Below are 57671 nucleotides of genomic sequence, written 5' to 3' on the forward strand. Positions count from 1 at the left end.
GGTGTCCTCCTGCATCGGCAACCCGACCCGAACGCGACGGGTGCGCTCGACCAGCGCCTCGACGAAGCGGTCATAGGCGCTCGCCTCGACAAAGCAACGCGAGCCGGCGACGCAGGTCTGGCCCGCGGCCGCGAAGACACCGGACACGACGCCGTTGACGGCATGCTCGATATCGACGTCGCCGAAGACGACATGGGGTGACTTGCCGCCGAGCTCCATCGAACAGGGGATGAGGTTCTCCGCCGCGTTGGCGGCAATCCGGCGCCCGGTTCCGGTCGAGCCGGTGAAGACGAATTTGGCGATGCCTGGATGCCGGGTCAGCGCGTCGCCCGCCACGGCGCCGGTGCCGGTCACCACGTTGACGACGCCGGCGGGAAACCCGGCCTCCATGATCAACTCGGCCAGGGCGAGCGTCGAAGCCGAGGCGTGCTCGGACGGCTTGACGACCACCGTGTTGCCGAGCGCCAGGCATGGCGCCAGCGTGCCGGTGAGCAGCATCAGCGGCGAATTCCACGGCGTGATCATGCCGACAACGCCGATCGGCTCGCGCAGATTGAAATTCAGCATGTCGAGCTTGTTGACGGGAATGGTGTCGCCGAGCAGCTTGTCGGCCATGCCGGCGAAGTAGGTGTAGCTGTCGGGCATGGCGCGCATCTGCGCCCGCATCTCCTTGAGCAGCTTGCCATTGTCGCGCGTTTCGATCAGCGCGAGCTCGTCGGCGTTTTCCAGCACCAGCTCCGCCAGCCGGCGGACGAGCTTGCCGCGGTCGGTCTGGGTCATGCGCCGCCAGGCCGGATTGACGAACGCGGCTCGAGCTGCCTCGACGGCCGCCCCAACATCCTCGGCGTCGGCCTCGGCAAACCGGTACCAGGGCTTGCCGGTGGTCGGGTCGAAGCTGTCGATATATTGCCCCTGCTTCGGCGCTACGAACGCGCCGTCGATGAACAGGTCCTGGCGTGAGCCTTCGAGCGATCCGACCGTCGTTTTCATGCTGTCAGTCCTGCGTGGATCATCATTCGGACGCGGCCTGCGTCCACGATTGCGACTGGCCGTCGATCATGGCGACGCGGCCGCCGTCGCCGGTGTCCATGTAGATGCCGAAGCGCTTGTCCTGGCGCTCGCGCGCATAGCGGCGCAGCATGGCGCGCAGCTCGTGCGTGGTGATCTTTTCGTAGGGCAGCGCATCGACGGCAAAAAAGGCGTGACCGTCCGGCAGTGCGGCTTCAGTGCTCTCACGGTTGAGCTCGGCGCGGTAGATCAGGTAGCCGGGATCGCTATCGGCGACGTCGAACACCGAATAGAGGAAGGTGTTTTCAGGAACGAGGCTCAACGCCTCGCCTCCATCGAGGACGAGCCGGCTGTCGGCCTTGCGGCGCTGCGCGGTCGGCAGCACCCAGCCGCCCTTGCCGTCGCCGCGCAGAAGGATGTGGTTCCCCGCTTCGACCAGATAGCCGATGATCATGTCCTGCGAGGCCAGCCAACCGGCCGGCAGCGGATCCTTCACGCTGGCGTAGCGGCCGCGGCAGAAGCCGAGCGGCGCCGACGGGCTGGTTCCGAAGGCCTGGACCCGGCCGATCAGGATGATGTGATCGCCGGCCTCGATGCGGTTGTGAACGGTGCAGTCGAACCAAGTCAGGCTGTCGGTGAGGACCGGCGCGCCGGTGTGCGCGCGGTCATGTTTGACCGACTGGAATTTGTCGGCCGACTTCGAGGCGAACGCCGACGAGACATCCACCTGCCCCTCATGCAGGAAATTGACCGCGAAGGACTGCGTTTCGTTGAAGGCCGGAAAGCTCGCCGCCGACTTGCCGACGCAGACCAGGAGCAGCGGCGGGTCGAGCGAAACTGAGGTGAAGGAATTGGCGGTCATGCCACGCGGATTGCCGTCGCGATCGCGCGTGGTGATGACGGTAACCCCGGTGACGAAGGTGCCGAAGGCACGACGCAAAGCGATCGGGTCGATCGTCCTTTGTGCCACCGCGTCCGCCATTGCTTCCTCCATTGTGCGGGATGGAAGCTAGGCAGGTGCCGGCACCGGTTCTTCCTCCGATCTGTAGGAAAGACTTCGCGACAGGCTGCTGCCATCCCGAGCAAGCACGAGCGCGACGAGCCCGTGCCCGGCGCGGATGCGATGTGGCGGCAGCGATCTTGAGATGGAGTGGTTTGATGCATGTCGCCCAGAAGTGTGCAGCGGTTCTGGGACAACGACATGCATCAAAACAAAGACTTAAAGCGCGTCGCCTGAATCCGGTTCAGCGCGACGCGCTTTGGCGGGCTGCCGGCACGCGGCTGTCGATGATGCCGCTGAGGCGGATTGCCAGCTCGACCGCGAAGCGTTGTTCGGGCGTGTCGAGCTTGATCCCGAATAGTTCCTCCATGCGTGACAGGCGATAGCGCAAGGTGGTGACATGCAGCCCGATGGCGTCGGCGCAGGCCTGGCTGCGGCAGCCTTCGCGCAGATAGGCGAACAGGGTGTCCAGATAGGGCGTGCCGTGCTCGCGGTCATGCGCGATCAGCGCGCCGACGCTTTTGTCGACGAAGTTGCGCACGTCGGGCACGTCGGCGGCGGCGACCAGCATCGGCAGCGGACCGAAGTCCTGGCCGGCGAAGACGCCGGTGCGTCCGAAGGAACGGCCGATGCGGATCATGCGGCGGCAACGGTCCCACGCGGTCGGATAATCGGCCAGCGAGGTGCACACTTCAGAACCCAGGATCGCCGGCTCACGCTCGAAATAGCGGCCAAGCTCTGAGGCTATTTTGTTGAGCAACTTCCCCACGCGTATGCCGTCCTGCCCGATATCGTCTGCGACGAGACAGACAAGGCCGCCTTCAACGGCGATAACGGTGCCGGCCACGCCTGTCTGTTCCAGCAGCCGGACCAGGGCATGATGCGGATCGGCGCCGCTGCCGTCCTTCGCCGCATCGGCGTAGTCGACGACGATCAGCCTTTGCGGCGCCGTCAGGTCGACGCCCAAGCGGCGGGCGCGGTTGACGATATCGGCCTCATCGCGCCAGCGGCGCTCCACGACCTCCAGGAAAAGCTCGGTCAGCGACCTGGTCTCGAAGCGGAAGCGGACGAAGCTGCGCATCATCTGCACGCTGAGCGCGAATTTAGCGCTGTCCAGCAGCATCTGGTCGAGTTGGCCGGACTGCTGCGGCGTCGGAAAAATCATCAGCGCGCCAACCACTTCGTCATCGATGGTAAGCGGCTCGATACGCACCGAAAGCCTGAGCCGGTGCTTGCCGTCGTCGACGAACAGCGTCTCGTTCTGGCGCGCTTCGGGCGCACCGCGCGCGACCTTGACGATCTGCCGGTTGAGCGGACCGGCCACGGCCTGCTGCCAGGACGCTGCATCGAAGTGCGCTTCGCTCGGCGAGCGACCGGCGACGATCAGATTGGCGTGGAAATCGATGACCACGACCGGATTGGGTAAGAGCTCGCCGACCTTGTCGGCGAGCGCGGCAACTGCCCCTTCCGACAGCGCCTGCTGCAAAAGCGTGGTGTGCGCCAGCAGGGCACGCTGCAGTCGCTCGCCGGCCTGCTTCTCCTGACGCAGGCGATGCTGCTTCTCCACCGCGATCTCGCCGAGATGCACGATCATGCCGATGAAGGCGATATCCTCGGCGCTCACCTCGGTGATTTCGCGCGAGACCACCGTCAGCACCATCGGCCGGCCGTCCTCGTCGACGCAGTTCATCGGCATGACGAGAACGCTGCGATAGTCGCGCTCGAACGCCTCGCGGCGATAGCCGGGAAACTCCTCGGATACACGCGCGTCCCTGATATAGACGGGCTCGTTGCGATTGAGCGCGACGATCGACGGACTGGTCGCAAGTTCCCAGCGGTCCGGCAATGTACGTTGAATGAGCGTCGGGTCGTGGCGCACGATGACATAGGCGTGGCCATGCGGCGCATCGATGCTCATGATCGAGCCCAGCGTCCATTTGGCATGGCGGCAGGCGGCCAGCACGAGGTCGCGCAGCACGGATTGGAGATCGCCACCCGAATTGATGAGGCTGGCGGCGTCCCGCAAAGAGAGAATTTGCGATTGGTGGTCCACGCCCGGTCTTCCGCCTCGCGAAGAGCCAATTTAAGCCGTCGCGGATATACAAACGCTACACCGCTTCCAAGCGGGGCGCACGCCGATTCTTCCTACGAACCGGAGGAATACCTCTCTGCCGGGCCTTACTAGGCTGGCCTTCCACCAACAGGGCGTGAAAATCATGGAATTGCGAAAAGTCTGCACCTTCATCGAGGAAGTGCATATCGAAGGCGGCAAGGCGGGAGCCAGGCCGGTAACCTCGATCGTTGTCGCGGCCGTCCTGCGCAATCCATGGGCCGGGCGCGGCTTCGTCGAGAATTTGCGGCCGGAGATCGTGGCCATCGCGCCTCGGCTGGGGCACGAGCTTACGCATCGCCTGCTCGGGCTTATGCCGGCAGAGCGTGTCGAGAGCTATGGCAAGGCAGCGGCCGTTGGGGTGGCAGGCGAGATCGAGCACGCGTCGGCCATGATCCACACGCTGCGCTTCGGCAATGTCTTCCGCGACGCGGTCGGCGGCACGACCTATCTCGAATTCTGCAACACGCGCAACGCGCCGGGCGCCCTGCTGTCGCTGCCGATGATGCACAAGAGCGAGAACGGCCGCCGCTCGCATTTCATCACCGCCAATTTCCAGATAGCCGACGGCCCGGCCGCCGACGAGATCGTCGTGGCCATCGGCGCCGCCGACGGCGGCCGCGTCCACCCGCGGATTGCCGACCGTTTTCAGGACATGAAAGAGATGGAGCAGGAGACCGCTGGATAACGTTGTACGCGACACGTTCGCTTTGTTGTTGATGATGTCCGCTTCAGGAACATGCAAAGCCGGCTTCAACGGCCGAGATTGAGGCGCAGAGAAGCCATGTCCGGTCTGGTGGAACCGAATGCTGTCGAAGTCATGAAGCGTGATCTCATGCCGCTTTGCCGTCTGATCACGCCGAATCTCATTGAACTGGCGGTGCTGGCCGGCTCGGAATTGGCCGTCAACGACGAAGAAGCGCTGCGGCAGGGAAGGCGATTGCTTGCGGCCGGGCCGCGGCACTGCTCATCAAGGGCGGACATGCGGCGGGGGCAACATCAACAGACATGCTGTTGACATCCGACGGGGAACCGGTTCGTTTCGACATGCTCCGGCTTGCCGGTTCGATGCGCGGGACGGGCTGCATGCTGGCCAGCGCGATCGCCGCGCATCAGGCCAAGGCGAAGTCGATTGAAAGCAGCGTGCGAGACAGCAAACGATTTGTGTTCGAGCAGTTTTTGAAGAGCTCAATCGAATAACCTGCGGCTGCCCGACTATTCATAGCGCGCGTCCTCGGCTACATGCACTATTGCGGGGTTCCCGCGTTCTTTTGCCGGCGAGATCTGACCGCCTCCAGCAGTTCGCGTTCGCTGGTGTGAGCATTTCGATAAATTGCCACAACCATCACCGCCAGAATTTCGGCGTCCGGGTCCAAGGGATCGAGCCGTTCATCCGCGCAAACCTGATTGAAGACGCGTTCGCAAACAGCCAGATCGAGAGGGCTAAGACAGGTGCGATTGAAACGCTGACGCAGCATTTGAGCGAACCTTTCAGGGTCCGCCGTCCGTGCTTTGCGGCGGGCTTGTATCACTGAAGCTCGAGCGATGGTATTGCTCGCAATCTTATTGCCGTACTAATCAATACATCACGATTATGGTATTGGTATTCCTAGAATCTGGGCGTACTCGCGAGATCTGTATTGCCCGGATGTCATCAGTTGGTAATAGTCTTGCCGCTTGTTTTCCGGTACGTGAAAACCCCGCCGGAAATCCGCCGCCTCTTTTGGGGTTCTGGTGCAGCCGAGTTTGCTGGCGCTGACTTTCAAACTCGCCAGCGAGCATCCGAGCTTTGCCGCAATATCTTTCAAGGGTTCGTTGTTAAAGTACCCATCGAGAATGATCTTCCGGCGAGCTTCTCCTTTCAGCTTTGCGTTCATTTCGTGGTCTCCTCAACTACGCTTTCACGATGCCAGATTCTATACGCATGAGGTTGAAGAGTGTCGTTAGCTCCGCATCCAGAAACTTATCTCGGAATGCATTTCTTACTGCCGCCCAGCATGGGACAGCTTCTGTGGACTCCAGCCCCACCGGTCTTGCCAGATGCCTAGCGCACACCACATGATTGAGGATGGGCGCGGGCATACCGGATTCGGATATGGCACCCTGCGATGGACGCTAAGAAACAGGACGAGGCGCGTGCGCGGCAGTCGCCGGAACGTGATCGACGTCGTTGGCCGCGCGAAGCTCAACCTGACGAAGCAGACTGTGAGGTTGCAACCTCACTTCCGCCGGCGCTCAAACCCTTGCCGTTTTCAACGCGCGAACTGGCGCCGCCGGATCAGTTTGCCGCCTGGCAGGCACTCATGGCACCGCTTGTCGAGGTCAAGTTGGCGGATGACAAATCGCGCGAAGATGGCTTTCCCGCAGACCATGTGACCTGGAACCTCGGCGGCATGCTGATTGTCCAACAGCGCGCGCCGGCGCATAGCTATCTGCGTTCTTCCGCAAAGCTTCGGTCCAGCTCGATCGATCACTGGTATATCGCCTTGCTACGGAATGGCCGGTCGTGGACGGAGGTCGATCGCCGCGTTGCGGAAAACCAGCCAGGCAAATTGGAGATCAGATCGCTTGGCTACCCGTTTCGCGGCAGGACAACGGAATCCGAAAGCCTGTTTGTCTATTTGCCGCGTGATCTGTTCGCCCAGGCGACGGCGACCCTGGACGCAAAGAACAATTCAATTCTGTCCGGCAACTTTGCCAACCTCTTGCTCGACTACGTCAACAGCATCGAAGCCAGGCTGAGCAGTCTCACGGCTGATGATCTGCCTCGTATCGTGCACGCAACACGCAGCATGATCACTGCCTGCCTCTCGCCCCAGGCGGACCAATCGGCAGCCACCGAACAATTGGCGAGCGTCGCGCTGATGGAGCGAGCGCGCCGATACGTCCACAACAATCTGGACGCGGCTCATCTGACCCCGGATTCGATGTGCCGGGCGCTCGGCGTATCGCGCTCTCGTCTCTATCAGTTGTTCGAACCGAGCGGTGGTGTTCTCCACTACATACAAAGTCGCCGACTTCTGGCCGCCCATGTTGCGCTTAGCGATTCGGCGGACAGCCGGCGCATTGCCGATATTGCGGAAGCCGTGGGGTTTAGTTCGGGGGCCAATTTCAGCCGGGCATTCAGCAAGGAATTCGGTTACAGCCCGCGCGAGGTCCGAAGTTCCACGGGGTTGCCCCACCCCACCTCCTCTGTCTCGCCTGCCGAACATGAGAAGGCCCCATCCTTTGAAGGTTGGCTAAAGGCGCTCGGCAGTTGATTCGGGATTGGGCGATGGCTGGGATGGCGCGCTCGAAACAGGCTTGCCGGCCCGCGCAGCCAGTCCCGCCTTACGAATCACAATATTTTGAATCACGTCCGCCGTGCGCTCTTTAGAATGGCCAAATTTGCGGCAATTCCGGTTGTCAACGAACTGTGACTATTAACCATTGTCGATAATACAACGCCAGTCACTGCGGAGCTTACATCGTAACTGCGTCGCACATGCCACTTGTTGAGAACGCGCGTTGAAAGTTTGCCAAGTTCGACAGTCATGCTATTTCCAGACTGGGGGACGCACATTGACACCGCCTATGGAGGTGACACTTGCATCCAAAGGCGTCAGGCGCCGGCAAGGAGAGTAAGGGGGCACCCGCTAGCGTCCCACGTGCCGACGAATCGCTTCTCGCCGACCTCTTGTCGAACACCGCCGATCTCGTGTCGTTCTATGACCGCGACTTCCGCCTGACGCACTACGCAGCCAGTCTCAAAGACATCTACGGAGGCGCAGTGACGCCGGGTGCCGCCATTTGGGAGGTCTACCCTGGCTTCCTCGATGCGAGGTGTCGCGACGAATTTCTTCGTGTGTTCCAGGGCGGCTCTCCGGCAAACATTGAATTGCCGCCATCGTCAGGCGAGGCTCCCCGGTCCGTTTTCGTCTTCGGCTCTGCAAATGGTGTAGGCATCATCGAATCGCGGCAGCATGGCAGGCGGAGTGCGGCGGAGGAGCAGGAACATGTAATTCTGCTCCATCAGGCGACGCACGACGTGCTGACCGGGCTGGAGAACAGGCGGCGTTTCGGCGAGCGGCTGCAGCAGGCGCTGACCGCCGTCGGCGGATCAAAGCCGAAAGCTGCCCTGCTGCAAATCGACCTCGACGACTTCAAGGCGGTCAATGACACGCTCGGCCATGGAGCGGGCGACACGCTCCTTCAACTCGCAGCAGGCCGAATCCGCGACGCGCTGCGGGACGGCGAATCGGCGTATCGGTATGCCGGCGATGAGTTCGCTGTCATCCAATTGGGAAAGGCGCAGCCTGAGGAAGCAGAGCGCCTCGCCGGATCGCTGGTGGATGCGTTCAAGGAGCCGTTCGTCATCAACGGCATTCCCGTCTTCGTCGGCTCGAGCATCGGAATTGCGTTCGGGCCGGAGCACGGGACCGATGGCGAACAGCTGATGAAAGCCGCCGACATTGCTCTTTACGCGGCCAAGACGGATGGGCGCGGTTGCGCTCGAACGTTCAACCGTTCGATGCTGCTCCTGCTCGAGCAACGCGAGAATCTGCGGCGCAGCCTTCGAACGGCGCTGGAACGGGACGAGCTCTACCTTGAATATCAGCCGCTCATTCGGCCGCCTTCGTTGGTGATCGGTTTTGAAGCGCTGCTGCGGTGGCGGCACCCCGAGGTCGGGATCATTCGGCCCGGCGTGTTCATACCGATCGCCGAAGCCGACGGGCTGATGGACGAGATTGGACGATGGGTGATTGAGGAAGCCTGTCGCCAGGCGTTGACCTGGCCTTCCTCGCTTACGGTCGCCGTTAACCTGTCGCCGGCTCAGTTCCTTAGCGGTTCGCTGACCGACACTGTCGCTCAGATCATCGACGCCGTTGGAATCCGGGCCGAGCGGCTTGAGCTTGAGATAACCGAAACGGTACTTCTCGAGAAGACGGTCGACAATATCGATACGTTGAATACGCTGAATGTGCTCGGAATACGAATTTCGCTAGACGATTTCGGCACCTACTATTCGTCGCTGAGCTACCTTAAGAACTTTCCCTTCGACACCTTGAAGATCGATCAGTACTTCATCGCGGACTTGGAGACGGATCTCAAAAGCCAGACGATCGTGCGATCGATCATAAATCTGGCGCACGGCCTGGGAATAAGCGTCACCGCCGAGGGGGTGGAGACGTCAGCCCAGGCGCGGTGGCTGATCAACGAGAATTGCGATTGCCTGCAAGGCAATTTCCTGGGACTGCCGCTCGGAGCCGAGCCAACCAGGGATTTCATCAGGCGGTCGCCGCGGAAGGTGCTGCGGGCAATGGAGGAATCAAATCGGGCGCTTTAGCGCCTTGCACCCTTTGTTAACGATGAAGTCGAGATTTGTAGAAACGTTCGAGGTAGATACCGCGCAATTCTAACGTCAGTGCGAGACTGGTTCATCCAAGGGCCGCAGCGAAGTCTTCCGCCTCGGAGGCTGTCGCCGCATCGGTGCTCGAATACGGATGAATAGGGAGGATGCCGATGGGAGCTGTTCATCACGACCTGACCGGCGAGCCGACCTTCGAGCCGATGATCCAGATCGACATGGAAATGAACGCTTTTGTCTCCACCTGGAGGCACTGCGACTATGTCTCGACCTATATGGCCCGGATGATCGGGCAAAACAGGTCCGATTCGGTCCGCCACTCAAATCTCTTTTCCTCCGCCTTCAACGAATTGCTGGAGGTCGCCTTTCGCACGCGCCATACCGACGGCGAACTGGCATGCAGGGTGTCCCGTCAAGGCGCGACGGACAGGATCGAGCTGACATTTCCATGCGTGCCGGAGGAACGCCGGTTCTACGGGGAAGCCGTGGCGCAGGTCGCGGGGTCCGAAGCCAGGGAGCGATATCTCAACTCCGTATCCGGGGATCTAGCGCCCACTCGGGAGATCCTGCTCCTCGAACTGGGCGTCGACTACGACGCGACACTCAAGGTAGAGGAAGCCGACGGCGATGCGATCAAGCTTGTCGTGGATATTCCGCTTGAGGGCTTATAAAATTGCGCCCCGACAGCCTCCTCCCGCGTTTCAAGGCGCATTACGACGCCAACAATCAGGAGTTCTCCATATCGGGGGTCGTCCGGCCCCAGGCGATCGATGAGCTTGCGCCCAGCATAGCCTTGCTCCGCGATGCGATCGGCCGTGTGCGCGGCGTTCTTTACATCAATGTCAGACGCCTGACGCAGATGAACAACGCTGCATTTCATGCCTTTTCGAGGATCATTCTTGACACCTGCCGCGCTCGACCGGATTTGAAATTCGTCGTCGTCACCTCAAGCGTCGTTGGATGGACGTCACGGAAATTTGGTCACTTGAACGCGATCGAGCCGAACATAGAGGTCGCGGAGTACGACACCCAATTCTATCCGGGGCAGGGCTTCCTCGAGGAAGGCGGCTTCGTTCCCATCCTGCGTACGCAGACAAAGATGACCTGGCGCCACGAGCGCGCAATCTTGCCGCGACACGGCATGAAACCCGGCATCGTCATGGCCGACATCTGTTGCGGGATCGGTGATTTCGCCGTGCTTGTGCAGAAGGAATTCCAGCCATCGCGGATCGTCGCCCTGGACCACTCCATGTCCAGCCTCGCCTATGCCCGACAGGTGATGCGGGAGTTCGATATCCGCGGCATCGAATATACCTATGGCGATGCGTCGGAAATGCTGCTCGACGAAGCGCAGTTCGACTTGGTCACCTGCCGGCATTCCCTTCAGATCTTCAACCGACCCGAACTCATCCTCAAGGAACTCTATCGCATCTGCAAACCGGGCGGCCGGGTCTACATCACCAACGAGAAGAATTCGCATTGCCTTGGCGAGCCTCGCGCCGAAAGCATTCGCTGGACCTACAACGAGGTGGCGAAGCTGTTTGCGCACTTTGAGATGGACGTCGAGCTTGGACCGAAGAGTCGGCGATACCTGGTCGAAGCCGGATTCGAAGATATACGGGTCGAGACCTTCATGGTCACCAACCTGGACGGCGATCCGCAGGACTTCGCCGATGTCATCGCGGCCTGGGCGGATGTCTATGCGGGCGAGATGGCGGCCAGACGCGGCGATGGCCCGGAATTCGTCGCACGGTTCCGGCGGGGCTTTCAGGACCACATTTTCGCTGCGCTTCACCCCAAGGGTTACGCGGGCTGGCCGATCTGGGTGGCCTCGGGGCGAAGACCACAATGAAAGCCGACAATGAGCAGACGCCGCGTTTCGGCCTGCGCTCCTTTCGGGCGAAATTTGTATTGGTCGTTGGCGGCGCCGTGCTGTTCGACCTCCTGCTGAGCGGTGGGCTGGCGCTTTGGAATGTCCAAAAGCTGTCGCGCGATGCAACGTCGGAGGTCGGTGAAGGCCTGACGACCGCGAACCAGGAATACATTCGTTCCTATGCCGACTCGACGGCGTCGAGTGTGGACCTGCTGCTCGATCGGGTTCATGGCGACGTGAAAGCGCTCGCCGGCGTGCTGCAGGCCCAGATCGACGATCCGGCGAGACAGCAACAGGTCGGAACGACGCTTGCGCATGAAGAGCCGGGTTCCGTGAAGGTCGTCTACGACGCGAAGGGGAATTGGGCGCAGAACCTGCCGGGCGCGCCTTCTGTGATCAGCGTCTGGGGCTACCTGCTGAGCGCCGACCACACTCCGCTGCCAGGCGTTCAAAAAGAGATAGAAGACAGTACCGTGATCGATCTCGTCGCGCCGACTCTCATGGCGAGCGGACCGTCCAAGCTGCAGATGTACTATATCGGCCCGAAAGAGCGACCAATCTTCAGGACGGTGCCGTATACGGACCAGGCACAGACCTTCGACCGGCTCTATCCAGGCCATAACAAGGCGGAGTTCTGGGAGTTCTTCTTTCCAGGGATCTATGGGTCCTGGCAGCAATGGGCCAGGGATCCGGCTTCCCGCCCCGTCCCTGACGATATTACCCAGACGGCACCCTACACCGATGCCATCACCGGCAAGCTGATCGTCAGCTTCTTCCACCCGCTATGGACGCGCGATCGCACCGGCATCGCCGGTACGGCGGGGGCGGATATAACCCTCGACCAGCTTGCGGAAGTCGTCGAGCGCGTGAAGATCGCCGATACCGGCTTCGGCTTCCTGACGATGTCGACTGGGAACGTGGTCGCGATCAATCCGTCGGGCCAGGCGATTATCGGCCTGAGGTCATCGAGCGATGCCGGCACGCAGGGCGTAACTGGCCTGGAGAGGTCCCTGCGGGGAAGCACGCAGCCGGCCATCGCGTCGCTGCCCCTGGACCGGAACAATGATGGTGTCATTCAGCACATTACGCTCGACAACAACGGCGAACGCGTTCCCTACATTGTAGTCCTCAAGACATTGAAGCCGACCAATCTATGGAGTTCGGGGCCGATCAAGTCCGAAGCCATGTCGGTCGGCATCGTCGTTCCCGAACGAGAGATCTACGCGTCCCTGTTCGCCGCACAGGAGAGCATTTCGCGCGCGACCAACCGTATCCTGCTCTTTCAGATAGGCGCGATCATCGTTTCGCTTCTGATCGTCTTTGCGGCCGTGCTCGGAATTTCCAAGCGGATCACCGCGGGCCTGAGGGCGCTTGCCAGCGCCGCTCAGCGACTGCAGTCCAAGGATTACTCCGTGCGGGTTAACATTCCAACGCGCGACGAGGTTGGAGCGGCTGGGATTGCGTTCAACCGCATGGCCGAAGAGATCAGCTTTCACACTGAAAACCTCGAGCAGCTCGTCGACGAACGAACCAGAGAACTCGGCGACGCAAATCAGGAGATATCCGCGCTCAACGAAAAGCTGCGCGACGAAAACGTCCGCCTCGGTGCCGAGCTCGCGGTTGCCAGGCACATCCAGATGATGGTTCTGCCGAAGCCAGTCGAACTCGAAGCGATCCCGGGACTGGAGATCGCAGCCTATATGCGGCCAGCGGACGAGGTCGGTGGCGACTACTACGACGTCCTGCAGAACGGATCACGGGTCAAGATCGGCATTGGCGACGTGACAGGCCATGGTCTCGAGAGCGGTGTACTGATGCTGATGGTCCAATCCGTCGCACGCGCGCTGCAGGAGACCAACGAGGGGGATCCGCACCGGTTTCTGGATCGGCTGAACAGAGCGATCTACAAGAACATCGAGCGGACGAAGACCGATAAGCATCTCTCGCTGGCCTTCCTTGACTTCGAGGACGAGCAGGTGACGCTCTCCGGCCAGCACGAGGACGTGCTGGTCATGCGCGCAGATGGGGAAGTCGAGCGCATCGATACGATTGATCTGGGTCTGCCGGTCGGTCTGGAGAATGACATCTCGCCGTTCATTGCCACGCGCGATATCCCATTCGGGAGCGGCGACGTGATCGTGCTGCACACCGACGGCGTGACCGAGGCGGAAGACCAGGAGAGAAAGATGTTCGGGTTCGAGCGCCTCCGCCAGAGCGTGGAAGACCGTCACGGCAGGAGCGCGGAGGAAATCAAAGCCGGTATCATCGAGGATCTGATGGCTCATATCGGCATCCAGAAGATCCACGACGACATTACCCTTGTGATCATAAGGCGCACATAGGAATGACAACGCTGTTCGGTACCCCTGACATTGCAATCGGGATGAAAGAGAGCATCAGTCGGGTGCGGCTGTTCGACGGGCCTCTCGATTTGAGTTGGCGTCATTGTGCCACCACATCTGACTTCATCGCCGATCTTTTCGCGTTGCGCTTTCAGTCGTCCCGCAATGACTACGTGGAGATGCGGCACAGCATCGGGTATCTGGTCAACGAGCTCATTGAAAATGCCGTCAAGTTTCGCGCGCCGGGCGAAATCGTGATCGAGGCGTCGATGGATTCGGACTCCTTCAAGCTCAAAGTCTCGAACGATGTCGACGGCGAGAACGCGTCCGAATTCCAAAGTCTCCTGGCGGACATCACGGTTGGCGACCCCAGGGATCGGCTGATACAGCGAATTGAAGCGAATGCTGCGAACCCCGACGTCGCAGGCTCCGGTCTCGGATTGCTGACGCTGATGAGCGACTATGGCGCACGCTTGGCCTGGATATTCAGCTCCGCCGACGAAAGCGATCGGATTTGCTTGGAAACCTATGCCTCCATTCCGATCTCGCAAACGCAAAACTAGATGAAACGAAGCCACATTATGGAAATCAAGACAGACGACTACCGGGTGTGGGTTGAAGGAAGCGAAATTTTTTTCGACGGCGCGATGCGGCTTGCCAGTTCCGAGGCCGGTGCGCCTGTCACGGCCTTGACGGCCAGCGTTCTTGCCTCGAACCCATCCTCCATCACGCTCAATTTAAAGGACCTTCAGTTTCTCAACTCCTCCGGCATCAATCTGCTGGCGAAATTTACCATCGAGGTGCGCAAGCATCCCGACGTTAGACTCATCGTGCGTGGAACGCCCGACATACCCTGGCAGTCGAAATCATTGCCGAATCTGAAGAAGCTGCATCCTGCTGTAGTGCTTCTGATGGACTAACCCGGTCGTCCGAAAACCGACCAAGGGCCGAAACCAGAGCGCGGTCCCCAGCGAGATATGTACGCCAAGATAAGTAAATGGATGCGAGGCTAACGACAATCCGGCCGCGATCGAAGATGCTTGCAACGGCTCGGCGGGGGCTCGGCACAGGCGGCAGGCGTCCAGGTTGGGGGGATGTGGCGCTGCCTGTGCCGATACGCCGTCGCTGCCCGGTCCAAAGGTGGCGTCATTGAGTAAGCGTGCCAAGTTCAATGGCGGCCGGCTGGAGTTCATTCCGCCGCAGTTAGCGAGTCGGGTCCAGCAGCCTCCCCAAGACGAGGGATGGGTTCACGAGATCGATTTTGACGGTTACCGAACGCAGGTCATCATCGATAAGGGCGGCATACGTCTTTACAGCAAGAACGGCCGCGACTGGACCGCGAAATACTGGGCCATCGCGCTGGCTGTCGATCTGCCATGCCAGGCTGCCATTATCGACGGCGAGGTCATCGTACCAGGTGAGCAGGGCGGCGCCGATTGCGCTGCGCTGGAAGCCGCGATTTGGTACGAGCCGAACCGGCTGGCGTTCGTTGCGTTCGACATCCTCCATCTCGACGGCCGCGATCTGGCCTCCTTGCCCCTGCTGCGGCGCAAGCAGACGCTGTGTCGCCTGGTTGGGGCGGGCCTTGGCAAAGTCCAGTACAGCCAACATTTCGAGGCCAGCGCGCTGGCGATCTCCCACGCCGTCGCGAAGACCAGGCTCGAGAACATTGTCTCGAAGCGCGCCGATGGCCACTACAGGAGCGGACCATCGAGCACATGGCTGAAAGCCAAGTATTTCCAGGAAGCCGATTTCTGAGCATCAACGACCGCTTTTGGGCGCGAAGCGGACATCCGCAAGCTTAGGCATGCTTTGCCAGCCCGGCGATCTTCGGACGATCCGGAGGGCCAGGCGGACTGATTAGCACGGCCGATCTCACGTCTTTAACATCGTCGAACGAAGAAGAGCCTGTATTTGTTCCGGCAGGTCGAGCTCACCGCGCGCCTCGATCTCTAAAAGATATCGGGCCTTGGCAAGACGATCGCCTTCGATGACCGCAGGATAAGCGCAGATAGCTAGCAGCGCCCTCTCCTCCTCTCGGTCGGCTTGGTCATAGTCGCGGCTGCTGCAACCCATTTCGCGGACGGCCTTGCCAAACGCGGCGTATGCTGTCACGTGCGCCTGAATCAATGCCCGCAGTTTGGGCGCTACTCGTTCTCGGTGCGGCTCTGCGTGAGCCGCTGCCGACACCATGGAGGCGAAAATGCCGCTGCTGGAGTGGAAGAGCAAGGCGCGGCGGTTGATACTGGACGTGGCGACTTTCTCCCCTTGATTTGATGGCAAGCCCGGTTGGTGTTCATTGGCATCGTAACATGACGGCTCGCGCATTCATGTCAGGATGGATAGTCCCATTATCTAACTTGGCGCCGCCGCCTCTGGACGCGCTCCCTTCCCGGCTACAGCCCCTGCCGGTCTCGCCAGCGCGCGTTCGCTGCCGCGTACGGCCGATGCGCCGTTCGCATCCCGGCGCCCTGATCGTGGCAGCCCTCAGACACAATCCAGAAACACACCAGAAAAACTCCAGAAATCGTTAAGGCGTAGAATTGAGTGGAGGGTCAGTTCATCGGCTGCTGCACTGCGGCAGCACTTGCTCGGGTTTGCGACAAGGCGATGCAAAGGGTCTCGATCAGCTTGATGGGTGCGTCGCTCGGCATTTTGCTCATCACGGCCGCGGTTGGAGTATCCGACGCAAAGGTGGCGATTACCCGGGCTGAGCGCTGCAGCAATCTCAGCCGTCAAGTTGATGAAGCCCTCGAAACCCATGCCGCAGCAACGCAGGTCGCCGCGGCGAAGGCGCTTCAAAGAAAGGGAAACCGGTACTGCGCCAAGAAGAAGGAGGCGCAGGGAATCCGAATGCTCGCGAACGCTTTGAAGTTGCTTGGAGTGACACCGGTCGATCCGATCGAGTGACACTTAAAAAACCGACCCGCAAAGAAGGAAATGAAACAATGAAAAAGTCCCTCATCTCCGCTCTCGGTCTTGCGTTTGCGCTGACTGTCTCGATGCCGATTCTCGACGTCAGTACTGCCGATGCTGCCACCAAGCCGGCCGCCCCCGCGGCGACCGCAACCACCACCGCGCCGGCCTCAGATGCTATGACGAAGAAAAAGCCAGTCAAAAAGCACGTCGTGAAGGCCTGCAAGGTGACGAAGAAGCACAAGTGCCCAGCGAAGCACAAGAAGCACGCCGCGAAGAAGGCCGCCCCCAAGAAGGCCTACTAAATTCTGCTGTTACAAAGGCCGTCCCAACTCCGGCATTTACGTGGACGGCCTTTTTCTTGCACCCGCCGCCATCCTACACCGCCCGATGCGACCTTGGTGTCCTGGTGCCGCGCGCTGTTCCGTCGTGGCAGCCACGGAGCCTTGCGCTGGTGCGCTCTGGTTGAATGTTGGCCGGCTCTTTTCGTCGGCGAGAACACCGAACTACCCGAGAGTTTGGCTCGCCAGAGCATAGGCCTTCGGCACAGCGGGGCCGCCGGCAACAAAATCGGCGAGACGCTTGCCCAACGACATGGTCAGCACCGTGTCGAAGACCGGCATTGCGGCGTGCGAGAGGAAGGCGGCGAACTCTCCGTTGGCCATATGGGTGTCGACCCGAAGGAAGGACCCCGAATGGTCGGCCACATGCAGCCGGACGATAGCCACGGCGTCGGCATCGTTTTCGGCCACGACCGGCCCCACGACATGGCCCCGCCCGAACGGCCGGCACAGCGCGAAAGCGCTCAGTTGGTTCCCTTTGAAAAGCCCATAGCCGACCGAATGCGCGAACAGCTTTTCAATGAGCGCTGTTCGCCTCACGCCAAATCCCGCCGCGTCGAGCGCGATCGCTGACGGAATATCGCTTGTGTCCAAAGTCCGGATATCGCCGCGCGGCTCCGCCGGACGGCCCGTTGCCGGCACGCGGGCGACGCCCTGGCATTGATAAACGGTCTTCTCCGGCTGGAAGTCGAGCGAGAGATAAAGCCGCCGAGCAGCACGCGTCGCGTTGAGACGCAGATCGCGCCCGGGGATCCTGTCGAAGACCCGCTTCATCAGCCATTGCGCCGCCCCCTGTGTCTGAAGGCGCGGCGAGGTGATGACCATACCGACGGTCGCGAAACCGGCGCCATGCCCGAACCACATGGCCGAACCCAGAACCCGGCCGATCTCGTCGAGCGCCACGAAGCCCTGTCCCGTTTCGCGCAGGAATTGCCAGTCCTCAGCCCGATGCGGCCAACCCACTGATAGCGAGAGCGCGTGCAACCGGTCCAGTTCGACACCCTCGATGTCGGCGATCCGCATTGAAAAGGCATCGATTTTCAAGCTTCCGGACAGCTTCAATTTCATGCCTCTGAAAGGTCGCGAAAAGGGTGACATATAATGGCCGCCCTGCCCCTGCCAACGCTAGACAACCATACCGGTACGATTTGCTTGAAAGCCACGCACCAACGCAAGATTCAACTGAAACACTTCCGCTTTCGGCATGCAATCGCGAAAGAAGGCGCACATCCTCGCCGGAATTGTTGCAGCATACGGTCGACGGCACCAATCCCGGCGCACCCAGATGCTTTGAGGGCTGGAAATGGACGTCTTCGACATCCTCGACCGTCTCGTCGCCTTTCCATCGGTTGCCGGCAAGCCGAACGGCGACATCGCAGGGTGGATCGGGGCCTACCTCGCGGGATACGGAATAAAGGTCACCCTGCTTCCAGGGCCGGAAGGCGACCGCTCCAATCTTTTCGCAACGATCGGCCCTGCCCACGTCCCGGGCTACATCCTGTCCGGCCACATGGACGTCGTTCCCGCTGGCGAGCCGCAATGGACCTCTGCTCCTTTCACGTTGCGGCGGGAGGGCGAGCGGCTCTATGGACGCGGCACCACCGACATGAAGGGATTTCTTGCCGCCGCGCTCGCGGCCGTACCTCATATGGCCGGGCAGCGCCTCGCCAGACCGATCCACCTTGCCTTCTCCTACGACGAGGAGGTAGGTTGCCGCGGCGTGCCGCATCTGATCGCGCGCCTTCACGAACTATGCGCCAAGCCACTCGGCGTCATCGTCGGCGAGCCGAGCGGCATGCGCGCCGTGCGCGGCCACAAGGGCAAGGCGGCCGCCCGCGTGACCATCCACGGGCGCACCGGCCATTCCTCACGGCCCGATCTCGGGCTCAACGCGATCCACGCCATGGCCGATGTGCTGAGCGCGGCCGTCAGCGAAGCCGAGCGGCTGACGCACGGTCCGTTCGATTCTGCCTTCGAGCCGACCTATTCCTCGCTGCAGGCGGGTGTGATTGCAGGTGGACAGTCGGTCAACATCATTCCCGATATCTGCACTCTGGATCTGGAGGCGCGCGCCATTCCCGGTGTCGACCCAGCCAGCCTGCTTGCGCTCGTCAAAGCCAGGGCCGAGGCCATTGCGGCAGACGGCTTTAAGATCGAATGGACGCCGATCAGCGCCTATCCCGCGCTATCGCTACTGCAGGACGCAACACTGGCGGCACTGCTGCCTGAGTTGACCGGCGAAGCAACACTTGCCGCCGTCAGCTACGGCACGGAAGCCGGGCTCTACCAGGCCGCCGGACTCGACGCGATCATTTGCGGCCCCGGCGACATCGGCCGCGCCCACAAGCCGGACGAATACATTCTCGCCAGCGAACTCACCTCCTGCCAGCGGATGATCGAGGCGCTTGGCGCCCATTGCGCGGCCTGAAGGGGAACCGTAATGACGTTCCTGTTCAATTCCGATGCGCGGCGCGGCGCGGTCTTCGCCGAGGCCTTCGCCAAGGAATTGCCCGATCTCCCCTTCGCCATGGACGCCACGACCGTCGATCCCGACGCCGTACGCTATCTCATCACCTGGACCGCACCAGAAGACCTCGCGCGCTACAGGAACCTGGAGATCCTGTTTTCCATTGGCGCCGGCGTCGACCAGTTCCGCCTCGATACCTTCCCGGAGCAAGTGAAGATCGTGCGCATGGTCGAGGAAGGCATCGTGCGCATGATGCAGGAATATGTGACGCTGGCCGTGCTCGCGCTCCACCGTAACCTGCCGGCCTATCTTGCTCGGCAGCGCGCCGGCCAATGGCGCGAAATCCCGCAGCTCCAAGCCGGGTCGCGCCGCATCGGCGTGCTCGGCCTCGGGCAACTCGGCCAGGCTGTCCTCGACCGGCTGAAGCCCTTCGGCTTCCCCCTCGCCGGCTGGAGCCGCTCGCCGCGGCGGATTGACGGCGTGACGTGCCATCATGGTGAGCCCGGGCTGGAGCAGATGCTCGCGACCAGCGACATACTGGTCTGCCTGCTGCCGCTGACAGAGGATACGCGCGGCTTCCTCGATGCCGGCCTGTTCGCGAAACTGCCCGAAGGCGCAGCGCTCGTTCACACGGGCCGGGGGCCGCAGCTCGACCACGCCGCGCTCGTCGCTGCACTCGACCGCGACCACCTTTCAGCGGCGATGATCGACGTCACCGATCCCGAACCGCTGTCCGCGGGGCATCAATTCTGGTCGCACCCGAAGGTCATCCTGACCCCGCATATCGCGAGCGTCACCCAGCCCGCGACCGCCGCGCGCGCCGTCATCGACAACATCAGGCGCCACCGCGCCGGGCTCGATCCCATCGGGCTCGTCGACCGGTCGCGCGGTTATTGAAATCCAACCAGAAAGGCCATCCTTTGTCCCTGCTCAAAACCGTCGACACCAACCCAGCCTTCCCGCCGCGCGAATCCAGGGCCTTGCCCGAGCGGCTGATTGCCGGTGACCCCGCCTTCAAGACCTGGGCACAGGACGTCGCCAAGGACGACCTCGTCCATACCGGCGTCTGGGAGGCGACCCCGGGCGAGACGCGCTCCATCAAGGGTGAGACTTTCGAGTTCTGCCACATCCTCGCCGGCGTGATTGAAATCACGCCCGATGGTGGCGAGGCAATGACCTACCGCGCCGGCGACAGCTTCGTGATGAAGCCTGGCTTCACCGGTGTCTGGAAGACCATTGAAACAGTGCGCAAGATCTACGTCACCGTGGGATGACGGGATCCGAGCGAGGCGCTGACCCTCGCGGAAGATTTTGCCGTCCCTCGCATTCGGCACGCAACATTCGTCGGCGGCGGGTCATCGAACAGCGCATGCTGCGCGCCAGCCCGCGTTAGGCTCAGGCAGATGCTGCTGAGTGATTGCCCATGAGCCTGAGCTTCAATCCGGACACGGTCCCCCTCCCCATTGGCCATTTCGTCGGCGGAGAGCTGATCACGGCCGAGGGGGCGATCGAGATGCGGCGCCCGTCCGACGGCAAGGCTTATGCCGCCTGTCCAGTGGCAGACCTTGATATTGTCGATCGGGCGGTGGAAAGCGCCAGGGCGGCGCTGAAGGCCAGCAACTGGGGCGGCGTTCGGCCGCGCGAGCGCACCAGGGCGCTCCAGACCTGGGCCGACCTGATCGAGGCGGAAGCCGAAACGCTAGCGAAAATCGAGGCGCTGTGCTCGACGCGGCCCGTCGGCCAGCTTGTCGCCGGCGACATTGCCATAACCGCCGAGCAGATCCGCTTTTTTGCCGAGTTCGCCGACAAGGAGGGCAGCGGGCTTGTGCCCACCGACGATGCCACCCTTGGCATGATCATGAGCGAGCCCTATGGCGTGGTCGGCGCGATCACGCCCTGGAATTTTCCCATCTCGATGGCCGGATGGAAGCTTGGCCCGGCGCTCGCCGCCGGCAATGCGGTCGTGCTGAAGCCATCTGAAATGACGCCGTTTTCGGCTGTCTATATGGCGCAGCTCGCCGTCAGGGCCGGCCTGCCGGCCGGGCTGATCAACGTGGTGCTCGGCGACGGTCCGATGACCGGCACGGCGCTGACCGGCCATCCCGAGATCGCCAAGGTCTCATTCACCGGCTCAACTCGCGCCGGTGCGGCGATCATGGAGAATGTCGCCCGCACCGGCGTCAAGCCGATGACGCTGGAACTCGGCGGCAAGAGCCCGCAGATCGTCTTTGCCGATGCCGATCTCGACAAGGCGGCGACGGCGATCGCTGGCAGCGTCACCTTCAACGCCGGCCAGGCCTGTGTCGCCGGCACGCGCCTGATCGTCGAGAGGAGCGTGGCCGACAGGCTGACGGCCGCCATCGTGGATAAGATGAAAGCGGTGCGGCCCAGCCCGACTTGGGACGAGGCGACGCAGTATTCGCCTGTTATCTCGGAACGGCAGCGGGCGCGTGTCGATAGCATCGTGCGGGCCGCGATCGAGGCCGGCGGCGAATGCCTGACCGGCGGCGGCGCCATGGACAATCCCGGCTATTTCTACGAGCCAACGCTGATCGCCAATGTCGACCAGGCCAATCCGGCGATCGTCGAGGAGATCTTCGGCCCGGTCCTGACTGTCCAGACCTTCGAGACCGAGGACGAGGCGCTGGCATTGTCCAGCCATCCGACCTACGGACTGGCTTCCGGCCTGTTCACTTCCGACCTGTCCCGTACGATCCGCTTGGCACGCAGGCTCGAAGCGGGCACGGTCTGGGTCAACCGTTACAGCCGCTCGCGGGACCATATTCTGCCCACCGGCGGCTACAAGCGCTCCGGCATCGGCAAGGACCTTGGCCGCGAAGCCTATCTCGCCAATCGCAGGACCAAGAGCGTCCTGATCAGCCTGTGAAGAGATGCCGATGAAATCCTACTCGATCGCCCTGATCCCCGGTGACGGCATCGGCCGCGTTGTGACCGCCGCCGCCTGGACGGTGCTGGAAGGCGGCGGCCAAACAGTCCGGCTTTGCCCTGACCGGAACCGAATTTCCCTGGTCCTGCCGCTTCTTCAAGGAGACAGGCCGCATGATGCCCGAGGACGGCATCGAGACCTTGCGCGGCTTCGACGCCATCCTTCTCGGCGCGGTCGGCTGGCCGGCGGAGGTGCCGGATTCCGTCTCGCTCCACGGCCTGCTGCTGCCGATCCGCAAGGCGTTCGTGCAATACGCCAACGTCCGGCCTCACCGCCTGCTGCCTGGCGTCACGGGCCCGCTGCGGGCGGAAGGCTTCGACATCCTGTGCATCCGCGAGAACACCGAAGGGGAATATTCCGGCGCCGGCGGGCGCGTGCACCAAGGCACGCGGGACGAGGTCGCCGTGGAGACCTCGATCTTCACCCGGGCGGGCGTCGAGCGCATCCTGCGCTTCGGCTTCGAGCGGGCGCGGTCACGGCGAGGCAAACTGGCCTCGGTCACCAAGTCCAACGCGCAGAAACATTCGATGGTCTTCTGGGATGAGATCACGAGGAAGCTGGCACCAGATTATCCGGACGTCGAAGTGACCAGCTATCACGTCGATGCGCTTGCTGCGCGCATGATCATGGCGCCGGAAAGCCTCGATGTGGTCGTCGCCTCCAACCTGTTCGGCGACATCCTGACCGACATCGGCGCGGCGATCCAGGGCGGATTGGGCTACGCCGCCTCGGCCAACATCAACCCCGACCGATCGGCGCCATCCATGTTCGAGCCGGTGCACGGCTCCGCGCCCGACATCGCCCATCTCGGCATCGCCAATCCAATCGCTACCATCTGGTCCGGCGCCATGATGCTCGATCATCTCGGTGAAAAGGCTGCCGCCGGCCGCGTCATGAAGGCTCTCGAAGCGACAACTGCCGGAGGCATTGGAACCACCCCCGGCAAGGATCGCACGGAAGCCATCACGGCCGCCGTCGCCGCGGCTCTCAATTGATTTGCAAGGTCGTTTCCGATGAAAAACCTGAAGGACGAAAGCCTCTTCCGCGAAGCCGGCCTGATCGGCGGCGAATGGATCGCTGCCGGCTCCGGCAAGATGGTCGATGTCGTCGATCCGGCAACCCAGGCCGTGATCGGCACGGTGCCCGATATGGCCGGTGCCGACACACACGCAGCGATAGAGGCCGCGGCTTCGGCCTATCGCGTGTGGAAAAAGAAGACCAACGCCGAACGCGCTCGTCTGCTGGAGGCCTGGCATGACCTGATGCTTGCGCATCTTGACGATCTAGCGCTGATCCTGACCACGGAACAGGGCAAGCCGCTGGACGAGGCCAGAGGCGAGATCCGTTATGGTGCGTCCTTCGTCAAATGGTTCGCCGAGGAAGCGCGCCGCATCAACGGCCATACCATCCCCTCGCCCACATCCGACCGCCGCATCATCGTCCTGAAGGAGCCGGTCGGCGTCTGCGGCATCATCACGCCGTGGAATTTTCCCAACGCGATGATCACGCGCAAGGTCGCGCCGGCGCTCGCCGCCGGCTGCACGGTGGTGATCAAGCCGTCCGAGTTCACGCCCTATTCGGCGCTGGCGCTCGGCGTGCTCGCCGAGCGGGCCGGCATCCCTGCCGGCGTCATCAATATCGTTACCGGCATGCCGTCCGAAATCGGCAACGAGATCATGGCGAACGAGACCGTTCGCAAGATCTCCTTCACCGGCTCCACGCGGGTCGGTTCGCTGCTGATGCGCGGCGCGGCCGACAGCGTCAAGCGGCTCAGCCTCGAACTCGGCGGCAACGCGCCTTTCATCGTCTTCGACGACGCCGATCTCGACCTCGCCGTCGAGGGCGCGCTTGTCTCGAAGTTCCGCAACGGCGGCCAGACCTGCGTCTGCGCGAACCGTATCCTTGTCCAGGCCGGCGTCTATGACGCGTTCGCAGCGAAGCTCACGGCTCGAGTCAACGCCATGACGGTGGGGCCAGGCACGCAGCCCGGCGTCGCCATCGGGCCGATGATCAATATGGCGGCGGTCGAGAAGATCAACCGCCACGTCGAGGATGCGCTCACCAAAGGCGCGGCGATCGTCACGCAGAAGCCTGCGCTGCCCGACGGCCCTCAATATGTCGCACCGTTGGTGCTGATCGGCGCCACAAAAGACATGCAGCTTGCCGGCGAGGAAACCTTCGGCCCGGTCGCGCCGCTTTTCCGTTTCGAGACGGAAGAAGAGGCTATCGCGCTCGCTAACGGCACACCCTACGGCCTTGCGTCCTACTTCTACACCGAGAATCTGAAGCGCGCCTGGCGCGTCGGCGAGGCGCTGGAGTTCGGCATGGTCGGGCTCAACACCGGCGCGGTGTCGATGGAGGTGGCGCCCTTCGGCGGCGTCAAGCAGTCCGGCCTCGGGCGCGAGGGCGCGCAGGCCGGCATCGAGGAATATCTCGAGATGAAGAGCTTTCACATGGGCGGGCTGGGCTGACCCCCCAATCACTGGATCCGGTCGAGCGCCTTGTAGTAGAGGCCGACCATCGGCAGGAACCAAGGCTTGCCGGAATAACCCGGAATGGAAGGCCACTCGAGCCCCTTGAGCGGGTTGCGGTCCTCGCGGCCTAGAATGGCATCGGCCATGATCATGCCGAGATGGGTCGAAAGCTGCGCGCCATGGCCGGAATAGCCCATCGCGTACCAGACCCCATCATGATAGCCGGCGCGCGGAAAGCGGTCCTTGGTCATATCGACCAGGCCGCCCCAGCAATAGTCGATCTCGACCCTGGCGAGTTGCGGGAAGATAGCCGCAAGGCTTGCCCGCAAAATCTGTCCGCTCCTGGCGTCGGAGCGCTGGTCGGACGTCGCCGAGAAGCGTGCGCGACCGCCGAAGATCAGCCGCTTGTCCGGCGACAGCCGGAAGTAGTTGCCGATGTTCATCGAGGTCACACATGTCCGGTTGCCCGGCATGGTGGCGGTGATCTCGGCGTCGCTGAGCGGCCGCGTGGCGATGATGAAGCTGCCGACCGAGATGAGCCTGCGGCGGAAATAGCCGAAATTCGGCGTGGTGTAGGCGCCGGTCGCCACCAGCACATTGTCGGCGCTGATCCGGCCACGCGACGTGGTCAGTTCATGCCGGTTGCCTGCCTGCTTGTGGTCGGTCACCCTGGTGTTCTCGTGGATGACGGCGCCATGGCGTGCCGCGGCCGTGGCGAGACCCGCCACATAACGGCCCATATGCATCATGGCGCTCTTCTTCGACAGCATCGCGCCATGGAAGGGCGAGCCGACCTCGGATTTGAGATCGGCCGCCGACAGCAGCGCCGTGTCCGGATCCACCTCGGCATGGATGGCTTCGAAGTTGCGAGCGATTGCTTCGAAATGCTGCGGCTTGGAGGCGAGCTTCAGCTTGCCGGCGCGGCGGAAGTTGCAGTCTATGCCTTCCTCGGCGACCAGCGCCTCGATGGTATCGACGGACGAGTCCAGCGCCCGGTAGAGCGTGATCGCGCGCTCCTTGCCGAGCTCCGCCTTGGCCGAAAGATAGCTGTGGGCAAGGCCGTTGTTCAGGTGTCCGCCATTGCGCCCGGATGCGCCCCAGCCCACCCGCTCCGCTTCCAGCACGACCACTTTGGCGCCGGCCTTGGCCAGTTGGCGCGCGGCGGCAAGACCGGTGAAGCCGCCGCCGATGATGGCGGCGTCGAAATGCCCTTCGACGGGGCCTTGCGCCGCACCGGAAAAGACCGGAGCGGTATCGTGCCAATAGGAGACCAGCTTCATCGGCAATCCGCCCGTTTCAAAGCCCGACCACGCCCGGAAGACCTGAAATGTCCGATATCTCGACATAGCCATAGTACGGGTTGGCCGGTTCGTGGCCGCGATTGACCCAGACCTTGTTCTTGATGCCGAGATCGTGTGCCGACATCAGGTCGTAGCGGAAAGAGGACGAGCAGTGAAGAACGTCCTCCGGGCCGCAACCCAAATTGTCGAACATATATTCGAAGGCCTTGAAACGGGGCTTGTAGGCCTGCGCCTGCTCGGCCGTGTAGACGGTGTGGAACGGCGCGCCGAGCTTCTCGACGTTGGACATGATCTGTGCGTTCATGGCATTGGACAGGATGACCAGCGGAATTTCCTTGGCAACCTTCGCCAGACCCTCAGGAACGTCCGCGTGCGGTCCCCAGGTCGGGACACGCTCATATATCATTTTGGCGTCGTCGGGGCTGAAGGCGACACCGTTGCGCTTGCAGGCGCGCTCGAGCGCGTTGTGGATGACGTCGGCATAAGGCTTCCAGTCGCCGAGGATCTCGTCGAGCCGATAGGCGGCGAAATTCTTGATGAATTCCTGCATGCGCGGTTCATCGAGCCGGCTGCCATAAAGATCGCGCGCCGCTTCCGCCATCTGGAAAAAGGTCAACGTGCCATAGCAGTCGAAGGTGATGTATTTGGGCCTGAAAGGAGCCATGTCCGTCGATCTCCGGTGGAAGCAAACCCGCTTTGGGATGCATTTCATCATAGGCCGGTGGGCAGCGAGCCACTTGACCGAAATGGGCCTCCAGAAAGCAGAAAGTACCGTATCAGCTGCCCGGTTTGGCACGCTGTTGCATCCTGAAGGCCAATGAAAGCGCCTTCCGCAACCTGAAACGCATCCGCTGCGGCTGTCGCCAGCAGAAGATGCGGCGCACACCCCGCGCAAAGGCGAAAGATATCGCAGAGACCGAGACCTTCAGACGATCTGCGGCGCGTCGATGACCGAGACTTGCGCGCAGACGGAAGGATGCCTCATGCAGCAGAGCGAGATCGAAATCCGGGACTTCGGGCCGGACCATATAGAGGGCGCAGTGGCGCTTTCGCGTCAGGAGAACTGGCCGCATCGCCCGCAGGACTGGCAGATGGCGCTGCAGCTTTCTCGCGGCGCGGTTGCGCTCGACGACGAGGGCCGGGTTGCCGGCACCATCCTGGTGACGCCCTACGGCATGGACTGCGCCACGATCAACATGGTGATCGTCGACAAGAACGCGCGCGGCAAGGGGCTCGGGCGCAAGCTCATGGAACAAGCCTTCACCCTTGCCGGCAACCGTCCGCTGCGGCTGGTCGCGACGGCGGTCGGCATGCCTCTCTATGAGAAGCTGGGCTTCGTGCCCGCCGGCACCATCCTGCAGCACCAAGGCAAGGTTGCGGAGCTTGGCTTACCCGAAGGCGTGGAAGCCGCGAGCGCCGACGATCTTCCGGAAATCAAGGCACTGGACCGTGACGCTTACGGTGCCGACCGCGAAGCTCTGATCGATGCGCTGGCGCAGCGGGGGCAATTCGCGGTCATCCGCCGCAATGGCGCCATCGAGGGCTATGCGGCAATCCGGCCGTTCGGACGCGGCGAGGTGATCGGTCCGGTCATCGCGGCAGGTGCCGAGGCCGCCAAAGCCCTGATCAGCTTCTTCGCCGCGCAGCGCGCCGGCGCCTTCCTGCGCGTGGATACGGGCAGTATGACCGGCATCGCCTCCTGGCTGACAGAAGTCGGCCTCGCCCATGTCGGCGGCGGCGTGGCCATGGATCGCCCGGCCAGGAAGGCATCGGAACAGGCCAGGCCAAAAGTTTACGCCCTCGCCAACCAGGCGCTCGGCTAGAGCCGGATGATTTCGGATCGAGTCGATCCGAAATCTGAATCCGGGTCTAAATCAAGGAGATAGAGCATGATGTCGCCCGAAAACCGCTTAACACTTTTCGGCATCATGCTCTGGGGAGGACAACAATGCTTGCCAATTCATTGATCGAACTCGACCGCGCCCATCTCATCCATCCGGTCTCTTCATACCGCGGCCACGAGGCGCTCGGCGTGCGCGTGCTGAAGTCGGCGAAGGGCGCGACTGTGACCGACGCATCCGGCAAGCAGCTCGTCGATGGCTTCGCGGGTTTGTGGTGCGTCAATGCCGGCTACGGCCATGACAGCATCGTCGAGGCGGCGGCCCGCCAGATGCGCGAGCTTCCCTATGCCACCGCCTATTTCGGCCTCGGCTCCGAGCCGGCCATCCGTCTCGCCTCGGAACTGGCCGAGCGCGCGCCGGGCGATCTCAATCACGTCTACTTCACGCTGGGCGGGTCTGACGCCGTCGACAGCACGATCCGTTTCGTCCGCTACTACTGGAATGCCAGGGGCGAGCCGAAACGCGACCAGTTCATTTCTATCGAACAGGGCTACCACGGGTCGTCAGTGGTCGGCGCAGGCCTGACCGCCCTGCCCGCCTTTCACGCCGGTTTCGGCATTCCCTTCGAATGGCAGCACAAGATCCCCTCGCCCTATCCCTATCGCAACCCTGTCGGTGAGGACGGCAACGCGATCACCGCCGCATCGCTCGCGGCGCTGAAGGCAAAAATCGAGGAGATCGGACCGGATCGCGTCGCCGCCTTCTATGCCGAACCAATCCAGGGTTCGGGCGGCGTCATCGTTCCACCGACGGGCTGGATCAAGGCGATGCGCGAGCTCTGCAAGGAGCACGGTATCCTGTTCATCGCCGACGAAGTGATCACCGGCTTCGGTCGCACAGGCCCCCTGTTCGCCTGTGACGAGGAGGACATCGTTCCCGACTTCATGACGACCGCGAAAGGCCTGACCTCAGGCTATGTTCCTATGGGCGCCGTGTTCATGACCGATCATGTCTACAACGTCATCGCCGATGGCGCGGGTACTTCTGCGGTCGGCCACGGCTACACCTACTCGGCCCATCCCGTCAGCGCCGCCGTCGCGCTCGAAGTGTTGAAGCTCTACGAAGACGGCCTTCTAGAGAATGGCATCAAGGCCGGCGCCCGCCTGATGGAGGGATTGGCAAGCCTGAGCGACCATCCTCTCGTCGGCGATGTACGCGGTCGCGGCATGCTTGCCGCGATCGAACTGGTGGTCGACAAAAAGAAGAAGACACCGCTTCCCGCATCGGCCATGCCTGCGCGACGCGTCTTCGACAGGGCGTGGGACAACGGTCTCATCATCCGTGCCTTTGCCAACGGGGTTCTCGGCTATGCTCCCCCGCTCTGCTGCACCAACGACGACATCGATGCGATCATCGAGCGCACGCGCCGGACGCTCGACCAGACGCTGGACGATGCCGATGTCCGCAAGGCCCTAGCATGACGGGCGACGAATACCGCGTGTTTCGAAATAGCGCCGGGGCAGACGATTTCGCAATTTTGTGCCGCCCCCTCACGCCTTTTCGGCGAATTCAGCGCGGGGGAAGTGCCAGACTGCTCTTAAGACAAGGCCAGAAGGCTCAAATTTTCGGGCTTTTGAAGAGGCCGATGCCCCGGACAGAACGGAATTTTGTTCTGTTCAGCACCATGCAATTCGGCCGCGCGCAGAGGAGAGCCAGTCTTGGCCAGGGGCTTTAGCGAATTCAAATACATGACCTTCGACGTCGTCGGCACCCTGATCGACTTCGAAGGCGGCATAACGACCTGCCTGGCCGGGATTGCCGCCGACGCTGGCGTTTCCATCGATGACGAAGCCGCGCTGGCCCTTTATCGGCAGGCCCGCTACATGCCCGATGCGGGGCTGTTTCCTGACGATCTCGTGCGTGTCTACATGGTCATCGCGCCGCAACTCGGCCTGCCGGCCGAGGAGAAATATGGCGTCCGGCTGCGGGACTCTGCAAGCGCCTGGCAAAGCTTCCCCGACAGCGCGGCGGCATTGGCCGAGCTTGCGAAATTCCACAAGCTGATTGCCATGACCAATGCCCGGCGCTGGGCGCTCGGTCATTTCGAGAGGCAGCTCGGATCGCCCTTCTTCGCCACCTTCACGGCCGACGATACCGGCACGGAGAAACCGGATCCGGCCTTTTTCCAGAAGGTCTTCGATTTCGTCGCCTCAAGGGGCGATAGCAAGGACGACATCCTGCACGTCGCGCAAAGCCAGTATCACGACATCGGCATATCCCGCGCGCTTGGCGTGACCAATTGCTGGATCGAACGCCGACACGCCCAGAAGGGCTATGGCGGCACAATCGAGCCCGAGCGCTTCACCGTACCAGACCACCACTTCACCTCGATGGCCTCCCTTGTAGCGGCCGTCCGGGAAAGCCTGAAGGAACGAGCCTGAGCCAAAGCCCGGAAAGCCGCAGCAAGACGAGCATCCCGACCAAACAAACAGAAAGGGGAATAACATGACCGACAAGATCACGAACTGGACCAGCGCAGACGATGCCATGGTCGAAAATGCCATTCGGCGGGGCGCGAGCCGCCGCGAACTTCTCAAGATGCTGTTGGCCGGCGGCGCCGCGGTTGCCGCGGGCAGCCTGGTGCTCGGCCGCGCCACCAATGCCGTCGCCGCCACGCCGGTTTCCGGCGGAAATTTCAAAGCCGCCGGCTGGTCGTCATCGACCGCCGACACGCTTGATCCGGCAAAGGCGTCACTCTCCACCGACTATGTCCGCTGCTGCTCGCTCTACAACCGCCTGACCTTCCTCGACAAGGATGGCGTCACGCAGATGGAGCTGGCCGAAAGCTTCGACAGCAAGGACGCCAAGACCTGGACCGTGAAGCTGCGCAAGGGCGTCACCTTCCACGACGGCAAGGACCTCACCGCCGAAGACGTGGTCTTCTCACTGAAGCGCCATCTCGACAAAGCGGTCGGCTCCAAGGTCGCCAAGATCGCAGCGCAGATGACCGGCTTCAAGGCGGTCGACAAGTCGACCGTGGAAATCACACTCGCCGACCCGAATGCCGACCTCCCGACCATCCTGGCGCTGCACCATTTCATGATCGTCCAGGACGGCACTACCGACTTCTCCAAGGGCAATGGCACCGGCGCCTTCGTGCTGCAAACGTTCGAACCGGGCGTGCGTTCGGTGGTCACCAAGAACAAGAACTATTGGAAGTCGGGCAAGCCCTATCTCGACTCCTTCGAGTTCATCGCCATCAGCGACGACAGCGCCCGCGTCAACGCCCTGCTTTCCGGTGACATCAATTTTGCGGCTTCGATCAATCCGCGCGCGATGAAGCTCATCGGCGGCCAGCAGGGCTTCGAATTGTCGAAATCGACTTCGGGCAACTACACCGACCTCAACATCCGGCTCGACATGGATCCGGGCAGCAAGGCCGACTTCGTTGCCGGTATGAAGTATCTCGTCAACCGCGAGCAGATCGTCAAATCGGCATTGCGCGGCCTCGGCGAGATCGGCAACGACCAACCCGTCTCGCCGGCGAATATCTTCCACAATCCTGACGTCAAGCCGAAGGCTTTCGACCCGGACAAGGCGAAGTTCCACTTCCAGAAAGCCGGCCTGCTCGGCCAGTCCATCCCGGTGATCGCTTCCGACGCCGCCACCTCGTCGATCGACATGGCGGTGATCATCCAGGCCGCCGGCGCCGATATCGGTATGAAGCTCGACGTCCAGCGCGTCCCGGCCGACGGCTACTGGGACAATTACTGGCTCAAGGCGCCAATCCATTTCGGCAACATCAATCCGCGCCCGACGCCGGATATCCTGTTCTCGCTCCTCTACGCTTCCAACGCGCCGTGGAACGAAAGCCAGTACAAGTCCGAGAAGTTCGACAAGATGCTCATCGAGGCGCGCGGCTCGCTCGACCAGGCCAAGCGCAAGGAGATCTACGGCCAGATGCAGGCTATGGTCTCCGAGGAGGCCGGCACCATCATCCCGGCCTACATTTCCAACGTGGATGCCCTCTCCAGCAAGGTGAAGGGTTTGGAAGCGAACCCGCTCGGTGGCATGATGGGCTACGCAATGGCGGAATATCTCTGGCTCGAAGCCTGAGAGAAGCCAGCCGGGGGCCGTTCAGCCAGCCCCCGGCACTTCATTGCGCAAGATCGCTTGGCCGAACAACCGCAGGGAGCGCTTCCATGAAGTCTGGGGTTCCGAACCTCGTGATGAAGCGGCTGGGTATCGCGGCCGTCACGCTTTTGATCGTGCTGTTCGCGGTGTTCTTCGCCACCAGCATGCTGCCCGGCGACACCGCATCGATCCTGCTCGGCCAGGCGGCGACTCCGGAAGCGGTCGCCGGCCTGCGCGAGGCCATGCATCTCAACGATCCAGCGATCCTGCGCTTCCTGCTCTGGCTTGTCGGCCTGCTCCATGGCGACCTCGGCACCTCCTATGCCAACCAGATGCCGGTCGCGGCGCTGATCGGCGGGCGTCTGGTCAACACCATGAAGCTCGCCGGCATCACCACGCTGCTCTCGGTGCCACTGGCGCTGACGCTCGGCATCACCGCCGCCATGCTGCGCGGCTCTGTCTACGACCGCGCCATCACCATTCTTTCGATCGGTGTCATCTCCGTGCCGGAATTCATGGTCGCGACCCTCGCTGTCCTGCTCTTCGCCGTCTATCTCAAATGGCTGCCGGCGCTGTCCTCGGTCAACGAGGCGCATTCGCTGACCGACCTCGTGCGCATCTATGCGATGCCGGTGATCACGCTCACGTTCGTCATCTCCGCGCAAATGATCCGCATGACCCGCGCCGCGGTGATCGAGACGCTCTCCACGCCTTATGTCGAGATGGCGCTTCTGAAAGGCGCCTCGCGCAGCCGCATGGTGCTGAGGCACGCGCTCCCCAATGCGCTCGGGCCGATCGTCAACGCGGTCGCGCTCTCGCTGTCCTATCTGGTCGGCGGCGTCATCATCGTCGAGACGATCTTCAACTATCCCGGCATCGCGAAGCTGATGGTCGATGCCGTCGCCACCCGCGACCTGCCGCTGATCCAGAGCTGCGCGATGATCTTCTGCCTCGGCTACCTCTTCCTCATAACCGCCGCCGACGTCGTCGCCATCATGTCCAACCCGAGGCTCAGATGACGATAGCGCGCGCGACAATCTCCCGACGGTCGTTCCTGGGCCACAGCTACAGCCTCGTGGGCGTCGTGGCCGCTTTGGTCATCCTGGCTTGGACGCTCGTCGCGATCCTCGCGCCCTACATCATTCCCCATTCGATCGGAGACATTGTCGACGACGACTATTTCGGCCCGATGCGCCAGGGGCTGTGGCTCGGCTCGGACTATCTCGGGCGCGATATGCTCTCGCGGGTTCTGATGGGCGCACGCTACACCGTCGGCATATCGCTCGCGGCCGTCTCCATCGCCTGCTTTTCCGGCGTCGTGCTGGGGATGATAGCGGCCGTCACCGGTGGCTGGCTCGACACGTGCCTCAGCCGCTTCCTGGACGCGATGAACTCCATCCCCAGTAAGCTTTTCGGTCTTGTCGTCGTTGCCGCCGTCGGCTCGTCGATCCCTGTACTGATCCTGACACTCGCGGTCATCTATATCCCTGGCGCCTACCGCTTCGCGCGGGCGCTCGCCGTCAACATCAACACGATGGACTTCATGACCGTCGCCCGCGTGCGCGGCGAAAACACCATCTATCTTATCGGCTCCGAGATCCTGCCGAACATCATCCGCCCGGTGCTGGCCGACTTCGGCCTGCGCTTCGTCTTCATCGTGCTGCTCCTTTCGGGCCTCTCCTTCCTGGGCCTCGGACTCCAGCCCCCGCTCGCCGACTGGGGCGCGCTGGTGCGCGAGAACATCGGCGGCCTGCCCTTCGCGGCGTCCGCCGTTATCGTGCCCTCGCTGGCGATCGCCAGCCTCACCATCAGCGTCAACCTGCTGATCGACAATCTGCCGCAGAAGATCAGGGACCGGGACGCATGACCAATCTCGTCGAGGTCAGGGATCTGAGGATCGAGGCGACCACCGACGCCGGCCGGATTGTCGAAATCATCAAAGGCGTCAGCCTCGACATCCCCGACGGCGAGATCGTCGCCTTGATCGGAGAAAGCGGCTCCGGCAAGACGACGGTGGCGCTTTCTCTGATGGGTTATGCAAGGCCCGGCTGCCGGATCACCGGAGGCGAGATCAACGTGAACGGCAAGGACATGGCAGCACTTTCCGAGAAGGAACGCGCCAGGTCACGCGGCACAGACATCGCCTACGTTCCACAGAGTGCCGCCGCAGCCTTCAATCCCTCGTCGACGATCATGGAGCAGGTGATCGAGGTCACGCGGATCCACAGCCTGATGCCGCCCGAGCGAGCGCGTCAGCGTGCGGTCGAGCTGTTCAAGGCCCTGTCGCTGCCGGATCCGGAAGGGATCGGCGCCCGCTACCCGCACCAGGTTTCGGGTGGGCAATTGCAGCGCCTGGCGGCGGCCATGGCACTTATCGGCGATCCCAAGCTGGTCATCTTCGACGAGCCGACGACGGCCCTCGACGTGACAACCCAGATCGACGTGCTGAAAGCCTTCAAATCGGTCATGCGGGCGGGCGGAATAGCAGGTGTCTATGTCTCCCACGACCTGGCGGTCGTTGCCCAGATCGCCGACCGCATCGTAGTGTTGAGGGGCGGCGAAGTGCAGGAGACCGGCACGACGGCGGCCATCCTTTCGGCGGCCACGCACGCCTATACGCGGGAATTGCTCGCCGCCTTCGAACCAAAGCCACGGCAAACACAGGCCAATGCAGATGTCGGCGCGAAAGCGCTGCTGCGGATCGACAACCTGACGGCAGGCTACGGACCGGTGCGGACCAACGGACAGCCCGTTGTCCGCGCAGTCGATTCTGTCAGCCTTCTCGTCGAAAGGGGGCGCAATCTCGGCGTCATCGGCGAATCCGGTTGCGGGAAATCGACCTTGGCGCGAGCCATTGCCGGCATCCATCCGGCGGCTACCGGCGACATCGTCTTTGACGGCAAGGCACTGGAGCGTGCTGCAAAGAACCGCAGCCGGGACCAACTGCGCGAGATGCAAATCGTGTTCCAGTATGCCGATACCGCGCTCAACCCGGCCAAGTCGGTGGAGGATATCATCTCTCGCCCGCTAGCCTTCTATCACGGGCTGGGCGGGCAGGCGCGCTCGAAGCGCGTCGACGAGCTGCTCGACATGGTGCGCCTGCCGAGGACGCTTCGTTACCGTCGTCCATCGGAACTCTCTGGCGGCCAGAAGCAGCGCGTAAACTTCGCGCGCGCCCTGGCGGCTGACCCCAAGCTCATCATCTGCGACGAAATCACCTCGGCGCTCGACACGGTGGTGGCGTCCACGGTGATCGAGCTGCTCAAGGAGCTGCAGCGAGAGCTGGAACTTTCCTATATCTTCATTAGCCATGACCTCTCGGTCGTCGAGGCCATCTGCGATCAGATCATGGTCATGTACAACGGGGAGCGGGTGGAGCAGATCACGCCCGACAAGGTGCAGGCACCCACCCACCCCTATTCCAAGCTGCTGTTCTCCTCCGTGCCGAAGCTCGATCCGACATGGCTCGACGGTCTCGTCCGCGACCCCGAGCTCGTCAGCCAGTACGGTCATCGCTGACTAGAGCGTTTCACCGTTTCACGAAAACGGCGAACTGCTCTATCTCCTTGTTTTAATGCAATTCCGGACGGAAAACCGCGTACACTTTTCCTGGAATTGCTCTAAATCGGAAACAGGCTGGGCAGCGGCATGTGCGTCTTGACGATGGGTGACTTCAGCACGACGAAGCTGAAATACTTGTCGATGCCGATGTCCATGTCGGTCAGCCGCTCCATGATCGTCTGGTATTCGCCGATGCCGGCGGTCACAAATTTCATCAGGTAGTCGTAGCCACCTGAGACAAGATGGCATTCGATGACCTGGTCGATCTTCTCCACGACGGACAGGAAGCGGGCGAAGTCAACCTGACGATGGTTCTTCAAGGTGATTTCGGTGAAGACAGTCAGCGCCTGGCCGAGCTTGCCGAGATTGATCTGAGCGGAATACCCTTCAATATAGCCTTCGGACTGGAGTCTCTTGACTCGCATCAAGCACGGGCTCGGCGACAGATGCACGAGTTCCGCCAGTTCCACATTGGTGATGCGGCCGTTCTTCTGCAATTCGTGAAGTATCCTGATGTCGATCCGATCCAATTTCACGGCCGCCTCCGGAGAAAACACATCACAGCACAAAATGCTGCCTTGCCCACGACCATGGAGACTATCACAGCCGGCTGGCCTGTCCATCCAGGCGGATACCCTCTGAGAGGCAGGGCCTCCCGATTCCGGCGGAGCTGCCAGAATAAAATTCTGCTTCGGCCTTAACTGCAGCAGCGGCTGCCTGCGCTACGCGCTAGATTGAAGCGTCGAAGCAGGGAAGACCATGCGCGCGCCACTGCAGCAAATCGAGACATCCGTCGAACTGCCGCGATCCGCGGATACAGTCGTGATCGGCGGCGGCATCGTCGGTGTCTTCGCAGCCTACTACCTGGCAAGGCGCGGCATGAAGGTCGCGCTTGTGGAAAAGGGATTTGTCGGCGCAGAGCAATCCAGCCGGAACTGGGGATGGTGCCGCCAGCAGAACCGTGACGCCCGCGAGCTGCCGATGGCGATGCGAAGCCTCGATCTTTGGGAGCGCTTTGCAGCGGAAACAGGCCAGGACACGGGCTTCCGCCGCTGCGGCCTGCTTTATCTCAGCAATGATGAGGCGGAGCTGGCCGGCTGGGCGCGCTGGCGTGACTTCGCCAAGACGGCCGGTGTCACCACGCATATGCTCGACGGCGCGGCGGCGAGCGAGCGCGGCCGCGCCACGGAGCGGGCATGGAAGGGCGGCGTCTTCTCACCGACCGACGGCACTGCCGATCCGTCACGGGCCGCACCGGCGGTCGCCCGCGCCATTCTCGAGCGTGGCGGCAGCGTACATCAGAATTGCGCCGCGCGCGGTATCGAGACCGAGGGCGGACGCCTGAGCGCCGTGATCACGGAACGCGGAACGATTCGGACAAAGGCGGCGGTGATGGCCGGCGGCGCCTGGGCCTCGTCATTCTGCCATCAGTTCGGCTTCCGCTTCCCACAAGCGTCGGTCCGTTCCTCCATCCTGTCGGTGTCGCCCGGTGCCGCGGGCCTGCCGGATGCGCTGCACACGGCAAGGATCTCGGCCACGCGTCGCGGCGACGGCGGCTACACGCTCGCCATAAGCGGGCGAGGCCGCGTGGACGTCACGCCGCAGCAGCTGCGCTTCTCCTCGCAATTCCTGCCCATGTTCCTGAAGCGGTGGCGAAGCCTGGCGCCCGGCGGCCTGCAAGGCATGCGCTCGGGGCACGAAACGCTTCGACACTGGCCGCTCGACCAGCCGACGCCGATGGAGCGGATGCGCATCCTCGATCCGATCCCGGACCGGGCGACCATTCGCCTGACCCACGCCCGCGCGCTCGAGCTGCTGCCCGACCTCCGAAAGACGAAGATCAGCGCGGCCTGGGCCGGCTACATCGACAGCACGCCGGATGGCGTGCCCGCCATCGGCGAGATAGCTACCCTTCCTGGTTTCTTCCTGGCTGCCGGGTTTTCGGGGCACGGCTTCGGCATCGGGCCGGGCGCCGGTCACCTCGTCGCGGACCTGGTGACCGGGTCGGAACCGATCGTCGATCCGACATCCTATGACCCCCGGCGCTTCGATGCTTCGGCCTGGGGAAAGGTCGCCGATTTCTAGAGCAATTCCAAGAAAAGTGCGTAGCGGTTTTCCGTCCGGAATTGCGTAAAAACAAAGACTTAGAGCGGTTCGGCGATTCCGTGAAACGCTGAACCGCTCTAGGATGTGATCGTCATCCATGCACGGCCTCAGCACTCCCGCAGAAAAGCGCTGATAGGCGCTGGCCGGGCAGGAGCCTGTGCGCGAAACCGACCAACGGCGTCGGGCGTGCAGCCTGCTTGCGCCGCAACAAGCTCAACGGCAGCCAAAAGGCAGTAACGCCCCTGGCAGCGCCCCATGCCGGTGCGCGAGAGCGACTTGACCCTGTTGGCCTCGCCGCCACCGAAATCCACACTTCGGCGTACATCTCCGGCACTCACATTCTCGCAGCGGCAGACGATCGCATCGTCGGGGAGTGCCGGCGCCATCGACGCCGGCCAGGGAAAGGCGCAAGCCAGGCCACGGGCAAAGCGCGCAAGCCGCGCGAGCTTACGCAGATCAGCTGCGGTGGAGGGCGCCGGATGTCCGAGATCGGCAAGGCATGCCGCCGCCGCGAGACGCCCAGCGATCTCCGCGCCGTCCGCTCCCAGAAGACGAACTCCATCGCCCGCAAGGTAGACGCCATTGCCGGCCCGACCCATCTCGTCGGTCTTTGGCAGCCATTGCCGCCACTGTGCGTCATAGGTAAAGGCGCATCCCGCCAGATCGGGCAAATGCGTTTCCGCCCGCAGGTGCCAGCCCATGCCGACCATGTCGCATGGGGAGAGGCGCTGCCTTCCGCCAGCGTCGCGCCAGCGCATGGCGGTGACACCTTGTTCGTCGGCCTCGATTCGGTCGAGCGTCACACCCGCATGATAGCGGGCGCCGAGCCTCGCCCGCAGGGCCAGGCCGCGCAGCGCGACCAATGGCCGGGCGGCAAGTCCCCCGAGCCCCCGCATCTGCTGGCGCCAGGACGAGGTGTCGAGCACCGCCGTCACATCCGCTCCAGCCTTGACGAGCTGGGCGCCAACCAGCGTCAGCAGAGGCCCTGATCCCATCAGGACGATCCGCCGCCCGAGGGCCACGCCTTGCGCCTTGAGCGCGATCTGCGCCGCACCAAGGCTGTAGACGCCAGCGCTTTGCCAGCCGGGGACAGGTGCGATGCGGTCCGACGCGCCGGTGGCAAGGATCAGGCGGTCATAGCCGATCACTTCAACGCCACCCTCCCCCAGCACGTGCAGTTGCCCCTCGTGCACGGCGATGACGGAGCAGTGCGCGCAATGGGTGAGCCGCCCCTCTTTGGCCAGCCGATCGAAAAGCGCATGCAGCACGCGGGCCTTAGCAGCCTCGGAGCCATAGAGCTGCTCTGGCGTGCGGGCGAAGCCGGCAGGCGGGCGGCGATAGATCTGGCCGCCAGCGCGATGCCCCTCGTCGATCACCACCGGGTGGAACCCTGCCTCGACCAGCATCGCGGCCGCTCTTACGCCGGCGGGACCGGCGCCCACGATCACGATGCGCGGCGATAAAGTCTCGCTCACGGCCACCTCTCTGGCGGCGCCGTGCGCAACCGCATGCCCTCAGCGACAGGCGTCGAACATGCCTGCAGGCGCGGCCCATCCTCTTGCCATATCCAGCAATCCTGGCAGGCTCCCATCAGGCAGAAGCCGGCGCGCGCTTCGGGTCCGAACTCGGACTCCCGCAACGCATGCCCCGACGCCAGCATGGCGGTCAGCACGGTGTCGCCGGCAAGCGCTCCGCGCACCTCACCGTCCAGAAAGAAATACAGCTCCGCGCGGTCGCGCTCGACCAGCCGGACGATGCGGCCGGCGGTGATCATTCCGCGGCCTCTCGCACGGGGTGAGGACGAGGCAGTTCGGGGAACCGTTCGCAGACCGCATCGAATGCGACCTGGACGCCTTCCGGTCCCGAACGCCCCTTCATGCGGCGGAATATCTCCGTCTTGGCGAAGAACCGCCAGTGGATCGGCAAATCCCTCAGTATGGCGGTGAGCCGGTCATAGGCGTCCGGCGTCCACTGCGCTTCGTAGCCGTCGCGCTCCGGGCCGAAATGGAAATGGCCGGTGGCCGAACGCTGCCGTGCACGCCGTCCTTCCGTCGCCTGCTCGTCGACCTCGCCGTCGCGGATGACGACGCCATAGTCGCGCTCCGCCGATGCCACTGAGACATAGCCGCGGCGAACGTCCTGCGCGACCCGCCAAGGCTCGCGTTGATGCGGATCGCCCCGCCCGCCGCCTCCGGCAGAGCGGATATCGAGCACGTCACCGGGCTGCAGCACCGCGGTGTCGATGTTGCCCAGCCGTCGCTCGTGTTCGGCCCCAGGATTGACGATCATGTCCGACAGACCGGCCGCCTTGCCGCCCAGCACGCCCCAGGGACGAAAGAAGCTGCGGTCGCGGTTGCGTGCCGTGATCCTGGAATCGGGGGCGAAGACACGGAAGGCCATCTCGGTCGCCAGCCCACCGCGCCAGCGGCCCGCCCCGCCACTATCCCGGGCGAGCCCGTATTTCACGAATTCGACCGGGGTCTCGGTTTCGGTGATCTCGATCGGCGTGTTCTTGAGATAGGCGGCATCGGCGCCCGATCCGTTGGTCCCGTCGCGATGCGGCATCGCGCCGCCGCCCCCTACCACTGGGTTCACCGCCGCGATGACGGTCTGGCTGGTGCGCTCGTCCGTCGTCATGACGTTGACGATGCAGTTGTTGCCAGCCGGTGCCGCCGGCAGGCGTGCCGGCACCGCTTGCGAAAAGGCGCCGAAGATGACCGACCGCAGGCGGGCGCAGGTGAGCGAGCGCATGCCCACGGCAGCGGGATAGACCGGGTTCAGCACCGAACCTTCGGGGGTAATGCAGGTGAACGGCCGGGTGAGGCCCGTGTTGAGCAGGATCTTCGGGTTGAGCGTATAGAGCACATAGTAGACGCCGACGAGCAGGATGGTGTGGCGTGGGTCACCGCCCGTGGGCACGTTGAGCGAGGAGCCGAGCTGCGGATCCGAACCCGTGAAGTCGAGCACCGCCTCGTCGCCCCTGATCGTCAGGGTCAACTTCAGCCGGCAGGGATTGGCCTCGACCGAATCCTCGTCGGCATAGTCGGCGAACTCCCATGTGCCGTCTGGCATGGAGCGCAGCACGTCGCGTGCCTGCGCCTCCGCGTGGTCGAGAAGAGCGGCAACGCCTTCGACGAAGCCGGTCTTGCTGAACTTCCGCACCATCGCCTGGATTTTGCGCTCGCCCGTGTTGAGCGCGCCGACCAGCGCCTTGATATCGCCGATGTTGAGATCTGGCTTGCGCACATTGGTGCTCATGATCCGCAGGATCATCTCGTCAAAAACGCCTTCATTCACGAGCTTCATGGGAGGAAAACGGATGCCTTCCTGATGGATTTCGGTCAGCGCCCGGCTGAGAGAAGCGGGCACCGCCCCGCCCATGTCGGTGTTGTGGATGTGGCCTCCGGTCCAGGCGATGATCTCGCCATCGACGAAGACCGGCTTCCACAAATGCGTGTCGGGCGCGTGGGTGGCAACGTAGCCGGAATAGGGATCGTTGGTGAAGGCAACGTCTCCCTCCCGGTAGTCGTCCACCATCGCGATCGCGCGGTGATACGAAACCCCGGGATGCCAGGTGGTGCCGAGTTCCATTGGGACGGCGAAGGTCGCGCCGGAGCGGTCCAGCAGCATCACCGTGAAGTCTTGCGTCTCCTTGACGAAGGCGGAGTGCGCGGTGCGGTGCAGCGTATGGGCCATATTTTCGGCGGCTGCGCGGGCGTGGTTCGCCAGAACCTGAAGGTTTGTTCGGTCGAACATGGCGTCACTCCCCGAAGGTCAGAAGTAGGTTGAGATGGCGATCGACGCGTGCCTGCGTTCCGATGGGGATCGCGAAGGTGGTGTCTTCCTGCACCACCACGGCAGGCCCGTGGAACACGCTGCCCGGCACGAGCGCCTGCCGGTCGTGGAGATCGACGGTCTCGACGCTCAGGCCGGTGTAGACCGGGAGCCGGCGCGCTGGGATGGCCGGGGCGTCCTTCTCGTCGATCTCCGGGAAGGACAATGCCGGACCGGCGCCCACGGCGGCCAGCCTGGCATTGACGAGTTCGATCTCGCCGTCCGGGTCGTGGAAGTCGTAGAGGCGCTCATGCGTGAGGTGGAAAGCCTGCGCGATGGCGGCCGCGTCGCCGTCCATGAGCCATTCCGGCGAAAGGACGACCTCGATCTCATAGCTCTGCCCGACGTATCGCATGTCGCAGGAGAGACTGAGTTCCGCTGCCGCGTCGTGGCCCTGTGCCGCCAGCCAGTCACGACCTTCCCGCGCGAGAGCCTCGAAGGCGCTGTGAATTCCTGGAAGTGACGCATCCGACAATGGAGCGAAGATGGTGCGTATGAAGTCTCCGCGCAGATCCGCCACCAGCCCGCCCAGCGCCGACACCACACCGGGGCGACGAGGCGCCATGAGGCGTGTCATCCCGAGTTCGCGGGCAAGGAAGGCGCCGAGCATAGGCCCGCCGCCGCCAAAAGGCATCAGCGTGAAATCCCGCAAGTCCACGCCTGCGCGCGAGGCGAGTTTCTCGACCTCGACGAACATTTCAGACACCGCAATGTCGAGGATCGCCTGCGCGGTCTGCTCAACCGTGCGGCCGAGTCGGGAGGCAAGGTCGCCGACCGCGCGATGGGCCAACCCGACATCGATCTTGAGCTGGCCATAGGCCATCTCAGTGTGGCCGAGCCATCCGCACACCACCATGGCGTCCGTCACCGTCGCGCGCTCGCCGCCACGGCCGTAGCATGCAGGCCCAGGCGTCGAGCCGGCCGACTCCGGCCCGACCCGTAGCACCCCTTGGGCATCGACGCTGGCGATCGAGCCGCCGCCTACGCCGATCGAGCTTACCGACACGGAAGGAATGTGGAGCGGAAATTCACCGATCAGCTCGCCGGTGCCGAATTGCGGCTCACCGCCGATGATGAGAGCGAAGTCGGCCGAGGTCCCACCGATATCGAGGGTCAGGATCTTATCCTCGCCTGCCTGACGCGCGAGCCACGAGGCGCCGATGACGCCGGAGGCCGTTCCCGACAGCAGCATGTTTACGCAGGCGTGCTTGCCTTCGGCAGCGTTCATCAACCCGCCGTTCGATTTCGTCAGCATCGGGCGCGCTGGCACGCCGCTTCCTTTCAGCCGCTCTTCCAGCGCCGTCAGATAGCCCGAGACGCGCGGATGGACGTAGCCGTTGAGAATGGCGGTCGAGCTGCGCTCGTATTCGCGGATGACCGGCCACACCTCGGCCGAGGAGAAGACGAAGAGTTCGGGCGCAAGACGCGCGATCGCCGCCTTCACCGAAGCCTCCTGTTCGCCGTTGCGCCAGGAATGGAGGAAGGACACGATGATCCCTTGTGCCCCGGTTGCTTTCGCCGTCGCGACTGCCCTTTCCACGGCGTCCATGTCCGGCGCCTGGGATTCACTGCCATCGGCGCGCATGCGAACCGGAATGCCGAAGACCATGTCTCGCGAGATCAGCGGCTCCGGCCGCGTGCAGAACAGCGAATACATGTCCGGCATGCGAAGCCGTGCGAGCTCGATCACGTCCTCGAAGCCGGCATTGGTGAACAGCGCCAGCGGCGCGCCCTTGCGCTGGATGATCGTGTTGATGCCGACGGTCGTACCGTGCACGAAGCGCGTCATACGGGTAGGATTGAAGCCTTCGCGCTCGGCCAGAAGAGCAAGACCCGTCATCAGCTCGGCACCCGGATCTTCTGGTGTCGTCAGCACTTTCAGCGAGGCGACCCGCCCGGAATTTACCTCGAGCGCACAGAAGTCGATGAAGGTGCCGCCGATATCGACGCCGACCTTCCAGTCGGCTCCGTCCTGCGCTAGATCCGCCGCGATGGCACCATCCATGATGCGTCCCTTCCTGTCTGCCACCTGGATGCTGGCACGACCGGATGGTCCACGTCCAAGACGCATGATGGACAAGGATATAAGTCTTGCTTATGGTCTTGCGCGATGTTCGCCGAGGATTGCGTAACAGGCCGCACGGATCTCATCTCGCATCATCTCATCGGCCCGTGAAAGCGCTCGTGTGCGCGAGGTAAGAAGCGCGACCGGAAATTCCGGTCCCGCCGCCAGCGGCCTGACCGCGAGCCCGGCGAACTGCTGCCAAGGCAACAGCGCGTCGACCAGGGCAATACCCAGACCAGCCTGGACGAAGCCGATCGCGGAGATGGAGACGTCGATCTCAAGCGACGGTGAAAGTTTGACACCCTGCGCGCGCGCCGCCAGGGCCAATTCGTCGGCAGGGCGTGTGTTTCCGTGATAGGATATCAGCTCTTCCCGGGCGAGATCGGCGAGCGTCAGCTCAGTTTTCCTTTGCAAGGCGTGCCCGGCGGGTAGCAGGCATGCGAAGCCGACACTTCCGATCACCTCCGCCTCGATGTCGGGAGGCAGGCGGTCGTCCATGGCCACGCCGAGGCTGGCGTCGCCCGTGCGCAGCATGTCTACGATTGTGGCGATCGGTGCGCTATGGGAACGCAGCAAAATATTGGGATGCTGGGCCCGGAATTTGGTGAAGGCGCGCGGCAGGATCGCCATGGCGGGCGGCGGTGAGGCCGCAACCCGGACTAGCCCAGTGCGACCCAGCCGAAGGTCGGTGGTCTTGCGGCGTAGTCCGTCAAGCCCTGCCGACAGCCTCTCGGCATCCGGGAAAATCTCCAGCGCGTCCGGAGTCGGGCGCAGCCTGCCCTTCACCCGTTCGAACAGCGCGAAGCCGAGTTCGTCCTCGGTGTGAAGCAGGATCTGGCTCAGCGCCGGCTGGGAGATGTTCAGCATCCGAGCCGCAGCTGTCACGGTGCCGGCGCGCATGACGGCGATGAACACTTCCAGCTGCCGGGCTCGCATCGCTACTCCATAGGTACAACTTATGACTCTGGTTCAAACCTGTCTTTGACGCAATGCCGCGGCGCGGACAAGATTGGCGCATTCAAGGATCATCCGCCCTGCTCAAGGAATGACTATGGATGTGATCGCGCTCGGCGGCGGACTGATGGGGACGGCTTCGGCGTATTTCCTCGCCAGACGCGGCGCGCGCGTGACGCTGATCGAGCGCAATCGGATCGGCACCGGAGCGACTGTCGCCTCCTTTGGCAACATCCGGCGCACGGGTCGCCATCTGTCCCAGCTTCCGCTGGCCCATCGCTCGCTCAGGCTGTGGGGCGAGGCCGAGAAAATGCTTGGCCGGGACGTGGAATTCCGCGCCACCGGTCATATCCGCCTGATCTTCGATGAAGGCAGTCTCGCCGACATGCGGGCCTATGCAGAGGCGGCGCGATCCTGGGGCCTTGACCTGGAGGAACTCACTTCGCGTGAGATCCATGCCCGTTTCCCGGGTCTCGGTCCCGAGGCCATCGCGGCATCGTTTTCGCCGCACGACGGCAGCGGCAATCCGCGGCTGATCGCGCCGGCCTTCGCCGACGCTGCCCGGAGGCTCGGCGTGGAAATCGTCGAGGGAGCCCAGGTCGAGGCGATCAGGCACACAGGCTCCGGCTTCCTTGTCACCACCTCAAAAGGTTCATTCAACGCCGAGTGCCTGCTCAATACCGCCGGTGCCTGGGGCGCGCGCATCGCCGCGCAGTTCGGTGAGGAGGTTCCACTCGATGCCCGCGGCCCGCAGATGGGGGTGACCGAGCCGCTGCCCTATCGAGTACCGCCGGTGGTTGGCATCTGGACCCGCGACAAGGACCATGGCGCATATCTGCGTCAGGTCGAGAGGGGCAACATCGTCTTCGGCGGAGCCGCTGAAAGGGTGGCGGTGGACCTCGACCCAGGTCACGCGGTCGCCGACCCCACGCGGCTGTCGACCCAGTTGCGCGCCGTCGCGCGGCTGCTGCCGGCGATCGGCCAGGTGGCAGTCATCCGAACATGGTCCGGCTGCGAGGGCTATGTTCGGGACATGTTGCCCGTCATGGGACGCTCGATGACGACGCCAGGCCTGTTCCATGCCTTCGGCTTCAGCGGACACGGCTTCCAACTCGGTCCAGGTGTTGGAGACGCCATGGCCGAACTCATTGCGACCGGCCGTTGCGAAACGCCGCTTGATGATTTCAGGATCGATCGCTTCGGCCACGCGGCCTAATGCATGTCGCCCAGAAGTGTGCAGCGGTTCTGGGACAACGACATGCATCAAAACAAAGACTTAAAGCGCGGCGCATGAAGCCGTTTCGATGCGACGCGCTTTAGAGGAGCAAGATATCGGACCGGCGTCTTAGAGAAGGCCGCACGAGAAGGCGGGCATTTCACCGACGCCATGGAGGTGAGTTCAGGCTATCCCTAAGCGCCTGCAGAAACTTATTGGTCCGACTGCTACGTCCATGGCGGGCATGGAGGAGTGCAACCACGTCTGCCTGTGGCAATGACCAGCATGGAAGAATGGCCTGCAATCTTGCTGCTGCCAGATCATCCGCCACATCCCACTCGCTTCGTACCATGACCCCCAGGCCGGCGAGCGCCCAGTCGCGGACGATCTCGCCATCATTGCTCGACATGGACGGCTTCACCCGAACGGTGGCGTTGCCTTGCTTGGAATGGGCAAAGCGCCAAAGCGTTACGTCTTCGTTGTTTTCTCGAAGGGCGAGACATCGATGCAGGACAAGATCGTCCGGCTTGAGGATAGGCAAACTATGCTGCAGATAGCTGGGAGATGCACAAAGAACGCGCTGGTTCGGCGCGAGCGTGGTTACCAGGCGATCGCTCTCCGGCAATGATCCTATGTGCACCACGATGTCCCAGCTTTCGGACATCTGTCGTATCGGGCTATCGAAGAGTTCCAATGTGACCGATACCGCAGGATGCTTGCTCGCAAATGCCTGTACGATCGGTGCGATATATCGCCTTCCAAAGCCATAGGGCGCGGCAACACGCAAATGGCCCCGCACCTGGCTGGTTCGGCTGGCCAGTCGCTCCGACAGATCGTCAACGGCTGCGATGATCGTAGCCCCCTCCGAAGCCATCAGTTCGCCCTCATCCGTAAGGCTGAGGCCGCGTGACGTTCGCTCGATGAGTTTGACGCCGACGCGGCTCTCGAGTGCCCGCAGGCGCTGTGTCACCGCCGGAGGCGTCACATCGAGCCTCCTTGCAGCTTCCGCGAGCGAGGGCGCGGTCGCAAGGACATGGAAGAAGGTCAGATCGTCGGTCGAGATCATTAAGCCAGACCTTAATCAACAATGAAGATTGGATTAATTGTAATATTCATGTCGTGGCATATTCTCCCCAATCAGGCAACGGGCGCCGATAAAGCAGCCTGACCCGCCGCCTCTGTTGGTGTGCGAAGGGAGAAAGCGAATCGATGGAAATGTCGCGATGCGATCTGCTTTATCTCGACGGCGGCTGGAGACTCCCTGCAAGGCCAGCCGCGGCGATCCCGATCATCAGCCCGGTGACGGAAGCGGTGATTGGGTCTGTCGCTCGAGGCAGCGGACTGGATGTCGACATTGCCGTTGCCGCTGCTCGGGGCGCGTTTCCGTCATTCGCAGCGACATCACCGTCCGAGCGCATCCATTTGCTTAAGCGGATTCTCACTCTCCTCGAAGAGCGATTTGAGGATCTGGCTCAGGCAATATGCCATGAGATGGGATCAGCCATCGGCTTTGTCCGCGCCTCGCAGGTTCCTTTCGGGCTCGCACATATCCGCGCTGCGATCGAGGTGCTGGCAGATTTCCGCTTCATCAAGGAGCAGGGCACGACTGCGATCGCGAAGGAAGCGATAGGCGTCTGCGGTCTTATTACACCATGGAATTGGCCGCTTTATCAGATCACAGCGAAGGTTGCCCCGGCGCTCGCTGCCGGCTGCACCATCGTCCTCAAGCCCAGTGAACTTTCTCCGTTCAGCGCCCACCTGTTCGCGCAGATCATGCATGATGCCGGAACGCCGCCGGGTGTTTTTAATATGGTGACCGGCACGGGGGAAGATGTTGGCGCAGCGATCGCTTCACACTCTGACATCGACATGATCTCGATTACAGGATCGACACGCGCGGGCGTGCTGGTGGCGCAGGCCGCGGCGCCCACGGTTAAGCGCGTAACCCAGGAGTTGGGCGGCAAATCACCCAACATTCTGCTCGACGACGCCGATTGGGCGCGGGTTGTACCTCTCGGGGTAGCCGCCGCATTTCGCAATGTCGGCCAGTCGTGTAGCGCCCCCACGCGAATGCTCGTACCCGTCAAAAGACTACGGGAGGTGGAAGAACTGGCGGCGTCGGCTGCGGCTACCATGACTGTCGGCGACCCACTCAACGAGGCAACCGTCCTTGGTCCGCTCGCCAATCTTAACCAGTTCGACAAAGTGCAGGACATGATACGCATCGGGATTGCCGAAGGCGCCAAGCTCGTCTGCGGCGGCCCCGGACGACCTGAAGATCTGTCGAAGGGCTATTTCGTGAAGCCGACCATCTTCTCCGAAGTGCGGTCGGGAATGCGTATCGCGCAGGAAGAGATCTTCGGGCCGGTGCTGTGCCTCATCCCCTATCAGGATGAGGATGAGGCAATCCGTATCGCCAATGACACTGTCTATGGTCTGGGTTCCCATGTTCAATCCGGCGATATCCAGCGCGCACGTCGCGTTGCGGGGAAAATTCGCGCCGGCCAAGTGCATATCAACCATCCCGCATGGGACGGTTTTGCGGCTTTTGGAGGGTACAAGCAGTCGGGCAACGGTCGGGAATATGGCGTCTTTGGTCTCGAGGAGTATCTCGAGACCAAAGCCATCCTGGGATTTTTTCCGGGATGAGCGGCCCGAGTTTCAGCTGCCGGTCTCGCGCCGCTCGCCTTTCGAGAATCGATGCAAATGATCATCAAAATAGACGCAAGGAAGCAGACGGTGGGTGAGGTAGAAACCTTGGACCAGGTGCAGCACGAGAGCGCCGCCAGACGTCTCGACGATCTGGAAACGCCTTGCCTAATCCTCGACGCCGATCGTATGGATCGCAACATCGTTCGACTACGCGAACGGCTCGTACCTCTTGGCGTGTCGCTGCGCCCGCATCTCAAGACTGCAAAGTCAATCGAGGTTGCCCGCCGCGTCATGACCACCAGAGAGGGGCCGGCGACCGTCTCCACCCTCAGGGAAGCGCGGCTCTTTGCGAATGCCGGTGTCCGGGACATCATCTATGCCGTGGGCATCGCACCATGGAGGCTGGCCAAGGTGATCGAGCTGCGGAAGCAGGGCGTCGACCTTGCCGTGATTCTCGACTCGGTCGAACAGGCGGAAGCGGTCGCCGCAACATCGCGAGAAACCGGCATAGCCATCCCCGCCCTGATCGAAGTCGACTGCGACGGCCACCGATCCGGCGTCCTCCCAGACGACCGGGATCGGCTGGTTGCAATCGGCAGAGCCTTGATCGACGGGGGAGAGTTGCGCGGCGTTCTGACCCATGCCGGCGGCAGCTATGCGGCGCGAGGAGATGAGGCGCTGCAGCGCTGCGCCGAGGAAGAGCGGCATGCTGCCGTCGCCGCGGCCACCATTCTGCGCGACGCGGGCTTGCCCTGCCCCGTCGTCAGCGTCGGTTCGACGCCGACCGTGCATCATGCTGTGGACCTGAGCGGCGTGACTGAAGTCCGTGCGGGCGTTTTCGTGTTCTTCGACCTGGTGATGGCTGGGATTGGCATCTGCCGGATTGAGGATATTGCGATCTCCGTGCTGGCGACCGTCATTGGCCATCAGCATGAGAAGGGCTGGATACTGATCGACGCCGGGTGGATGGCGATGTCTCGGGATCTCGGAACCTCCAGGCAGGAGGTCAATCAGGGCTATGGCGTCGTCTGCGACAGCAGTGGCCGGCTTTTTGACAATATTATACTGGCCGATGCGAACCAAGAGCATGGCATTATCAAGGTGCGCCCAGGCTCCGGCGCGACTTTGCCCGAGCTCAAGATCGGCGACCGGGTGCGGATTTTACCCAATCACGCTTGCGCGACCGGGGCCCAGCATCGCAGCTACCATGTCGTCCGTAGTGCCTCCGACTTTGTCGAAAGCGAGTGGCAGCGCTTTGGCGGTTGGGAATGAACAGCAAGCCGCAAACCATCCTGACTGAGGACGCGCCAGCGCCGACGGGCCATTATTCGCAGGCTGTTCGATCGGGGAACAGTCTGTACATTTCAGGCCAGCTTCCCATCAGGGCCGATAAGGCGCCACTCGCCGACACAAGCTTCGAAATCCAGGCACGCCTGACTATCGCCAACATGCTCGCGATCCTGGAGGCAGCTGGCGGCAAGCCGGACGACCTCTGCCGTGTGACGGCCTATATCGTCGGCGTACAGAACTGGCCGGAGTTCAATCGCGTCTACGGGGAAATGCTGGGCAAGGCGCGGCCCGCGCGTACGGTCGTTCCTGTGCCTGAATTGCACTATGGCTATCTGGTAGAAATAGACGCGATCGCGAGCCTCCCTGGCCAAGGCTGAACGCGTAAGCCCAACGGACCATCTTCCCATCGCTCAGCGAGACGATCACGGCCGCTCTCACAAATCACACCGCAGCAAAGACGGTCAACAAGGTTCTTACGCATGTCTCCTGTCGTCCGGTCTGTCTCCAGCGATGAAGCCCTTCCGAAGGCAGTGGACGCTGTGGTCGTAGGCGCAGGAATCGTCGGCACCGCCTCCGCCTATTTTCTTGCAAAGCGTGGGTTCTCCGTAGCGCTGCTCGAAAAAGGCCACGTCGCATGTGAGCAATCGAGCCGCACCTGGGGCTGGTGTCGGCAGCAGAACCGCGATCCTCGCGAAATGCCTCTGTCGCTCATTTCCATGCGGCTGTGGGCCAATCTGGCGACCGATATAGGACAGGATCTGGGCTTCCGCCGCACAGGCCTCATCTACACGACGGATGATGCCGCGATGCTGGCTGGCTGGGAAGCCTGGAGGCCAACGGCGAGAGAGTTCGGCGTCGAAACCCATATGCTGAGTGCGGCTGAAGCCGGAAACCGAATTCCGGAAACAAGACGCAAATGGGTCGGTGGATTGCACTCTGTCGCGGACGGCAAGGCCGAGCCCGCTATCGCCGCGCCGGTGCTAGCGGAAGGCGCCCGCGCGCTGGGCGCGACAATCCATCAGAACTGCGCCGCACGCGGTCTGGATGTCGCCAACGGCCGGGTAACAGGGATACATACCGAAAAGGGCTACATCCGTGCCGATGCCGTGCTGTGCGCCGCCGGTGCCTGGGCCTCTGGCTTCCTCGGTCGCCATGGAATCGTCTTCCCGCAGGCGAGCGTGCGGCAAACTGCGGTGCGCACGAAGCGGACGGTTAACGTCGGCGAGGTCCTCTATAGTCCCGATTTCGCGATGACCCGGCGGCTTGACGGCAGCTATACCATGGCGATCAGCGGCCGGGCCTCGCTGGAAGTGACGCCGCAGGGCATCCGCTTCGCCCGCGAGTTCTTGCCGCAATTCATCAAGCGCCTAAAGGCGGTGCAGATGGGGTTCGGCAGGTCGTTTTTCGCCGGCCCCGAGTCCCTGGACGCCCTTTTGGGGAAGGATCCGAAGATTTTCGAGCGCAATCGCGTTCTCGATCCTGCTCCAAATCGACGGCTGGTCAATGCGATCATGGATAATGTGCGTGGCACATTTCCCCAACTGGCAGGCCTCGAAATCGATCACGCATGGGGTGCCTACGTCGACTGCACCCCTGACGCGGTGCCGGTGGTGTCCGGGATCGAAGAGTTGGGAGGGTTTTATCTGGCAGCGGGCTGCTCCGGTCACGGCTTCGGCCTTGGCCCAGGCCTAGGTTACCTTGCCGCGGAATTGATCACCAATGAGACGCCAAGCGTCGATCCGACTCCCTTCCAGCTCGCGCGACTGACCAATGGTTCGAAGATAAAGGTAGGGTCCCTCTGACGCCCCGCCCCAAGCGGCCGATCTTGCCAATATGCATAGCGCCGGCACGCCAGAATATCTTTCACTACCGAGAACGCGGAGATTGTTTGAAGCGGCTGCACCCCTGCCAATGGTGGAATGCTCCCACTGTCGAGTTCGCGATCACCACTAGTATGGCAATTGAGAATGTCTGCTTGGGGGACGCGACCTCAACAAACGATCAGAATGGGGTCAGTTGTCTGCCTCAACATCTTCGTAACTGGCGCACGTACGACCAATAAGTGGTTGGTCAGAAATAGGGGGTTCGAGTCCACCTTGTGGGGCCAATTGAGAAAAATGGCATAAAAATCAGCCACTTAGGTGGTCGTTTTGGTGGGCCCGGAGGGTGTGAGACTTGCAAGGAAAATCAATGGCTTAGCGGATGGTTAGCCAACCCATATCCTTCGTATGATCTCGTATGGTCTGGCGAACCTAGAAAAGCCAAGAAAGATTAGTTTTGCAGGTAAGCGGTGTCTCTGTCTCATCCCACACTACCGAGCATCAGGGCCGAGACACTTCCGGCGCTGACCGCAAGGCTTCTGGATATGGCGGCTGACATTTCGAAGCTCTTGTGAGGAACAGCACCGCCCAGATTTCGTGGAGCCGGCCACTCCGCTTTCCTGTGAGGCGTTGAGCGTGCGGTCCGATGACGTCTGGTGACGATCAAACCATCCCATTCGCACGCTGTAGCCGCCGATCACCGCACCCCTTGGTCTGAGGTCTTTCTGAGCGAGACTTCATGGACTAGATGTCGCTGGTCAATACCAAACAGGAGAAGTCTAACTCAGACAGCGACACCAAAAGACTTCTTATGTGCACAGTTTCCGTAAGGTAGGTTTCCCCAGCTCGACAGGATTGTAAGAATCCGGAGCTAACTCACTGATATTGTTAATATGGTGGGCCCGGAGGGCGACCATAGCTAGTTGGTTTTATTTGCTTTTTCGAGGACAAAAAACTGCAGTTCTCCCGTATCGTTCGGTATAACTCCGTGCTGCGACCTTCTCCGCCCTGGAAATTGTACAGAGCCAACGTCGAGCGTCAGGAACCTGGTTCGCCATGCAAGCAATTGCGTTCATTTTCAATAGACAAGCTCGATGAATTGATTCAATCTCTTAGCTTGATTCCGGTGTTTGGCTGGAACGTGACACAACGCTCTGCGGATCGCTCACAATATCAATGTACTATATACAAATCTGGAATCTGCGACCTGGAGCGATATCCACTTACACCACAGGCAGCCCCTACGGGTAAGTCATTGGACTTGCAGAAGGCTGATATCATGATGCGTCACTTTACAACCCCTCGCCCAGTCACCGCGGAGCGCATCGAGCGAGCGCTCGACCGCGTTGCAGAGATCATCGTTGCGCGTGGCGACCAAGGCGAGAAGTGGCTTCCTTTATACGACTATCTGGAACGTGCGTTGCGGGATCACAAGGCGAAGGAAGATCGCCTCAATGCAGCGCGCCAGCGTGTGAAACGATTGCAAAGTTGAACATAAACACAGTCTTCGCAAATTCATCCCGCGTTTTCCCGATCAGCAATCTCCTCGCGGCGCTCTAACGCGACTTCGGTGGCTCAACCGAGATGAATGGTCGAAGCGGTTGTTTACAATGGCTGCGACAACTATTTCCGCTGTGGATGTTGCCCACTCGATTATTTTTCGCCTAAGCTAGGCCCTTGATTAAGTTGGGTTTTTCATTTTTTGCAGCCGGCAATGCCGACCCGAGGCTGTCAAGAACCTATGGTGTTGATTAAAGGGAAAATTCCTGAAAATTTTTTTGGTAGTTTCCAGCATCAATCGACCTTTGTTGGACCAAATCCTGGTTCCGCGTAGGTAAGACCGTGACGGTACTTTTTTCGAATCGCGGTGAAGCTATCCTACCTTGCCATCCAGACGAGCCTCGGCAAGAAAGAGCGCAAGTGAGGGTCCGTGAGGAAACGGAAGCATCAGGACCCACCGACACTCCCCCGTCATTGATGCATCAAAAAACACCGCAAAGTGGCACGCCGCGATGCCGGCGGAGGAGCCGGCCACTGCATCAAATGCGGCCCCAATGGACATGGTTCTTTAAGCGGCCCGCTGTCGGGCGTTCGCGCAAGGGAACAAATCCCGAAGCCCCGCGCTTTGTAAGGCCTAGGAAAGCGTAAAATGTCGACGGCAGAAGTCAAAGCCAAGGTTGCGCTCGATCTCGACGCAGACCCCCAAGCGGTATTTGCCGCGTGGGTCGACCCGTCGCTGATTGAGCGATGGCTGTTCAAATCGCCGACAAACACGCTCGAAGCACAAACCGACCCTCGGGCGGGCGGCGCTTTTTCAATTGTCGAACACGAGAGTAGTGAGATCATCACGCATGATGGTCGGTACGCGATTTGCGAGCCGCCGACACGCCTGTCATTCACGTTGGGAGTGCCCCAACACTTCGCCGGCCTGGCGCAGATCGATGTGACGATCACACCCAGGGGGTCAGGCTCGCACTTGGATTTCCAGGCGAGCGGCGCCGGACCGTCTGATGCGCAACAGCTCTGGGAGAAAATGCTAGCGAACCTCGCCCAGTTGCTCAAAGTTCGTTGAACATAGGCACAAAGGCGTGCTCGGCGATGGCTGTAGCTATTTGCCTTTAGCCGAACTCTGGTTCGATGGACCAGCCTGATGGCCGCAGCGCGAGGCCGCGCGTGGGTAGTCCCCACGAAACTGACCTTAGCTGACCGGCTCGTAGGTCAAGATCACAACACCCGAACTGAGCGTCTTCGAGCTGGCGAGCCGCAGCTTTGCGGAGTGCCCACCCTCGATGAATAGGCGTTTCCCGCCACCGATCACCAACGGGTGCACCCAGACTCGGTACTCGTCGACCAGGCCGTGCTTCATTAGCGTTTGCAGGAGTGACGCGCTGCCATACATCTCGATGTCCTTGCCAGGCTCCAGCTTCAGTTTGGCAATCTCCTCTGCGACATCACCGCTGATCAGCCTGGCGTTCCACTCTAACGGCTCGGCCAGGGTCCGTGAGGCGACAAGCTTCGGCATGCTGTTCATCCGCTCGAGGTAGGGGCCGCCCTTGATCTTGCCCCACGTCTTTGACAGCAGCTCATAGGTAGTTCGTCCGCACAGGAAATAGTCGGCCTCCATCAGGTGCTCAAGCGAGTCTTTCTCGGCTTCCTCGGTGAAGTACGGGTTGGCCCAGCCACCTTGCTCAGTCTCGCCGAAACCACCTGGATCTTGGATAACGCCATCAAGCGTGACGAGCGTCGATACTTTCAGCTTTCTCATTTCGGAATTCTCCGGTTCTGTTAAATGATTTCAGTCAGGCGGCGTAGGATGCTCAAGATCGACGAGGCTCCGCCTGACCTTCTCAGCGGGCGCCAGTCGCGGATTCGTGCCTCTATGCAATGCTCCGCTTTCCGAAACGGACAAAGGCGGCGCCCGCGAGCAGGACCAAGATGACCCCTGCCGCCAGGAACGAGAGCGTGTAGCCGAGCACAGCGGCGAGACCGCCGAGGGCCATGCCTCCGATTCCCAGCCCGGCATCATAGGCTCCGTTCCAGAGTGCACCCACGGCGTCCGCCTGCGCCGGCTTGGTTTGAGCGAGCAACCGGCAGAGGCTGGCGCTCTGCGCGACCCCGAAAGCGATGCCGCTCACCGCCATGCCAATCATTACCGCGAAGGCTCCCGGCACCGCGAGGCAGAGCAAGCCGGCGATGGAGAGTCCCGCCGCTGCGATCAGCGCCCCACGGGGACCATGCTGATCGATCGGCCGGCCCGCCACCCAGCGAGCGCAGCCCGCGAACAACGCCTGGAGGAGGAGAGCGATCATGATCGTAGCCTGATCGAATTCCGGATGCGCCAAGGGAAGGAAGGTTATCGCTGCACCGACCACGACGGCACCCAGGGCCAGCACCGTGATCGGCCAAACCGTCGCGCGAAGCGGCGGAAACGAAGAGGCGTGACCCGTATCGCGAGGCGCCGGGCTGCCTTCGGGAACAAGCGCGACGGTAAGCAAGGCGGCGACCGCGAAAGCTGCGGCGATGCCGGCCGTTCCGCCGGGGCCGAGGGTTGCGAGCGCATAGGGGCCGAGCGGGACGGCGACGATGGCCGGGATCGCGGAGGCGACGCCGAATGCGCCCAGCGCCTCTGTGCGCCGCGCCGGCGGCGCCAGTTGCGCGGCCAGGCCGCAGGCCGCAACCAGCAGGATTCCAAGGCCAAACCCGCGCGCGGCACAAGTGGCAAGGAGCAGTGCGAGCGAGCTCGAGAACGTCGCGAGACAGGGGAGTGCCATCGTGAGCAGCGCCGCCGCCAGCGCGCGGCGGCGCCCGACCTTGACGATCACTCGGGGCGCGATCAATTCGCCGATGATGGTCGTCGCCATCAATGCGCCGGTGGACAAGCCCGCGGCTGACGCGCCGCCAAGCGCGGCAGCGTGCGTCGGAATCGCGGAGAGAAGCAGATAGAAGCTTCCCATCGCGGTCAGCATCACGCCGGCCAACGTCAGGATCGCAGGGGTGAGGATCGCGGTCCTGCTTGCATCGCTCGGGACGGGTGTTGCGGTGGCTGCGATCGACATCTCGGCGTCTCCAGTTGTGACTGTCCGTCCGATGCCTAACGTGCTAGTGGTCTGCTGAACATGACCAGTTCCGATGCAAAATTGTTGCCCACTTTGACCGATGGACTCCCTCTGTCGGTCGATCGAGACATCCCAGAGACTCTGGCGGCCCAGCTCCGCCGCGGGATCCTCAACCTGATCCGTACCGATGCGCTGCGTCCCGGCGTCCGCCTGCCCTCGACGCGGGTGCTTGCGGCGCAGCTCGGCATCTCGCGACCGCTCGTGCTCGACACCTATGCGCAGCTCGCCGCCGAGGGCTATCTGAGTCTTCGCCGCGGCGCCCGGCCTGTGGTCGCCGGGGAGGCCGTGGCGCCTCCTGACGGCGAGGAGGTGTTGGCGGAGCCTGAACAAATCCGGTTTGACCTTCGACCGGCCATGCCCGATCTCTCAATGTTTCCCAGGCGCCTCTGGCTCCGTTCGCTGCGAAGCGTCCTTGCGAACCTTCCTGCAAGCGATCTTGGCTATGGCGATCTGCGGGGCAGCCCCGTGTTGCGTCACGCGCTGGCGGATTATCTCGGCCGGGTCCGCGGCGTGATCGCCGATCCGGCATTCATCTTCGTCACGAGCGGCTTCGCGGAGGCGCGCGCACTCGTCTGCGCGGCCCTTTACGCGAAGGGCGTGCGTGGCCTCGCGGTGGAGGATCCCAGCTACAGCGACTGGGTTGCGGTCAACAAATCGGGCCTGCGGCGCACGCCTGTGCCGGTGGATGCGGAAGGTCTGGACGTGCCGCAACTTGCCGCCCTCTCGGCCGGGGCCGTGTTTGTCACGCCAGCGCACCAGTTTCCGATCGGAGGCGTGCTAAGCGCGGCGCGGCGCCAAGAACTGGTGCGCTGGCTGCGGGAACGTGACGCCTTCGCCCTCGAGGACGACTACGACGCAGAATTCCGCTACGATCAGGCGCCGATCGGCGCCTTGCAGGGCCTTGCGCCCGATCGCGTCATCTACGCTGGAACTGCCAGCAAGACGCTCGCACCGGCGCTCCGGCTCGGCTGGCTGGTCGTGCCGTCTGACCTCGTGGAGACGATGGCGGGTGAGTTGCGCCGTTGGAGCGAGGGGCCGCCGAGGATCGACCAGGATGCGCTGGCCGCCATGATCGACAGCGGGGCGCATGACCGGCACCTGCGCAAGATGCGACGCTTCTATCGTGACCGCCGCGACCGGTTGCTCTCCTGCCTGGCCTCGGCGCTCCCTGAGCTCGCAACCGAGGGCGCAGCCGCCGGGCTCCACGTGACGCTTCGCCTGCCTGACCAGATAGACGCGGCCGGCGAGGCTCGCGTTATCGACCATCTGCGGCGCCACGGCGTCGCGACCGAGGGGCTCGGGCGCTACAGCACGACCTGTGCTGGACCTCGTCGCCTCTTCATCGGATACGGCCGCATCGCCGACAGCGCAATCGAGCCAAGCATCAGGATCCTCGCGAGCGCCGTCCGCGAGTTGGCCGAATGAGGGCGTTTGGGTTTCTGGCAGGGTCCACGAG

The 57671-nt window shown here is 62.5% G+C and carries 50 protein-coding genes and 2 pseudogenes (1 of these 52 running past the window's edge); 34 read left to right on the forward strand and 18 right to left on the reverse strand.

Annotated features, from left to right (window positions below):
* The 3 genes from AC0YKC_RS25695 to AC0YKC_RS25705 all read right to left on the reverse strand — a co-directional run.
* Positions 1 to 990, reverse strand: the 5' portion of a protein-coding gene (locus AC0YKC_RS25695; protein WP_488513102.1) for an aldehyde dehydrogenase. Its footprint begins 522 nt before the window's first position; only the first 990 of its 1512 coding nucleotides appear in the window; the start codon lies at positions 988 to 990; its stop codon lies off the left edge, out of view.
* Between the two features lie 22 nt (positions 991 to 1012).
* Entirely contained in the window at positions 1013 to 1990 is a 978-nt protein-coding gene (locus AC0YKC_RS25700) for a flavin reductase (RefSeq protein WP_488513103.1), read from the reverse strand.
* Positions 1991 to 2252: 262 nt separating this feature from the next.
* On the reverse strand, positions 2253 to 4061 hold the full coding sequence (locus AC0YKC_RS25705) for a helix-turn-helix domain-containing protein (protein WP_488513104.1): 1809 nt from the start codon (positions 4059 to 4061) through the stop codon (positions 2253 to 2255).
* Between the two features lie 163 nt (positions 4062 to 4224).
* Here AC0YKC_RS25705 and AC0YKC_RS25710 point away from each other — a divergent pair, with 163 nt between their 5' ends.
* On the forward strand, positions 4225 to 4806 hold the full coding sequence (locus tag AC0YKC_RS25710; protein ID WP_488513105.1) for an amino acid synthesis family protein: 582 nt from the start codon (positions 4225 to 4227) through the stop codon (positions 4804 to 4806).
* Positions 4807 to 4953: 147 nt separating this feature from the next.
* Positions 4954 to 5318: pseudogene (locus tag AC0YKC_RS25715) on the forward strand (bifunctional hydroxymethylpyrimidine kinase/phosphomethylpyrimidine kinase).
* Between the two features lie 47 nt (positions 5319 to 5365).
* Here the strand turns inward: AC0YKC_RS25715 and AC0YKC_RS25720 are convergent.
* A complete protein-coding gene (locus AC0YKC_RS25720; RefSeq protein ID WP_320293692.1) occupies positions 5366 to 5596 on the reverse strand; it encodes a hypothetical protein in 231 nt (76 codons plus the stop codon).
* Positions 5597 to 5710: 114 nt separating this feature from the next.
* On the reverse strand, positions 5711 to 5995 hold the full coding sequence (locus AC0YKC_RS25725; protein ID WP_488513106.1) for a hypothetical protein: 285 nt from the start codon (positions 5993 to 5995) through the stop codon (positions 5711 to 5713).
* Positions 5996 to 6226: 231 nt separating this feature from the next.
* Between AC0YKC_RS25725 and AC0YKC_RS25730 the strand changes: the two genes are divergently transcribed.
* The 8 genes from AC0YKC_RS25730 (at position 6227) to AC0YKC_RS25765 (ending at position 15438) form a co-directional block, all read left to right on the forward strand.
* Positions 6227 to 7378, forward strand: coding sequence for a helix-turn-helix domain-containing protein (locus AC0YKC_RS25730; RefSeq protein WP_488513107.1), 1152 nt, complete (start codon positions 6227 to 6229; stop codon positions 7376 to 7378).
* A gap of 416 nt (positions 7379 to 7794) precedes the next feature.
* A complete protein-coding gene (locus AC0YKC_RS25735) occupies positions 7795 to 9444 on the forward strand; it encodes a putative bifunctional diguanylate cyclase/phosphodiesterase (RefSeq protein ID WP_488513161.1) in 1650 nt (549 codons plus the stop codon).
* Positions 9445 to 9620: 176 nt separating this feature from the next.
* Positions 9621 to 10136: a ubiquinone biosynthesis methyltransferase UbiE gene (locus AC0YKC_RS25740; RefSeq protein WP_488513108.1), complete on the forward strand. Its 516-nt coding sequence runs from the start codon at positions 9621 to 9623 to the stop codon at positions 10134 to 10136.
* A 2-nt stretch (positions 10137 to 10138) separates the two neighbouring features.
* Positions 10139 to 11317, forward strand: a complete 1179-nt coding sequence (locus tag AC0YKC_RS25745; RefSeq protein ID WP_488513109.1) for a methyltransferase domain-containing protein — start codon at positions 10139 to 10141, stop codon at positions 11315 to 11317.
* Positions 11314 to 13680, forward strand: a complete 2367-nt coding sequence (locus tag AC0YKC_RS25750) for a SpoIIE family protein phosphatase (RefSeq protein ID WP_488513110.1) — start codon at positions 11314 to 11316, stop codon at positions 13678 to 13680. The genes AC0YKC_RS25745 and AC0YKC_RS25750 overlap by 4 nt, the downstream gene beginning before the upstream one ends.
* A 2-nt stretch (positions 13681 to 13682) precedes the next feature.
* On the forward strand, positions 13683 to 14243 hold the full coding sequence (locus AC0YKC_RS25755; RefSeq protein WP_320293685.1) for a slr1658 superfamily regulator: 561 nt from the start codon (positions 13683 to 13685) through the stop codon (positions 14241 to 14243).
* 18 nt (positions 14244 to 14261) lie between these two features.
* The gene (locus tag AC0YKC_RS25760; protein ID WP_488513111.1) at positions 14262 to 14600 is read left to right on the forward strand and encodes a slr1659 superfamily regulator; all 339 of its coding nucleotides are present in this window, start codon (positions 14262 to 14264) and stop codon (positions 14598 to 14600) included.
* Between the two features lie 229 nt (positions 14601 to 14829).
* Entirely contained in the window at positions 14830 to 15438 is a 609-nt protein-coding gene (locus AC0YKC_RS25765; RefSeq protein ID WP_320293683.1) for an ATP-dependent DNA ligase, read from the forward strand.
* Positions 15439 to 15555: 117 nt separating this feature from the next.
* Here the strand turns inward: AC0YKC_RS25765 and AC0YKC_RS25770 are convergent, their stop codons facing one another.
* On the reverse strand, positions 15556 to 16008 hold the full coding sequence (locus AC0YKC_RS25770) for a hypothetical protein (RefSeq protein ID WP_320293682.1): 453 nt from the start codon (positions 16006 to 16008) through the stop codon (positions 15556 to 15558).
* A gap of 282 nt (positions 16009 to 16290) precedes the next feature.
* On the opposite strand from AC0YKC_RS25770, the gene AC0YKC_RS25775 reads away from it, so the two are divergent.
* Positions 16291 to 16590: a hypothetical protein gene (locus tag AC0YKC_RS25775; protein WP_434725752.1), complete on the forward strand. Its 300-nt coding sequence runs from the start codon at positions 16291 to 16293 to the stop codon at positions 16588 to 16590.
* 38 nt (positions 16591 to 16628) lie between these two features.
* A complete protein-coding gene (locus AC0YKC_RS25780; RefSeq protein WP_434723598.1) occupies positions 16629 to 16901 on the forward strand; it encodes a hypothetical protein in 273 nt (90 codons plus the stop codon).
* Positions 16902 to 17102: 201 nt separating this feature from the next.
* On the opposite strand, the gene AC0YKC_RS25785 is transcribed toward AC0YKC_RS25780, so the two are convergent.
* The gene (locus AC0YKC_RS25785) at positions 17103 to 18005 is read right to left on the reverse strand and encodes a GNAT family N-acetyltransferase (protein WP_488513112.1); all 903 of its coding nucleotides are present in this window, start codon (positions 18003 to 18005) and stop codon (positions 17103 to 17105) included.
* A gap of 235 nt (positions 18006 to 18240) precedes the next feature.
* Here AC0YKC_RS25785 and argE point away from each other — a divergent pair, with 235 nt between their 5' ends.
* The 6 genes and pseudogenes from argE (at position 18241) to AC0YKC_RS25815 (ending at position 24822) form a co-directional block, all read left to right on the forward strand.
* Positions 18241 to 19365 (forward strand): acetylornithine deacetylase, encoded by a 1125-nt coding sequence (gene argE / locus AC0YKC_RS25790; protein ID WP_488513113.1) that lies wholly within the window; start codon positions 18241 to 18243, stop codon positions 19363 to 19365.
* A 12-nt stretch (positions 19366 to 19377) separates the two neighbouring features.
* Entirely contained in the window at positions 19378 to 20301 is a 924-nt protein-coding gene (locus AC0YKC_RS25795) for a 2-hydroxyacid dehydrogenase (RefSeq protein ID WP_488513115.1), read from the forward strand.
* Positions 20302 to 20324: 23 nt separating this feature from the next.
* Positions 20325 to 20678 carry a cupin domain-containing protein gene (locus tag AC0YKC_RS25800; protein WP_488513117.1) on the forward strand — a complete coding sequence of 118 codons (354 nt, stop codon included), beginning with the start codon at positions 20325 to 20327 and terminating at the stop codon, positions 20676 to 20678.
* Between the two features lie 149 nt (positions 20679 to 20827).
* Positions 20828 to 22291 (forward strand): aldehyde dehydrogenase family protein, encoded by a 1464-nt coding sequence (locus tag AC0YKC_RS25805; protein WP_488513118.1) that lies wholly within the window; start codon positions 20828 to 20830, stop codon positions 22289 to 22291.
* 10 nt (positions 22292 to 22301) lie between these two features.
* Positions 22302 to 23346: pseudogene (locus tag AC0YKC_RS25810) on the forward strand (tartrate dehydrogenase).
* A gap of 18 nt (positions 23347 to 23364) precedes the next feature.
* Positions 23365 to 24822 carry an NAD-dependent succinate-semialdehyde dehydrogenase gene (locus tag AC0YKC_RS25815; RefSeq protein ID WP_488513119.1) on the forward strand — a complete coding sequence of 486 codons (1458 nt, stop codon included), beginning with the start codon at positions 23365 to 23367 and terminating at the stop codon, positions 24820 to 24822.
* 8 nt (positions 24823 to 24830) lie between these two features.
* Here the strand turns inward: AC0YKC_RS25815 and AC0YKC_RS25820 are convergent, their stop codons facing one another.
* Entirely contained in the window at positions 24831 to 26105 is a 1275-nt protein-coding gene (locus tag AC0YKC_RS25820) for an NAD(P)/FAD-dependent oxidoreductase (protein ID WP_434723606.1), read from the reverse strand.
* A 16-nt stretch (positions 26106 to 26121) separates the two neighbouring features.
* Positions 26122 to 26790, reverse strand: coding sequence for a haloacid dehalogenase type II (locus tag AC0YKC_RS25825; RefSeq protein ID WP_488513120.1), 669 nt, complete (start codon positions 26788 to 26790; stop codon positions 26122 to 26124).
* 319 nt (positions 26791 to 27109) lie between these two features.
* Here AC0YKC_RS25825 and AC0YKC_RS25830 point away from each other — a divergent pair, with 319 nt between their 5' ends.
* From AC0YKC_RS25830 to AC0YKC_RS25860, 7 genes are all read left to right on the forward strand, one after another.
* The gene (locus AC0YKC_RS25830) at positions 27110 to 27949 is read left to right on the forward strand and encodes a GNAT family N-acetyltransferase (protein WP_320293670.1); all 840 of its coding nucleotides are present in this window, start codon (positions 27110 to 27112) and stop codon (positions 27947 to 27949) included.
* A gap of 125 nt (positions 27950 to 28074) precedes the next feature.
* Positions 28075 to 29448, forward strand: a complete 1374-nt coding sequence (locus AC0YKC_RS25835; RefSeq protein ID WP_320293669.1) for an aspartate aminotransferase family protein — start codon at positions 28075 to 28077, stop codon at positions 29446 to 29448.
* 267 nt (positions 29449 to 29715) lie between these two features.
* The gene (locus AC0YKC_RS25840; protein WP_488513162.1) at positions 29716 to 30408 is read left to right on the forward strand and encodes an HAD-IA family hydrolase; all 693 of its coding nucleotides are present in this window, start codon (positions 29716 to 29718) and stop codon (positions 30406 to 30408) included.
* Between the two features lie 64 nt (positions 30409 to 30472).
* A complete protein-coding gene (locus AC0YKC_RS25845; RefSeq protein WP_488513121.1) occupies positions 30473 to 32083 on the forward strand; it encodes an ABC transporter substrate-binding protein in 1611 nt (536 codons plus the stop codon).
* 86 nt (positions 32084 to 32169) lie between these two features.
* Positions 32170 to 33120, forward strand: coding sequence for an ABC transporter permease (locus tag AC0YKC_RS25850; RefSeq protein ID WP_488513122.1), 951 nt, complete (start codon positions 32170 to 32172; stop codon positions 33118 to 33120).
* Positions 33117 to 33968 carry an ABC transporter permease gene (locus AC0YKC_RS25855; protein WP_434723609.1) on the forward strand — a complete coding sequence of 284 codons (852 nt, stop codon included), beginning with the start codon at positions 33117 to 33119 and terminating at the stop codon, positions 33966 to 33968. Before AC0YKC_RS25850 ends, AC0YKC_RS25855 begins: the two co-directional genes overlap by 4 nt.
* Entirely contained in the window at positions 33965 to 35620 is a 1656-nt protein-coding gene (locus AC0YKC_RS25860; protein WP_488513123.1) for an ABC transporter ATP-binding protein, read from the forward strand. Before AC0YKC_RS25855 ends, AC0YKC_RS25860 begins: the two co-directional genes overlap by 4 nt.
* Before the next feature lie 101 nt (positions 35621 to 35721).
* Here the strand turns inward: AC0YKC_RS25860 and AC0YKC_RS25865 are convergent, their stop codons facing one another.
* On the reverse strand, positions 35722 to 36198 hold the full coding sequence (locus tag AC0YKC_RS25865; protein WP_320293663.1) for an Lrp/AsnC family transcriptional regulator: 477 nt from the start codon (positions 36196 to 36198) through the stop codon (positions 35722 to 35724).
* Positions 36199 to 36421: 223 nt separating this feature from the next.
* On the opposite strand from AC0YKC_RS25865, the gene AC0YKC_RS25870 reads away from it, so the two are divergent.
* Positions 36422 to 37747 carry an NAD(P)/FAD-dependent oxidoreductase gene (locus AC0YKC_RS25870; RefSeq protein WP_488513124.1) on the forward strand — a complete coding sequence of 442 codons (1326 nt, stop codon included), beginning with the start codon at positions 36422 to 36424 and terminating at the stop codon, positions 37745 to 37747.
* A gap of 128 nt (positions 37748 to 37875) precedes the next feature.
* Here the strand turns inward: AC0YKC_RS25870 and AC0YKC_RS25875 are convergent, their stop codons facing one another.
* From AC0YKC_RS25875 to AC0YKC_RS25895, 5 genes are all read right to left on the reverse strand, one after another.
* Entirely contained in the window at positions 37876 to 39243 is a 1368-nt protein-coding gene (locus tag AC0YKC_RS25875) for an FAD/NAD(P)-dependent oxidoreductase (RefSeq protein ID WP_488513125.1), read from the reverse strand.
* Entirely contained in the window at positions 39240 to 39542 is a 303-nt protein-coding gene (locus AC0YKC_RS25880; protein ID WP_434723613.1) for a (2Fe-2S)-binding protein, read from the reverse strand. Before AC0YKC_RS25880 ends, AC0YKC_RS25875 begins: the two co-directional genes overlap by 4 nt.
* A complete protein-coding gene (locus AC0YKC_RS25885) occupies positions 39539 to 41524 on the reverse strand; it encodes a hydantoinase B/oxoprolinase family protein (protein WP_488513126.1) in 1986 nt (661 codons plus the stop codon). The genes AC0YKC_RS25880 and AC0YKC_RS25885 overlap by 4 nt, the downstream gene beginning before the upstream one ends.
* Before the next feature lie 4 nt (positions 41525 to 41528).
* Positions 41529 to 43607 (reverse strand): hydantoinase/oxoprolinase family protein, encoded by a 2079-nt coding sequence (locus AC0YKC_RS25890; RefSeq protein ID WP_488513127.1) that lies wholly within the window; start codon positions 43605 to 43607, stop codon positions 41529 to 41531.
* A 90-nt stretch (positions 43608 to 43697) separates the two neighbouring features.
* The gene (locus tag AC0YKC_RS25895; RefSeq protein WP_320293657.1) at positions 43698 to 44603 is read right to left on the reverse strand and encodes a LysR family transcriptional regulator; all 906 of its coding nucleotides are present in this window, start codon (positions 44601 to 44603) and stop codon (positions 43698 to 43700) included.
* A gap of 115 nt (positions 44604 to 44718) precedes the next feature.
* Here AC0YKC_RS25895 and AC0YKC_RS25900 point away from each other — a divergent pair, with 115 nt between their 5' ends.
* The gene (locus AC0YKC_RS25900) at positions 44719 to 45837 is read left to right on the forward strand and encodes an NAD(P)/FAD-dependent oxidoreductase (protein WP_488513128.1); all 1119 of its coding nucleotides are present in this window, start codon (positions 44719 to 44721) and stop codon (positions 45835 to 45837) included.
* A 160-nt stretch (positions 45838 to 45997) separates the two neighbouring features.
* Here AC0YKC_RS25900 and AC0YKC_RS25905 read toward each other — a convergent pair whose 3' ends face one another.
* Positions 45998 to 46903, reverse strand: a complete 906-nt coding sequence (locus AC0YKC_RS25905) for a LysR family transcriptional regulator (RefSeq protein WP_488513129.1) — start codon at positions 46901 to 46903, stop codon at positions 45998 to 46000.
* Positions 46904 to 47046: 143 nt separating this feature from the next.
* Here AC0YKC_RS25905 and AC0YKC_RS25910 point away from each other — a divergent pair, with 143 nt between their 5' ends.
* The 6 genes from AC0YKC_RS25910 (at position 47047) to AC0YKC_RS25935 (ending at position 54171) form a co-directional block, all read left to right on the forward strand.
* Entirely contained in the window at positions 47047 to 48486 is a 1440-nt protein-coding gene (locus AC0YKC_RS25910) for an aldehyde dehydrogenase family protein (RefSeq protein ID WP_488513130.1), read from the forward strand.
* Positions 48487 to 48537: 51 nt separating this feature from the next.
* On the forward strand, positions 48538 to 49761 hold the full coding sequence (locus tag AC0YKC_RS25915) for a DSD1 family PLP-dependent enzyme (RefSeq protein ID WP_488513131.1): 1224 nt from the start codon (positions 48538 to 48540) through the stop codon (positions 49759 to 49761).
* Complete coding sequence (locus tag AC0YKC_RS25920) at positions 49758 to 50156, forward strand: RidA family protein (RefSeq protein WP_488513132.1); 399 nt, start codon at positions 49758 to 49760, stop codon at positions 50154 to 50156. The genes AC0YKC_RS25915 and AC0YKC_RS25920 overlap by 4 nt, the downstream gene beginning before the upstream one ends.
* A 102-nt stretch (positions 50157 to 50258) precedes the next feature.
* The gene (locus AC0YKC_RS25925) at positions 50259 to 51581 is read left to right on the forward strand and encodes an NAD(P)/FAD-dependent oxidoreductase (RefSeq protein ID WP_488513133.1); all 1323 of its coding nucleotides are present in this window, start codon (positions 50259 to 50261) and stop codon (positions 51579 to 51581) included.
* A gap of 1033 nt (positions 51582 to 52614) precedes the next feature.
* Positions 52615 to 53091 carry a hypothetical protein gene (locus AC0YKC_RS25930; protein WP_488513134.1) on the forward strand — a complete coding sequence of 159 codons (477 nt, stop codon included), beginning with the start codon at positions 52615 to 52617 and terminating at the stop codon, positions 53089 to 53091.
* Between the two features lie 657 nt (positions 53092 to 53748).
* Positions 53749 to 54171 carry an SRPBCC family protein gene (locus tag AC0YKC_RS25935; protein ID WP_488513135.1) on the forward strand — a complete coding sequence of 141 codons (423 nt, stop codon included), beginning with the start codon at positions 53749 to 53751 and terminating at the stop codon, positions 54169 to 54171.
* Positions 54172 to 54297: 126 nt separating this feature from the next.
* On the opposite strand, the gene AC0YKC_RS25940 is transcribed toward AC0YKC_RS25935, so the two are convergent.
* Complete coding sequence (locus tag AC0YKC_RS25940; RefSeq protein ID WP_488513136.1) at positions 54298 to 54864, reverse strand: dihydrofolate reductase family protein; 567 nt, start codon at positions 54862 to 54864, stop codon at positions 54298 to 54300.
* Positions 54865 to 54976: 112 nt separating this feature from the next.
* Complete coding sequence (locus tag AC0YKC_RS25945) at positions 54977 to 56155, reverse strand: MFS transporter (protein WP_488513137.1); 1179 nt, start codon at positions 56153 to 56155, stop codon at positions 54977 to 54979.
* Between the two features lie 60 nt (positions 56156 to 56215).
* Here AC0YKC_RS25945 and pdxR point away from each other — a divergent pair, with 60 nt between their 5' ends.
* The gene (pdxR, locus tag AC0YKC_RS25950; protein ID WP_434721430.1) at positions 56216 to 57640 is read left to right on the forward strand and encodes a MocR-like pyridoxine biosynthesis transcription factor PdxR; all 1425 of its coding nucleotides are present in this window, start codon (positions 56216 to 56218) and stop codon (positions 57638 to 57640) included.
* The last annotated feature ends 31 nt before the right edge of the window (positions 57641 to 57671 follow it).

The organism is Mesorhizobium sp. CNPSo 4661 (assembly GCF_057784215.1).

Coding starts and splice junctions, on each gene's coding strand:
- AC0YKC_RS25700 (WP_488513103.1), bottom strand. CDS start 1,990: ATGGCGGACGCGGTGGCACAAAGGACGATCGACCCGATCGCTTTGCGT.
- AC0YKC_RS25710 (WP_488513105.1), top strand. CDS start 4,225: ATGGAATTGCGAAAAGTCTGCACCTTCATCGAGGAAGTGCATATCGAA.
- AC0YKC_RS25720 (WP_320293692.1), bottom strand. CDS start 5,596: ATGCTGCGTCAGCGTTTCAATCGCACCTGTCTTAGCCCTCTCGATCTG.
- AC0YKC_RS25725 (WP_488513106.1), bottom strand. CDS start 5,995: ATGAACGCAAAGCTGAAAGGAGAAGCTCGCCGGAAGATCATTCTCGAT.
- AC0YKC_RS25730 (WP_488513107.1), top strand. CDS start 6,227: ATGGACGCTAAGAAACAGGACGAGGCGCGTGCGCGGCAGTCGCCGGAA.
- AC0YKC_RS25740 (WP_488513108.1), top strand. CDS start 9,621: ATGGGAGCTGTTCATCACGACCTGACCGGCGAGCCGACCTTCGAGCCG.
- AC0YKC_RS25750 (WP_488513110.1), top strand. CDS start 11,314: ATGAAAGCCGACAATGAGCAGACGCCGCGTTTCGGCCTGCGCTCCTTT.
- AC0YKC_RS25755 (WP_320293685.1), top strand. CDS start 13,683: ATGACAACGCTGTTCGGTACCCCTGACATTGCAATCGGGATGAAAGAG.
- AC0YKC_RS25760 (WP_488513111.1), top strand. CDS start 14,262: ATGGAAATCAAGACAGACGACTACCGGGTGTGGGTTGAAGGAAGCGAA.
- AC0YKC_RS25770 (WP_320293682.1), bottom strand. CDS start 16,008: ATGCGCGAGCCGTCATGTTACGATGCCAATGAACACCAACCGGGCTTG.
- AC0YKC_RS25775 (WP_434725752.1), top strand. CDS start 16,291: ATGCAAAGGGTCTCGATCAGCTTGATGGGTGCGTCGCTCGGCATTTTG.
- AC0YKC_RS25780 (WP_434723598.1), top strand. CDS start 16,629: ATGAAAAAGTCCCTCATCTCCGCTCTCGGTCTTGCGTTTGCGCTGACT.
- AC0YKC_RS25785 (WP_488513112.1), bottom strand. CDS start 18,005: ATGAAATTGAAGCTGTCCGGAAGCTTGAAAATCGATGCCTTTTCAATG.
- argE (WP_488513113.1), top strand. CDS start 18,241: ATGGACGTCTTCGACATCCTCGACCGTCTCGTCGCCTTTCCATCGGTT.
- AC0YKC_RS25795 (WP_488513115.1), top strand. CDS start 19,378: ATGACGTTCCTGTTCAATTCCGATGCGCGGCGCGGCGCGGTCTTCGCC.
- AC0YKC_RS25805 (WP_488513118.1), top strand. CDS start 20,828: ATGAGCCTGAGCTTCAATCCGGACACGGTCCCCCTCCCCATTGGCCAT.
- AC0YKC_RS25815 (WP_488513119.1), top strand. CDS start 23,365: ATGAAAAACCTGAAGGACGAAAGCCTCTTCCGCGAAGCCGGCCTGATC.
- AC0YKC_RS25820 (WP_434723606.1), bottom strand. CDS start 26,105: ATGAAGCTGGTCTCCTATTGGCACGATACCGCTCCGGTCTTTTCCGGT.
- AC0YKC_RS25825 (WP_488513120.1), bottom strand. CDS start 26,790: ATGGCTCCTTTCAGGCCCAAATACATCACCTTCGACTGCTATGGCACG.
- AC0YKC_RS25830 (WP_320293670.1), top strand. CDS start 27,110: ATGCAGCAGAGCGAGATCGAAATCCGGGACTTCGGGCCGGACCATATA.
- AC0YKC_RS25835 (WP_320293669.1), top strand. CDS start 28,075: ATGCTTGCCAATTCATTGATCGAACTCGACCGCGCCCATCTCATCCAT.
- AC0YKC_RS25840 (WP_488513162.1), top strand. CDS start 29,716: ATGACCTTCGACGTCGTCGGCACCCTGATCGACTTCGAAGGCGGCATA.
- AC0YKC_RS25845 (WP_488513121.1), top strand. CDS start 30,473: ATGACCGACAAGATCACGAACTGGACCAGCGCAGACGATGCCATGGTC.
- AC0YKC_RS25850 (WP_488513122.1), top strand. CDS start 32,170: ATGAAGTCTGGGGTTCCGAACCTCGTGATGAAGCGGCTGGGTATCGCG.
- AC0YKC_RS25855 (WP_434723609.1), top strand. CDS start 33,117: ATGACGATAGCGCGCGCGACAATCTCCCGACGGTCGTTCCTGGGCCAC.
- AC0YKC_RS25860 (WP_488513123.1), top strand. CDS start 33,965: ATGACCAATCTCGTCGAGGTCAGGGATCTGAGGATCGAGGCGACCACC.
- AC0YKC_RS25870 (WP_488513124.1), top strand. CDS start 36,422: ATGCGCGCGCCACTGCAGCAAATCGAGACATCCGTCGAACTGCCGCGA.
- AC0YKC_RS25880 (WP_434723613.1), bottom strand. CDS start 39,542: ATGATCACCGCCGGCCGCATCGTCCGGCTGGTCGAGCGCGACCGCGCG.
- AC0YKC_RS25885 (WP_488513126.1), bottom strand. CDS start 41,524: ATGTTCGACCGAACAAACCTTCAGGTTCTGGCGAACCACGCCCGCGCA.
- AC0YKC_RS25890 (WP_488513127.1), bottom strand. CDS start 43,607: ATGGATGGTGCCATCGCGGCGGATCTAGCGCAGGACGGAGCCGACTGG.
- AC0YKC_RS25895 (WP_320293657.1), bottom strand. CDS start 44,603: ATGCGAGCCCGGCAGCTGGAAGTGTTCATCGCCGTCATGCGCGCCGGC.
- AC0YKC_RS25900 (WP_488513128.1), top strand. CDS start 44,719: ATGGATGTGATCGCGCTCGGCGGCGGACTGATGGGGACGGCTTCGGCG.
- AC0YKC_RS25905 (WP_488513129.1), bottom strand. CDS start 46,903: ATGATCTCGACCGACGATCTGACCTTCTTCCATGTCCTTGCGACCGCG.
- AC0YKC_RS25910 (WP_488513130.1), top strand. CDS start 47,047: ATGGAAATGTCGCGATGCGATCTGCTTTATCTCGACGGCGGCTGGAGA.
- AC0YKC_RS25915 (WP_488513131.1), top strand. CDS start 48,538: ATGCAAATGATCATCAAAATAGACGCAAGGAAGCAGACGGTGGGTGAG.
- AC0YKC_RS25920 (WP_488513132.1), top strand. CDS start 49,758: ATGAACAGCAAGCCGCAAACCATCCTGACTGAGGACGCGCCAGCGCCG.
- AC0YKC_RS25925 (WP_488513133.1), top strand. CDS start 50,259: ATGTCTCCTGTCGTCCGGTCTGTCTCCAGCGATGAAGCCCTTCCGAAG.
- AC0YKC_RS25935 (WP_488513135.1), top strand. CDS start 53,749: ATGTCGACGGCAGAAGTCAAAGCCAAGGTTGCGCTCGATCTCGACGCA.
- AC0YKC_RS25940 (WP_488513136.1), bottom strand. CDS start 54,864: ATGAGAAAGCTGAAAGTATCGACGCTCGTCACGCTTGATGGCGTTATC.
- AC0YKC_RS25945 (WP_488513137.1), bottom strand. CDS start 56,155: ATGTCGATCGCAGCCACCGCAACACCCGTCCCGAGCGATGCAAGCAGG.
- pdxR (WP_434721430.1), top strand. CDS start 56,216: ATGACCAGTTCCGATGCAAAATTGTTGCCCACTTTGACCGATGGACTC.